This window comes from Mesorhizobium sp. M0761, from assembly GCF_040320205.1.
In the GTDB taxonomy this organism is placed as follows: Bacteria; Pseudomonadota; Alphaproteobacteria; order Rhizobiales; family Rhizobiaceae; genus Mesorhizobium.
On record NZ_JAMYPF010000005.1, the window covers coordinates 113,622 to 170,948 of the forward strand.

Consider the following 57,327-nt stretch of genomic DNA (forward strand, 5'->3'; position numbering starts at 1 on the left):
CTCTCGGGCGTGCTGTCGCTGCGCTCGATCGCCGATGCGCGGCTGATCCGCGCGCTCAGCGCCCAAAGCGAAGACGTGGTCATCCTCGGCGGCGGCTTCATCGGGCTGGAGATCGCGGCAACGCTGAGGGCCGCCGGCCGCAACGTCACCCTGGTCGAGGCTGTCGACCGGCTGCTTGGCCGCGCCGTGGCGCCGGTGGTGGCGAGCCATGTCCGCCAACGGCTGGAGGCGATCGGCGTGCGTATCCTCACCGGCACCACCATTGCCGGGCTGGAAGGGGAAAACGGCCATGTCTGCGCTGCCATCACCTCCACCGGCGAAAGGCTGCCCGCGCGCATGGTCATCGTCGGCATCGGCGCCGTGCCGAATGTCGAACTTGCGCAGGCTGCCGGACTGACTGTCGCCAATGGCATCCGCGTCGACCAACAGATGCGCACCTCAGTGCCTGATATTCTGGCCATCGGCGACGCCGCTTCCTACCGCCACTGGTCGACCGGCGGCGACGTGCGGCTGGAATCGGTGCAGAACGCCACCGACCAGGCGCGGCTTGCCGCACGCACGATCACCGGCCATACGGACGCGTATGCGGCGGTGCCGTGGTTCTGGTCTGACATCGGCGACATGAAACTGCAGATGGTCGGGCTGACCTCGGGCGGCGACAGCCATGTCGTGCTGGGCGACCTCGCTGAGAACAAGTTCTCGATCTACCACTATGCTGGAAGCCGGCTGCTCGGCATCGAATCCGTCAACAGGCCGGGCGACCATATGCTGGGCCGCAAGATGCTCGGGGCCGGGTTTTCGCCGATGGCGCAGACGATTGCTGAGGGACCTGACGGGCTGAAGGCTGCACTGGCAGCGTTCCAGCAGGATGAGCCGGCACGGGCTGCGGGCTAGACGCACTTACCCTCCCCCTTGTGGGGAGGGTCGCTGCGAAGCAGCGGGGTTGGGGTCGGCGCGAGGCCCCCCACCCGGACCTGCGGTCCGACCTCCCCACAAGGGGGAGGTAGGGTTTGCGCTAGGCAGCGCAGACTTCGCGGATCGAGCTTTCCAGAATGTCGAGCGCCTCGTTCATGACATTGTCCTGGATGGTGATCGGAGCCAGGAAACGGATGACGTTGCCGTAGACGCCGCAGGTCAGCAGGATCAGTCCCTTGTCGAGCGCCTTCAGCCGGATCGCATTGGCGATCTCGGCCGACGGCAGGCCCTTCTTGACGTCGTTGAACTCGACCGCGTTCATGAAGCCGAGACCCCTGATGTCGACAATCTCGGGCACGTCGTCGCGGATCGACTGCAACCGCTGCTTCAGCCGGGCGCCGAGCGTATTGGCGCGGTCGCAGAGCTTTTCGTCCTCGATGACGTCAAGCACGGCGTGTGCTGCGGCGACACCGATCGGGCTGCCGCCATAGGTGCCGCCGAGCCCGCCAGGACCGGGCGCATCCATGATCTCGGCGCGGCCGGTGACCGCCGCCAGCGGGAAGCCGCCGGCCAGGCTTTTCGCCATGGTGGTAATGTCGGCCGCGACCTCATGATGATCCATGGCGAACATCTTGCCGGTGCGGGCAAAGCCGGTCTGCACCTCATCGGCGATCAGCAGCATGCCGTGCTGGTCGCAGAGCTTGCGCAGCGCCGTCAGGAATTCGCGCGGCGCGTCGTAGAAGCCGCCCTCGCCCTGGACCGGCTCGATGATGATGGCGGCAACGCGAGCCGGATCGACATCGGCCTTGAACAGTTTGTCGAGTGCGGCCAGCGAATCGGCTGTAGACACGCCGTGCAGCGGCACCGGAAACGGCGCGTGGTAGACGTCGCCCGGCATGGCGCCGAAGCCGACCTTGTAGGGCACGACCTTGCCGGTCAGCGCCATGCCCATGAAGGTGCGGCCGTGGAAGCCGCCGGCAAAGGCGATGACGGCTTGGCGGCCAGTGGCGTTGCGGGCGATCTTGATGGCGTTCTCGACGGCTTCAGCGCCCGTGGTGACGAAGATGGTCTTCTTCTCGAACTTGCCGGGCAGCATGCCGTTCAGCCGTTCGGCCAGCCGCACATAGCTCTCATAGGGCACGACCTGGTGGCAGGTATGGGTGAAGCGGTCGAGCTGTACCTTGACCGCCTCGATCACCCTGGGATGGCGGTGGCCGGTGTTGACGACGGCGATGCCCGAGGAGAAATCGATGTATCGGCGGCCTTCTACATCCCAGATCTCCGAATTCTCGGCGCGGTCGGCATAGATCTGCGTCGTGATGCCGACGCCGCGCGAGATCGACTGGTTCTTGCGCTCGGAAATGGCTGCGTTCTTCATTTCGTCCCTCATCGGGCCGACGCCCGTTCTCGTTAGATGAATGCCAAGGCCTCTTCTGACCTTATTTCACGTTTTCCTCAAGTTGGCACCGCCGCCGGGCGATTGGGCCTGTCGTCGATGCGGGCCACTTCGACAGACCGGGTCTTAACCAGCCGACCGATACACGTACGGGGCAGTCCGTGACAGCTCACCCGTCACCGGGAACGGCGAAGCGATCCCGCTCGCGGCAGTGGCGACTTCCGCTACGACCTCGAACAGCCGACGGTGTGGCGGCGCAACCGCATCCCGACGATCACCGTTCGCGCAGGCCTCGTTGGCGACGTGCTGCCGGCCACCGTGGTCAACGAATTGAAGCCGTCGGTCGACGCCTTCATCGCCAAACTGCCGCCCGCTATTCCGTTGCAACCGCCGGCTCGGTCGAAGAAAGCGCAAAAAGCCGCAGCGGTGGTGCCGCTGATGCTGTTCGTGATGGCGACCATCCTGATGATCCAGTTGCAAAGTTTTCAGCGCCTGTTCCTGGTGGTGGAGGTGGCGCCGCTCGGCCTGATCGGCGTGGTCGCGGCCCTGGTGCCGAGCGGCGCACCGCTCGGCTTCGTCGCCATTCTGGGCGTCCTGGCGCTGATCGGCATCCTGATCCGCAACTCGGTTATCCTGATCGTGCAGATCGAGGATCTGGTGGCCGAGGGCCAAGACCGCCGGGAAGCCGTGATCGAAGCGACCGAGCACCGCATGCGGCCGATCGCGCTGACGGCCGCGGCCGCCAGCCTAGCGCTGATCCCGATCGAGCGCGAAGTGTTCTGGGGCCCGATGGCCTACGCCATGATGGGCGGCATCATCGCCGGCACGGCGATCACGCTGCTGTTCCTGCCGGCGCTTTATGTGACGTGGTTCAGGATCAAGGAGCCTAAGCAGGGGGACGAACCATCTGTTCCGGAGAACGGCGAACTGGCGCAAGACCCCGCTTAACGCTTTGCGGATCATTCGTTATCGTTAGAGGGTTCGGGGCGCGATTTCGCTCGCTGCCATGGCGATGATTTTGAGGTCCGCCAAGCATGCCAGCCTTTTGGCAAGTCGGCCAATGCCAGGATGCTTTCATCCTGCTGCACCACCTCTTGCAGGCCAACGAGCATTATCTCGCGTTCATCCCAATCTCGAGAGTCGCTGCTATAGAATTGCCAACTGCCGCCTTCATCGTTGTAGTTCTCGTCATCGTCAGCTTCATGCACAACGTATGCGATCCAGTCGCCCCGTTTGAATATGCTCTTGTCCGATAGCACCGCGACATTGGGCGGATCTGCAAACTTCCATTCTTCCATGGAGTTCCCCAAGCGAGCGTTCTGCGGAAGAAACTAGTTCACGCCGTCCGCACAAACCCCTCGCTCGCCCTGAGCAAATTGCGTGTGTAATCCTTCTCCACGCGGTGCCCGATCAGCTGGCCCGCCGTCAGGTTCTCCACCGCTTCGCCATTCTGCATCACCATCAGCCGCTCGCACATATGGGTGATGATGGCGAGGTCGTGGCTGACCATCAGGAAGGTCAGCTTGCGCCGACGGCGAACCTCTTCCAGCAGGTTGAGCACTTCCGCCTGCACCGAAGCGTCGAGCGCCGAGGTTGGTTCGTCAAGCAGCAGGATCGACGGTTCGAGGATGAGCGCCCGCGCGATAGCCACGCGCTGACGCTGACCGCCGGAGAGCTGGTGCGCGTAGCGGAAACGGAAACCGTTGCCCAATCCGACCTCGTCGAGGGCGCGCTGGATGCGTTGCTCGCCATCGGCAAAGCCGTGAATGGCGAGCGGTTCCTGTAGCAGGCGGTCGACGGTCTGACGCGGGTGAAGCGAACCATAGGGGTCCTGGAAGACCATCTGCACTTCGCGATAAAAAGCCTTGTCGCGGCGCGCTCCCAGCGTCTTGCCATTGACCGTGATAGTACCGGATGCGACAGGCACCAGGCCGGCAATGGCTTTGAGCAGCGTCGACTTGCCGGAACCGCTCTCGCCGACCAGGCCGAAGGATTCGCCGGACTTCACCTCGAGGTTCGCCCCTTTCAGCGCGCGAAAACGGTCGAACACCACCTCCAGCCCTTCAATCGAAATGGCTGGCGTCATGCCGCCCACTCCGGCTTGCGGTCGAGCACCGGCAGCGGGTGGCGTTCGTAACCGATCCTGGGCATGCAGTTGAGCAGGCCGCGCGTGTAGGGATGCTGGGCGTCGCGCAGCTCCGACGCCTTGAGCTGCTCGACCACCTTGCCGGCATACATGACGATGACGCGGTCGCAGAAGGAGGCGACCAGCCGCAGATCGTGCGAGATGAAGATCAGGCCCATGCCGCGCTCACTGACCAAGCGGTCGAGGATGCCGAGCACATCGAGCTGCACGGTGACGTCGAGCGCCGAGGTCGGCTCGTCGGCGATCATCAATTCCGGTCCGGCGATCAGCATCATTGCGATCATGGCGCGCTGGCCCATCCCGCCGGACACCTCGTGCGGGTGCAGGTCGAAGACACGCGAAGGGTCGCGGATCTGCACAGCTTCCAGCATGGCCAGCGCACGCTCGCGCGCCTCGGCCTTGGAGACCTTTTCATGCGTGCGCAGCGTCTCGACGATCTGGCGGCCGATGCTCATCACCGGGTCGAGCGAGTATTTCGGATCCTGCAGGATCATGGCGATGCGTTTGCCGCGCAGCGCCCGGCGCTGGCGGGCGGGTATGTCCAAAAGATCGATGCCGTCCAAGGCGAGCTTCTTGGCCGAAACCAGAGCCTGCGGCGGCGTCAGCCCCATGATGGCGCGGCCGGTCTGCGACTTGCCGGAGCCGCTTTCGCCGACAATGCCCAGCCGCTCTCGGCCAAGCGAAAAAGTGACGCCGCGCACTGCCTGGATGAGGCCGGTGCGAGTCGGGAAGGTGACGCGCAGGTCGTCGATATCGAGAAGTGCACCACTCATTGATCACCGCTCATTGATCACCGCTCATTGGTCGCCGCTCCGGGGATCGAGCGCGTCGCGCAGGCCGTCGCCGAGCAGGTTGAAGCCGAGACTGACGATCAGGATGGCGAAGCCCGGTGCGCCGGCCACCCACCATTGGTCGAGCACGAAGCGGCGGCCGGACGCGATCATGGTGCCCCATTCCGGCAGAGGCGGCTGAGCGCCGAGGCCGAGGAAGCCGAGGCCGGCGGCGGTGAGGATGATGCCGGCCATGTCGAGCGTCACCCGGATGATCAGCGAGGAGATGCAGAGCGGCATGATGTGGCGCAGCACGATGCGGAACGGCGAGGCGCCCATCAATTGCACCGCCTTGATGTAATCGGAATTGCGCACGGTCATCGTCTCGGCCCGCGCAATTCGAGCGTAAGGCGGCCACGAGGTGATGGCGATGGCCAGCACCGCGTTTTCGATCCCAGGGCCAAGGGCGGCGACAAAGGCCAGTGCCAGGATCAGCTTGGGGAAGGCGAGGAAGATGTCGGTAATGCGCATCAGAATGGCATCGGTCCAGCCGCCGGCATAGCCGGCGACGGTGCCGACCAAAAGGCCGATGGGGGCCGCTATCACGGCGACGAGAATGACGACATAGAGGGTCCAGCGTGAGCCAAAAAGAATGCGCGAATAGATATCGCGGCCGAGATCGTCGGTGCCGAACCAATGCGCCGCACTCGGCGCCAAAAGCCGGGCATTCTTGAGATCGCCGATAGTCGGCGAATAGGGCGCCAGCACATCGGCAAAGGCGGCGACCAGCAGCAGCGCGATGATGATGAGCAGGCCGAGAAACGCCAGCCGGTTGGCGGAAAAGCGCCGCCAAGCGACGTAGGCGCGGCCGAGCCGTGCCTGCATGCGCGAGGCCGGCCGATCGCTGAGCAGCCAATCGCGGCGCGTTTGGATTGCTTCGGCGCTCATCCTGTCTTCGTCCTCGGATCGAGCACCTTGTAGAGAACGTCGGACAGGAGGTTGATGCCGATGAACACCGAACCGATGACGATGGTGCCGCCGAGCACGGCGTTCATGTCGGCGTTCTGCAGCGAATTGGTGATGTAGAGGCCGATGCCGGGCCAGGAGAACACCGTCTCGGTCAGCACCGAACCTTCGAGCAGCCCGGCATAGGACAGCGCGATCACCGTGACCATCGGCACCGCGGCGTTGCGCAGCGCATGGCCCCAGATGATTCGCGTTTCAGACAGGCCCTTGGCGCGCGCGGCGACGATGTATTCCTGCGACAGCTCATTCAGCATGAAGGAGCGCGTCATGCGGCTGATATAGGCGAGCGAGAAATAGCCGAGCAGCCCTGCCGGCAGGATGATGTGGCGGTAAGCGTCGTAGAAGACGTCCCACTGGCCCTGCAGCGCGGCGTCGAGCAGGTAGAAGCCGGTGATCGGTGTGAATGTGTACTCGTAGACGATGTCGAGGCGGCCGGGAAAAGCCACCCATTGCAGCTTGGCGTAGAACAGGACAAGCCCCAGAAGCCCGATCCAGAAGATAGGCACGGAATAGCCGATCAGGCCGACAATGCGAACGATCTGGTCGATGAGACTGCCGCGTTTTACCGCTGCCAGCACGCCGAGCGGCACGCCGATCAACGAGCCTATCAGAGTGCCCAAAGTCGCCAGTTCGATCGTTGCCGGAAAGGCGCGGCGGATGTCGGTCATCACAGGATTGGTGGTCAGCACAGAGGTGCCGAAATCACCGTTCAGCGCATGTTTGAGATAGATATAGAATTGCTCGATCAACGGCAGGTCGAGCCCCATCTCGCGGCGGGTGCGCTCGACGACATTGGCCGGTGCGCGGTCGCCGAGCACCGCCAGGACCGGATCGATCGGGATGACGCGGCCGATGAAAAAGGTCACCGCGAGCAGGCCGAGATAGGTGGTGACGGCGATGACCAGGAAGCGGCCGATCGCCAACAAGATAGCGACGGCGCGGGCGCTTCCCTGCCCCGCCGTCGCCTGGTTTTCAATCGCGCTCATCAGGGCGCGTCCGCCGGCGCTATTCCTTGGAGACCGGGCCGACGAAGTTGGTGTCGAAGCTCGGACCGAGCGCAAAGCCTTTCAGGTTTTTGCGCAGGCCTGCCACTTCCAATTGCTGGTGGATGATGACGAAGGGGCTGGTGTCGAGGATCGTCTTTTCAAGGCTCTTGTACATATCGGCGCGCTTGCCGGCATCCTTCTCCAGCAAGGCTGCTTCGGTCTGCTTTGTCAGGTCCGGGATGTCCCAGGCATTGCGCCAGGCCAGCGTCTTGGTCTTGCCTTCATCCGAATTGTCCGGGTTTGAGGCAAAGGTCTGGGCGTTGGAGTTCGGATCGAAATAGTCCTGGCCCCACTGGCCGATATAGATGTCATGATTGCGGGCGCGGTATTTGGTCAGCGTCTGCTTGCCGTCGCCGGGGATAATTTCCAGCTTGATGCCGGCTTGGCCAAGCGTCTGCTGGATCGATTCCGCCATGCCGGTGGTCGGCTGTCCCGTGCGTACGTCCATGGTTACACTGAAGCCGTCGGCCAGGCCGGCCTTGGTCAGCAGTTCCTTGGCCTTGGCGACGTCGAACTTGAACGGATTTTCGTCCAGTTCGCCCAGCACGCCCTTGGGCAGGAAGGTCTGGTGAATCTCGCCAATGCCCTTGAGGATGGTCGTGCTCAGCGCATCGTAGTCGACCAGATATTTGAACGCCTGGCGAACCTCGGGCTTGGCGAGGTTCGGATTCTTCTGGTTGAGGCTGATATAATAGACCGTGCCCTTCGGCGCGCTGGTCGTGGTGAGATCGGCATTCTTGGCGATGGCGTCGAGATCGTTCGGCTCGAGGTTGCGGGCAACGTCGATGTCGCCTGCTTCGAGCGCCAGGCGCTGTGCCGAGCTTTCCTTCATGTTGCGGTAGATGACGCGGGCGAGCTTGGCCTTCTCGCCATTGTAATTGTCGTTGCGCTCGAGCACGACGACCTCATTGGCCCGCCATTCGCGCAGCTTGTAGGCGCCGGAGCCGGCATAACCGGTCTTCAGGAAGGCGTTGCCGAAATCGTTGTCCCATTTGTAGTCGGCACTCGGCGTCACCGCGGCGACATGTTCCTTGACCAGCTTTGCGTCGACGACCGAAGCGACCGTTGCCGACAGGCAGTTTAACACGAAGCTCGGCGCATAGGCCTTGTCGACGGTGAACTGGAAGGTGGTGTCGTCGACGGCCTTGGCCTTGTCGGCAACATTGTCGCCGCTGATGCCGAACTGGTTGATGATGAATGCCGGCGGCTTGTCCAGCTTGATGGCGCGCTCGAAGGAATAGGCGACATCGGCCGCGGTCAGTGGATTGCCCGAAGCGAACTTTAGGCCAGCCTTGAGCTTGAACGTATAGACCAGGCCGTCGTCGGAAACGGTCCAGCTCTCGGCAAGGTCGCCCTTGACCTTGGAGGTGTCGCTGAGGTCGAGGCGGACCAGCAGATCATAGGTGTTGCCGGTGACTTCGGCGGTCGACAGCTCGAACGCTTCGCCCGGATCCATGGAGATGATGTCGTCGATGGCAAAACCTTCGACCAGCGTGTCGGCGGGTGTCACGGCGAAGGCAGGCGCGACGCCAATGAGCAGAGCGGACATGGCAGCACCTGCGAGCCAGACGCGCGAACGTAGAGCAAACTTTTCCATCATCATGATGATTGTTCCCTGTTTTGTTGATTGTTGACCCCGAGTTCCCGGCTCAGGGCTGCAGTAATCTTTTTCGCGGCCGGAGGACGACCGTTAGACCCCATACCGTGTTGATTTTTTTCCAGTTGGTCAACACCCTATCCGGCAGCCCTCCAACCGGCAACGGGCATTTTGCGAGCCGGCATACTGGACCGGAATACGCTGTGCGCGTCGAAGCATGGGCGACCCAATTGCAGCCGCCGATGGGGAAAAATCTGCTCTTTTCGGTGTTACTTGATGGCAGCAACCAGATCGGCGTCGGGGAAGCAGGTGGCGGGGCGGCCGTTCTTTTCCTGCCAGCTGCCGATCGAGCGGCGGGTCTTGAAGCCGGGCAGGCCGTCGGCGCTGCCGACATCGTAGCCCTTGGCCTCCAGCGCCCGTTGCAGCGCGGCGATGTCGGAACGATGCAGGCCGCCAACCGCACCCCAGCTGCCGACGAAATCAGCATCGCCATGGGCGATGCGGTCAGCGCCATGGCCGATGAACAGGGCGTACAGGTCGCTGGTGTTGTACTGTTTCAGCACGTAGAAATTGGGCGTGGCGATAAAGGCGGGGCCGCTGCGTCCGGCCGGCATCAAAAGGAACCCTTCCGCCTTCAGTTCGTTGGCCGGAAAGGGTTTGCCGCCGACGCGGCTGATTCCCATCGCCGCCCAGGTTGAGATCTTCTTGCCTTGGTCGGGACCTTCGAGCGAGCAGGAAACGCTTTCCGGAACCGTCACCTCGAAACCCCAGCCACGCCCCTTCACCCAGCCATAGTGGACGAGATAGTTGGCGATCGAGGCCAGCACGTCCGGCGTCGAATTCCAGATGTCGGGGTGGCCGTCACCGTCGTAGTCGACGGCGTGCTTCAGGAACGAGGTCGGCATGAATTGCGGCTGGCCGAGCGCGCCGGCCCAGGACGATTTCATGGCGCCGACCGGCGCCAACCCATGCTCGACGATCTCGAGCGCCGCCAGCACCTCGGTGCGGAAGAAGTCCTTCCTGGTCGACATGAACGCCTTGGTGCCGAGAACCTCGAAGGCGTCGTAGGGCATTTTCGCCGCGCCGAAGCCGGTCTCGCGGCCCCAGATCGCCAACAGTATCTCGCCCGGGACACCGTAGCGCTTTTCGATCGCAGCAAGCGTCCTGGCGTTGGCCGCCTCGCGCGTGCGCCCGCCTGATGTGACGGCGCGCACCGTCTTTTCGGCGAAATAGGCGCCGGGCGAACCGAACTCGGCCTGATACTGTTTTTGCGGAGTTTTGGGTTTCTCGCCGGGCAGGACGAGGTCGGGCAATTTGAGGTTCGGCTTCACGCCGTCGAAAGCGGCGTCGAAAGTGGATTTGGAGATGCCTTTGGTCTGGGCTTCCGGCCAGAGATCGGTTTGCAGCCAGGCGCGGAACTGGTCGTCGATTTTGGCGGCGGAGGCGGGGGCTACAAAAAGCAGGGCAACAAGGGATGCGAGAAGCGCAACGAGCGCCAATCCGAAAGATCCGCGTTCTGTCGCGCCCCCTTCTGTCCTGCCGGACATCTCCCCCTCAAGGGGGGAGATTGGCTGTCGCTTCGGTTTTCGCCAACCACCAGCGTTGAAAGAAGAATGCCGCCCGAGAAGCTGCTGATCTCCCCCCTTGAGGGGGAGATGTCCGGGAGGACAGAGGGGGGTGTTTGGCGCAAACCTCGAAGAATGCGAAGCTTTCATGTCGCACATCCTGCCCGCCAATTGCGTCAAAACGCCGTCCGCGAGCGCAAGGCCGCCGCCAGCGTCCCCTCATCCAGATAGTCGAGTTCGCCGCCGACCGGCACGCCATGCGCAAGCCTGGTGACCTTGATCTCGAAACCCGAGAGCTGGTCGGTGAGATAATGCGCCGTCGTCTGGCCCTCGACCGTGGCGTTGACGGCGAGGATCACCTCCTTCACCTCGCCGCCGGCGACGCGGTCGACCAGCGAGCGGACATTGAGCTGGTCGGGGCCGATGCCGTCGAGCGGCGACAGCGTGCCGCCGAGCACATGGTAGCGCACATTCATGGCCGCCGCCCGCTCCAGCGCCCAGAGGTCGGAGACATCCTCGACGACGATCAGCGTCGAGGCATCGCGGCGCGGATCGGTGCAGATCATGCAAGGGTCGGAGGTATCGACATTGCCGCAGGTCGTGCAGATGCGCACCTTGTCGGCGGCTTCAGCCATGGCGGCGGCGAGCGGCGACAAAAGCTGCTCCTTCTTCTTGATGAGGTGCAGTGCCGCACGCCTGGCCGAACGCGGCCCTAGCCCCGGGACCTTGGCCAGGAGCTGGATCAGGCGTTCGATCTCGGGACCGGCGATTCGCTTCGACATCGCACTGATCTAGGGTTTTTCCGCGCGCTTTGAAACATCGCCGCATACGCACCGAGCCCGCCATGCTGCCATGGCGGGCTTGGAAACTGTTTTAGGCGTCAGTAAGCTGACGCTGGCCGGGTCTGGTCGATAATCATCGCGCCGATAGCGTCGGTATTCTCAGGCGTCGACTGGAAGCCCATCGACGCTTCCTGCGTTGCCGATGGAACCGAGGTGATGTAGCGGGCGTTCAGCGTGCCGCCGAAACGCGAGGCATCGGGCTCGGCCATCGGCTCTTGCATCGCCACCTCCGTCTGCTTGGCGGCGACGCGGGCGCTCTTGGCGGGCGCCGCGGAAGCCGTCACATAGGTCTGCTCGGCCGGGGCACGTGTCGCCTTGGCTGCGCGAACCGCCGCGGCCTGCTTGGCAGGATCTGGACGGACAATGGTCTTCACCACCGGCTCGGCGTAGGCAACCTGCACCGGCGCTTCAGGCACAGGCGCGCGCGGCTGCGCCGAGGCAACCATGGTCGTGGATTCATCCGGCAGCGGCTGCCAGTTGCGACCGCGCTTCTCGTAGAAGGCGTTGCCGCCGGCAACCATGGTGTAATGCATGTTCTTGTAGGGGAACTTCAGTCCGGCGGTGTGGAAGTACATCGTGTTCTTAAGCTTGGCCTTGCGCTCGCCCTTGAGCACCGCATCGGCGGCCTCCTCGACATCGGGCATCGCTTTCGAATTCATCGCCCGCGTCATCACGCCGGGCGCGAACTGGCCCGGTTCGCCAACCACTTGGCAAATGGTGCTGCCATGATTGCCGGAGCGCAGCCGGTTCATCACCACCGTGCCGACGGCGATCATGCCGTCACGGCTCGAGCGGTTGGACTCGAAGAACATCGCCCGCTCCAGGCATTCCTTCTCCTTCGGCGTGTTGCGGTAGGCGCGCGTCGAAAGGAAGCTGGGCGTGATGGCGTCGGTCAGGCTGGCGACCGACAGGCCGTGCGAAGACGTGGTCTGGCTGCAACCGGCCAGGAACATAGGAGAGAAGATGATGCCGAGCAGAAGCGGCGTCTTCCATCGCGTCGCGATCAACAAAAATGCCTCATTGTCCAGATGCCAGCCCGCCCCGAGATGTGGCAAGAATGAGACTCTTAAAGGCAAAAAGATGGCTAAAGGATTAGGTTTCGTGCAGCATAGGTAAAACTTTATAAATGCCCGGATATGTTCGCGTGAGCAAAGCCGGAGAAAGTCTTAACGACAGCCTCCGCAGCCGATTTCCCTTCATAATCAATTAACTGGTTGGAGCCGGCTCAGAACGGCAATTTCATTCCGGGCGGGATCGGCAAGCCTGCCGTCAGCGCCTTGGTCTTCTCCTGCATAATCTGCTCGACCTTATTTTTGGCGTCATTGTGAGCGGCCAGCAGCAGGTCTTCGAGAATCTCGACCTCGTCCTCCTTGAACAGCGACGGATCGATCTTCAGCGACTTCATTTCGAACTTGCCGGTCAGCGTGACATTGACCAGCCCGCCGCCCGCCTGCCCGCTTGCTTCAATCGTGGCGATCTCGTCCTGCATGGCCTGGAACTTGGCCTGCATTTCCTTCGCCTTGCCCATCAGGCCGAGAAGATCTTTCATGGTCGGGTCCTTTGCGGATTCGTGGCTATGGTCAGGTTTCGTCGTCGTCGGATGGCGGCTCGACCGGCGCTTCGGCCTTGTCGGTGTCGACTTCCGGCGCGTCGGGAATGCGCACGTCGATAATCTTGGCGCCGGGAAAGCGCGCCAGGATGGCGGCCACAGCCGGATCGCTTTTCGCGTCGGAGAAAGCAGTCTCGCGCCTGGTCGATTCCATCTCGGCCAGCGTTTGGCCGCCCTCTTCCTTCGACAATGACACCAGCCAGTTGCGGCCGGTCCAGGCGCGCAGCTTCGTCGTCAAGTCGTTGAGCAGCATCTTGGGCGCATCGGCGGTCAGGCCGACGTCGATACGGCCGGGCTCGATGCGCACCAGGCGAATACAGCTCTTGACCAGCACCTTGAAGGCGATGTCACGCTGCGCGTCGGCAAGAGCGACAATATCGGCCAGCGATTTCAGCGGCGGCGTTTGCGGCTCGACGACCGGCTGCGGAGGCGCGACAAAGGCGACCGGGGGCGCGTCGACCAATCGCATGGTTTGCGCACCGGCTGGCCCGGACGGCATCCGGGTCTGCGCTACCGCGCTGGCGCCATTGCCGGCATTTACCGGCGCACCATTCGGGCGTGACGCACCACCGGACGCCGGAGCGCCGCTCTCCAGAGATTTCAGCGCCTCGTCCAGCGTCGGCAGGTCGGCGGCATGCGCCAGCCGGATCAGCACCATCTCGCCGGCGCTGACCGGTCGGTTGGACGACTGCACCTCGGGAATGCCTTTCAAGAGCATCTGCCAGGTTCGCGACAGAACCTTGACCGACAGCGTGCTGGCGAAGTCGGCGCCGCGGCGGCGCTCATCCTCGGACAGGGAAGCGTCGTCGGCAGCCGTCGGCACGAAGCGCAGCCGGGTGACGAGGTGGTTGAATTCGGCCAGATCGGTCAGCACGGCAGCCGGATCGGCGCCGGTGTCGTACTGGTTGCGGAATTCGGCAAGGGCGGCCGCCACATCGCCTTTCATGACATGTTCGAACAGGTCGACGATGCGGGCGCGGTCGGCGAGACCCAGCATGGCGCGCACCGCTTCGGCGCTGACGGCGCCGCCGCCATGGGCGATTGCCTGGTCGAGGATGGAGAGCGAATCGCGGGCCGAGCCTTCGGCGGCGCGCGCGATCATCGCCAGCGCGTCGTCGTCGACCGATATGCCTTCCTTGCCGGCAATCGAGGCGAGATGCGCGACCAGCGCGCCGGCATCGATGCGTCTCAGGTCGAAACGCTGGCAGCGCGACAGCACGGTGATCGGCACCTTGCGGATTTCGGTGGTGGCAAAGATGAATTTGACGTGCGGCGGCGGCTCTTCCAGCGTCTTCAGCAGGCCGTTGAAGGCCTGGGTGGAGAGCATGTGCACTTCGTCGATGATGTAGACTTTGTAGCGCGCCGACACCGGGGCGTAGCGCACGCGCTCGATAATGTCCCTGATGTCGTCGATGCCGGTATGCGACGCGGCGTCCATCTCGATGACGTCGACATGGCGGCCTTCCATGATCGCCTGGCAGTGCTCGCCCAGGAGGGCGAGGTCGACCGAGGGATGGTCGACCGTCGGCGTCTTGTAGTTGAGCGCCCGCGCCAGGATGCGCGCCGTCGTGGTCTTACCGACGCCGCGCACGCCGGTCAGCATCCAGGCCTGGGCGATGCGGCCTGTGGAGAAAGCGTTGGTCAAAGTGCGGACCATCGGCTCCTGGCCGATCAGTTCGGAGAAATTCGACGGACGATATTTGCGCGCCAGCACGCGATAGGCGACGGCCTTTTGCTTCTCCAGGGTTTCGGGGTCCGAATTTCCGGCTTCGCTCATTCGCCCGTAAAGCTCCAAAAGGCCGCGTCTCAGCGTAGCCGATTCCTGCTAGATCGTTTCACCGTTTTCTGAAACGGCAAACCGCTCTACCCTTTGCTTTAACGCAATTCCGGACGGGAAACCGCTCACACTTTCCCTGGAATTGCTCCAATAGTCTCGCCCGCGCTGCAATGCGTCGTCAATGTCGCGAGAGGGGCCGATGAGGTGGGAGGCTGGAACAATGACCCGTTCCGGGCTCGTTAGGGCTGCTTCCTTCCGGACCTGACCCGGTTGGCGAGTGGATCGTCCACCACCAACCTCCCGCGTTCCATATCGGCAATTCAGCGATCAAATGCAAGGGTGCATTGAGAATCGGATGCCCGTGAACTCCGCCGCTCAATGAATCGCTTGCAGCCCCCGTGCAGCCGCTCTAGCGTCATGAGTTTGGGAATAATGCGAGAAGCGCAAGGGAAACGCCAATGCTACCGGGCCTCAAGGCCGGATTCACGCTCGACTCCAGGCTGGAGGCGGATAGCGAGCAGCTGATGTGGCTCGGCCTGTGCGAGCTCAGGGTGATGAACGATAGCCGCTGGCCATGGCTGGTCCTGGTGCCGCAGCGGCCGGGGGCCGAAGAAATCCACGACATGACGCCGCTCGACCAGGCGATGTTGACCTTCGAAACCAACATGGTGGCGCAGGCGCTGAAAAGAACCACGGGCTGCACCAAGATCAACACCGGCGCGCTCGGCAACATCGTTCGGCAATTGCATGTCCACGTCATCGCCCGCTCGGAAGGCGATCCGGGCTGGCCGGGGCCGGTGTGGGGGCACGGCATGCGCGAGCCCTATGAGCGTTCAGGCATCCGCCAATTTGCGCAACAGATCAAGGCGGCGCTATAAGCCGCCTGTGTCCATCCCTAGACGTTCGAGCTTCCATGACCTTTCGCCTTTTTGACGCGCCCTTGCGCGAACCGAGCCAGTTCGTCGGCTTCGCCGGAAACACGATTGATCGGCAATCCGAGAACCGCGCCGACGATTCCGTCGAAAGGGCGTTGGCCGATCCCTCGGCACGTCTTCTGCCGATGCATGGCGGACGGCTGTATCTGAAATTGCACGATGGCAGCTTCGACCCTTGGTTCGATCTGGCTGAGGGCCAGAAGCTGCAGCCATCACTCGCACAAGGCGTGCTGCTTGGCTTTGCCGAGAGCGGCCCGGTACTTGCCGTGCCGGTCGGCCTCGATCCCGAACAGCTACCGGAGACCATGAAGGCGATCGATTATCGCTCGGTCTATATGCAGGGGCTGATCGACGAGGCGGCAGCGGGCGCGCTGGCGCAAGGCGCCGCCCTGCTTGCCTGGCATGCCACCCATCGCTTCTGCAGCAAATGCGGCCATGAATCGCAAATGCGGGCCGGCGGCTACAAGCGCCATTGCCCAAATTGCGGCACCGAGCACTTTCCACGCACCGATCCGGTGGCGATTATGCTGACGGCGACGCGGGAAAAATGCCTGCTCGGCCGCGGCCGGCATTTCGGGCCCGGCATGTACTCGGCGCTTGCCGGCTTCATCGAGCCGGGCGAGACGATCGAGGCGGCGGTGCGCCGCGAAACGCTGGAGGAAGCCGGCATCCGGCTCGGCCGCGTCGTCTACCATGCCAGCCAACCCTGGCCGTTCCCCTATTCGCTGATGATCGGCTGTTTCGGCGAACCGCTCAATGACGACATCCAGGCCGATCTCAACGAGTTGGAAGATTGCCGCTGGTTTTTTCGCGACGAGGTGCGTTCCATGCTGGAGAGGACGCACAAGGACAATCTGGTCACGCCGCCGAAAGGCGCGATCGCGCATCATCTGATCCGCGCCTGGGTCGACAGCGAATAAGACTTGTTATTTTACGCAATTCCGGACGGAAAACCGCTTCACACTTTTCCTGGAATTGCTTAACGGGAGCAAAAAATGATCCGTCACACCGTGGTTTTCACCCTGAAGCACCCGCAGTACTCGCTGGAGGAAAAGCGGTTCCTCTCCGATGCCAAGCGCATTCTCAGCGCAATCAAGGGCGTCACCCATTTCGAGCCGCTGCGGCAAGTCAGCCCGAAGAACGACTATCACTTCGGCTTCTCGATGGAGTTCGTCGATCAGGCCGCCTACACCAGATATAACGAGCATCCCGACCACGTTGCCTTCGTGCGCGACCGCTGGATCCCGGAAGTCGAAACCTTCATGGAAATCGACTATGTGCCGCTGACCCTGCTGGTTTAGGGGAACCTTGGTCCGAGACCTTCCACTGCTCGCGCGACTCGCTGGCGGGATAGACACCCAGAATGCGCACTTCGCGCGAGAAGAAGCGCAGTTCGTCCAGCGCCAGCTTGACCAGTGGGTCGTCGGGATGGCCCTCGATATCGGCGTAGAACAGCGTCGCGGTGAAGGCGCCCAACTGATAGCTCTCCAGCTTCGTCATGTTGACGCCGTTGGTGGCGAAACCGCCCATTGCCTTGTAGAGCGCAGCCGGCACGTTGCGGACACGGAACATGAAGGTCGTCATCATCTTGGTGTCGGCCGAGGGCCGTTCGGCCAATCGCTTGTCCTTGGTCAGCACGACAAAGCGGGTGACATTCGAATCCGTGTCCTCGACGTTCTTCTCGATGATGTCGAGGCCGTAGAGTTCTGCGGCTAGCGCCGGGGCGAGCGAGGCCATGGTGCGGTCCTTGAGCTCCGAGACCAGCTTCGCAGAGCCCGCCGTGTCGCCGGCGATCACCGGCTTCCAACCGTTCTTGCGGATGTATTTGCGGCACTGTCCCAGCGCATGGATATGGCTGTGCACGGTCTTGATCTCTTCGCGTTTGACGCCTGGCAGCACCATCAGCTGGAAGTGGATCGGCAGGAAATATTCGCCGACGATGTGGAGTTTCGATTCCGGCAAGAGATGATGGATGTCGGCGACGCGGCCGGCGATGGTGTTTTCAATCGGGATCATGGCGAGGTCGGCCTTGTTGGTCTCGACCGCGTTGAAGGCATCCTCGAAGGTGGGGCACGGCAACGGCTCCATCGAAGGGAACATGTTGCGGCTGGCGGTGTCGGAATTGGCGCCCGGTTCGCCCTGGAAGGCTATTCTGTTGGTCTTGTCAGGCATGCCGATATCTCAGGTTTGAAAGGATCTGCGGTGTCAGGAAAGGATTTGTCTTCTCAGCAAAGAATTTGTCTGGCGCGTTCGAGGTCTTCCGGCGTGTCGACGCCGAGCGGCAGCGATTGCACGATCTCGGCATCGATGCGCATACCGGCCTCCACCGCCCGCAACTGCTCCAGCCGCTCGCGCCGTTCGAGCGGCGACGGTTTTAGCGCGACGAAGCGTTCGAGGGCTGAGCGCCGATAGGCGTAGAGGCCGACATGGTGATAGAGCGGCCCCTCGCCCCAGGGCGCGGTGGCGCGGGTGAAATAGAGCGCCTTCAGCCGCGTCGCCGACAACGGCGAACCGACGATCTTGACGACGTTGGGGTTGGCCTTTTCCTCGTCGCGGACGATCTCGACGCCGAGCGTGGCGATGTCGACCGCAGCGTCCTCGAACGGTTTCAGCGCCGCACCGATGATCTTGGGATCGATGGTCGGCAGGTCGCCCTGCACATTGACGATGGTTTCGACCTTGCGATCGGGGTCGAGGGCGGTCAGCGCCTCGAAGATACGGTCGGAACCGGATTCGTGGTCGGTGCGCGTCATCACCGCCTCGAAACCGTGCGCGCGCACCGCTTCGGCCACGTTGCGCGTGTCGGTTGCCACCACTACCCGGCCAAGCCCAGCCTCAGCGGCGCGGCGGGCGACATGGACGATCATCGGCGCGCCGGCTATGTCGGCCAGCGGCTTGCCCGGCAGGCGCGTCGAGGCCATGCGGGCCGGGATCAGGATGAGCGTGGACATCGAGGTTGCAAGGCGTTCGAAAGAGGATGGGGAAAGTGGCAAAAGGTCTCACTGGAAGCGCCCTTATAGGTGTTGCAACGCCCAAGCAAAAGACCTAGTTTCCGCCCGATTTGACCGGCTCGACGGGGTGGGTCACGATACCGACGGACGGAGTGGACGGAGAGGTCCGCCGGAAAAGGGAGCCCTGGGGCGTATGGATTCCAACGAAGTCAACAAACTGCTCGCCGGGTTGCTTGGAACCTGTTTCGTCGTCTTCTCGGTCGGTTTGGTGTCCGACGCCCTGTTTGCCTCGCCGGCGCCGGAAAAACCCGGCTTTGCCATCGAGGCGACGGAGCCTGCCGAAGGCGGCGCCGCCGGACCCGCAGCAGAGGCGAAGCCGATCGCCGACCTTTTGGCCACCGCCAATGTCGAGCAAGGTGCGGCCGTCTTTAAGAAATGCCAGGCCTGCCATTCCGGCGAAAAAGGCGGCCCCAACAAGGTCGGCCCGGATCTCTGGGACATCGTCGACCGCCCCGTCGCCGAGCATGAGGGCTTTGCCTATTCGGCCGGCATGAAGGAGTTTTCCAAGGGCGGCGCCGAGAAGTGGACCTATGACAATCTCAACCACTTCATCACCTCGCCGAAGAAATTCGTGAAGGGCACGGCGATGGGCTTTGCCGGCCTGCCGAAGGACGAGGACCGCGCCAACGTCATTGCCTATCTGCGCACGCTGTCGGATAGCCCGAAGCCGCTGCCGACGCCAGGTGCCGCCGCCGATGCAACGGCGCCGGCCAAGCCGGCCGAGGGTGCCGCTCCGGCCAAGCCGGCTGAAGGTGCAGCTCCAGCCCCTGCGACGCCGGCACCGGCGCCCGCCAAATAACCGAATTGTCATCTCCATGACCTCAAAAAAGCCGGGTTCAGCCCGGCTTTTTGTTAGGAAAATCGCATATGCGGCGACAAAGCCGCCGCATGGCGGTTTTCACCGGCGTCAAATCATTTAGGATTGCCGGGCATCGCGACGAGGAGAACGCATGACGGTTGGCCGAACGCTTCTGAGGTCCTTTCTGGTTGTGGGCGCCCTCGCAGGCGGCCTGCAGGCATCCTTCCCCCAGGAATGGCACACCACCTCTTCGCTGATCGGCCCCTCCAAATATGGCGAGAACTTCCAGCGCTACGATTATGTGAATCCGGATGCACCGAAGGGCGGTACCTACAATTCGGTCGTTTCCGGCACGTTCGACAGCTTCAATCCCTACGTCGTGCAGGGCTCGCCGGCGGCCGGCCTGCAGCCATTTGGCGGCGGCCTGCTCTACGACACGCTCATGGATCAAGCGACTGACGAAGGCAGCGTCAGCCACCCGCTCATCGCCGATGCCTACAAGTACCCTACCGACTATTCCTCGGCCACCTACCGGCTCGACCCACGGGCGAAATGGCATGACGGACAGCCGATCACCACTGACGACGTGATCTGGTCGTTCCAGGTGCTGAAGGCCAACAGCCCGATGTACAGCCGCTATTTCGAAAACGTCACCGACGCCGTCGCTGTCTCGGACCGTGAGGTCGAGTTCCACTTCGACCAGAAGGGCAATCGCGAACTGCCCAAGATCCTCGGCGACCTTGTCGTGCTGCCCAAGCATTGGTGGGAAGGCACCGACGACAATGGCAAGAAGCGCGACATCACCAAGGGGACGCTGGAGCCGCCGCTGGGCTCGGCTGCATACAAGATCGCCAGCTTCAAGGCGGGGTCGGAAATCGTCTGGCAGCGCGTCCCCGACTATTGGGGCGCCAAGCTGGCTGTGAAGATCGGCCGGGAGAATTTCGACACGCAGCACTTCACCTACATTCTTGACGACAACGCCTCCTGGGAGGCGTTCAAGAAAGGTGGCCTCGACGATATCAAGCCGGAAAACAGCTCGAAGCGCTGGGCGACATTTTATGATTTCGCGGCGATCAAGGCCGGCGATGTGATCAAGCAGGAGTTCAAGACCACCTCGCCCGAGCCGATGCAGGCTTTCATGCTCAACCAGAGACATAGGTTGTTTGCCGATCGTCTGGTCAGGGCCGCGCTCACCTACCCGTTCGATTTCGAATCGATGAACCGCACGCTGTTCTTCGGTTTCAACACTCGCACCCACAGCTATTTCCAGGGCACGGACCTAGCCTCCAGCGGCTTGCCGCAAGGCAAGGAATTGGAGATCCTGGAGAAGTACCGCGACAAGCTGCCGCCGGAAGTATTCACCCAGGAATTCAAGTTGCCGGTCTACGATTCGCCGCAGGCGGAGCGCAAATATCTGAAGCAGGCGGTCGACCTGTTCGCCCAGGCCGGCTGGGTGATCAAGGGCGGCAAGATGGTCAACGCCAAGACCGGCGAGCCATTCAAGTTTGAAATCCTAGGCTCGAATGAAACCGACCAGGTCATTTCCAGCCCCTGGATCGCCAATCTGCGCAAGATCGGCGTCGATGCAACACTGCGCATCGTCGACCCGAGCCAGTACACCAACCGCGTCAGAAACTTCGATTACGACGTCATCACAGGACAGCTCCAACAGTCGGAATCGCCCGGCAACGAGCAGCGCGATTTCTGGAGCTCCAAGGCCGCCGACACACCGGCATCGCGCAATTATTCCGGCATCAAGAACCCGGTCGTTGACGCCCTTGTCGACCGCATCATTTTTGCCACGGATCGCGATGACCTCGTCGCCACCACCCATGCGCTCGATCGCGTGCTGCTGTGGAATTACTATGTGGTGCCGCAATACTATCGCGCCGTTGTGTGGCTGGCTTACTGGAACAAGTTCGGCATCCCGGAAAAGCAGCCCGGCTACCGTGGCGCCGATATCGATTCCTGGTGGATCGATGCGGACAAGGAAAAGGCCCTGGCCGCCAAGTACAAGGGCAGCAATTGATGGCGGGGCTCCCTCGCCGCGATTTCCTGGCCCTCAGTGGCGCCGCGGCCGTTGCTGCGCTGCTGCCGGGCAAGGCTTTCGCCGCCAGCCCAACCGGCGTGAAACTGCATGGACTGTCGGCTTTCGGCGACCTCAAATACAAGCCGGACTTCACTCATTTCGACTATGTCAATGTCGATGCGCCGCAAGGTGGCGTCTTCAACTTCCTGCCGCGCAACTGGCTTGCCAACCAGACGCCGCTGACCTTCAACACGCTGAATTCGTTCGTTCCCAAAGGCGATTCGCCCCAGCGCACGGAGATGTGCTTCGATTCACTGATGGTGAGAGCGTACGACGAACCTGACGCCGTTTACGGGCTGATCGCTGACAGCGTGACGATTTCCGACGACCGCAACGACTTCACCTTCTCGCTGCGCCCGCAGGCCCGCTTCCATGACAGCACGCCATTGACGGCAGAGGATGCCGCCTTCACCTTCAAGCTGCTCAAGGACAAGGGGCACCCGTACTATTCCCTGCCGCTAACGCATCTGGATGACGCGATTGCCGTGGATGCCCACACGCTGCAGCTTAGGTTTTCCGGCAAGCAGACAAGCCGCACCATCCTCAACGTCGTCGAGTTCCCGGTCCTGTCGAAGGCGTTCTACACGGCCAACCCGTTCGATTCCTCGCAGATGAACCCGCCGTTGGGGTCAGCCGCCTACAAGGTCGGTCGCTGGTCGGCAGGGGCCTGGATCGAATATGAGCGTGTGGCTGATTATTGGGGCAACGACCTGCCGGTCAATCGCGGCCAGAACAATTTTCAGCGGATCCGCGTTGAGTTCTATCAGGACCGTAGCGTTGCCTTCGAAGCGTTCAAGAAGGGAGAAATCCTCTACAGGGAGGAATTCACCTCGCGCGTCTGGGCGACCGGCTACGACTTCCCAGCGTTCACTGCCGGCAAGGTGGTGAAGCACGAATTCCCGGCCGAAACGGTGCCTTCGATGCAGGGCACCGCCGTCAACCAGCGGCGCGAGCAGTTTCGCGACTCGCGCGTGCGGCAGGCGATCGGGCTCTGCTTCGACTTCGAATGGACGCGGCGCAATTTCTTCTACGGTTCCTATGAGCGCTCGCAATCCTGCTTCGAGAAATCCGAATTTCGCGCCGAGGGCAGACCGTCGCCACAAGAATTGGCTCTTCTTGAGCCGCTGCGTGAGCAGATTCCCGCCGAGGCTTTTGGCGAAGCCGTGATCCAGGACGCGTCGAACGGCTCCGGCCGCGACCGGCAGTTGCTTGGCAAGGCGGCCAAGCTTCTGGCCGAGGCCGGCTGGAAACGGTCCGGCAATTTCGTCGTGAACGACAAGGGTGGTCGGTTGTCCGCAGAGTTTCTTGTCGACGACGAAGTCTTCGAACAGGTCTACTCGCCCTGGGTCGAAAACATGAAGGCGGTCGGCATCGATGCCTCGATCCGGCTGGTGGATGCCGCGCAATATCAGCTGCGGCAGAATTCGTTCGACTACGACCTCGTCTCGGTCGCGGCCTCGTTTCCGGCGACGCCAACCCGTGACGACCTCGAAACCATTTTCCATTCGCGAGCAGCTACCGTATCGGGCTCTCGCAATCTGCCGGGAACGTCGAGCCCGGCCATCGACGCCCTGGTTGACGCCGCAGGTGCCGCCGAGGGTCGCGAAAGCCTGACAATTGCCATGCGCGCGCTCGACCGGGTCTTGCGTGCACGGAGGGATTGGATTCCAAGTTGGTTCCTGGCGAATCATCGAAGCGCCTATTGGGACATGTTCGGTTTTCCCGAGCGGAAACCCGATTTCGACTTCCCGGTCGAAGCGCTGTGGTGGGTCGACAAGGGCAAGGCGGCAAAAATTGGCAAAGGGTAGGCTGTTGCGCGGCACTTTACCCTCCCCCTCGTGGGGAGGGTCGGTGAGCACTTCGTGCGCAGCGCGAATGGCGAACCGGGGTGGGGGTGTGACGGCGTACGCCGGATCGAGACTACCCCCACCCCGCTCCGCTTCGCGGATCGACCCTCCCCACAAGGGGGAGGGTGAAAGCTGATGGGCGCCTACATACTGCGCCGTATCCTGCTGATGATACCGACCCTGTTCGGCATCATGGCGGTTGCTTTCGTCGTCACTCAATTCGCACCGGGTGGACCGGTCGAGCAGGTCATCGCCAGCCTGACCAACCAGGGCGGCAGCGACCGCCTCGGCAGCGGCGGCGGCGATGCAGGAGGCGGCGGCAATTTCGATGTGGCCGGTGACGTCGGCTCGAAGTATCGCGGCGCGCAAGGGCTCGATCCGGAATTCATCAAGAAGCTGGAAAAGCAATTCGGCTTCGACAAACCACCGCTCGAACGCTTCGGCATGATGCTGTGGAACTATGCCCGCTTCGATTTCGGCGACAGCTATTTCCGTGACATCTCGGTTCTTGACCTGATCCTGGAGAAGATGCCGGTGTCGATCTCGCTTGGGCTGTGGATCACGCTGTTGTCCTATCTGATCTCGATCCCCCTTGGCATCCGCAAAGCGGTCAAGGACGGCTCCGCCTTCGACGTCTGGACCAGCGGCGTGATCATCGTCGGCTATGCCATACCGGCCTTCCTGTTCGGCATATTGCTGATGGTGCTGTTCGCGGGCGGCTCCTTCTGGGACTGGTTCCCACTGCGCGGCATCGTCTCCGACAATTGGGACCAATTGTCGTGGCCCGACAAGATCGTCGATTATTTCTGGCACATGACCTTGCCGCTGACGGCGCTGGTGCTGTCGGCCTTCGCGACGACGACGCTGCTGACCAAGAACTCCTTCCTGGAAGAGATACGCAAACAGTATGTGGTGACGGCCCGTGCCAAGGGCCTGTCGGAGCGGCGGGTGCTTTACGGACATGTGTTCCGCAACGCAATGCTGATCGTCATTGCCGGCTTTCCAGCGGCCTTCATCTCGGCCTTCTTCACCGGCTCGCTTTTGATCGAGAACATCTTTTCCCTCGACGGTCTCGGGCTGCTCGGTTTCAGGTCCGTGTTGGCGCGCGACTTTCCGGTCGTGTTCGCCAACCTCTATATATTTTCGCTGCTTGGTTTGTTCGTGACGCTGTTGTCCGACCTGATCTACACATGGGTCGATCCGCGCATCGATTTCGAGCGGAGAGACGTCTGATGACGCAGGCTGCAGCCGAGATCACACCGACAAGGATCGCCCGCCCCTGGCTGTCGCCGCTCAACAAGCGGCGCTGGCAGAACTTCAAGGCCAACCGGCGCGGCTACTGGTCGTTGTGGATATTCCTCGCTCTGTTCGTGCTGTCGCTGTTTGCCGAACTGATCGCCAACGACAGGCCGATCGTCGCCTACTACAAAGGCGAGATCCTGTTCCCGGTGGCGGTCGCCTACCCCGAGGAAAAATTCGGCGGCTTCTACGCCGTCACCGACTATCGCGACCCGGTCATCCGCGACGAGATCAACGCCAATGGCTGGATGATCTGGCCGCCAATCCGCTATTCCTACCGCACCGTCAACAATGCGATCCCCGACGCCGCTCCCGCAAAACCGTCATGGGAATACGACGCGCAGAGGCGATGCAGCCAATATCCGCAAGGCGCTGCCGATCCTGACTGCATTGTCGGCAACTGGAACTGGCTGGGTACCGATGACCAGGCGCGCGACGTGCTGGCGCGCATCATCTACGGGTTTAGGATTTCCGTGCTGTTCGGGTTGATCCTGACTGCGGGTTCGTCGGTTATCGGCGTCGCCGCCGGCGCGCTGCAAGGGTATTTCGGCGGCTGGACCGACCTTCTCTTTCAACGCTTCATAGAAATCTGGTCGGCGATACCGCTGCTGTATCTGCTGCTGATCGTCGCCGCCATCCTGCCGCCGGGCTTCTTCATCCTGCTCGGGCTGATGCTGCTCTTCTCCTGGACGTCGCTTGTCAGCGTGGTGCGCGCCGAATTCCTGCGCGCGCGCAACTTCGAATATGTCAACGCGGCCCGCGCGCTTGGTGTGTCCAACCGCACCATCATGCTGCGCCATCTTCTGCCCAATGCCATGGTGGCGACGCTGACCTTCATGCCTTTCCTGGTCAGCGCCTCGATCTCGACACTGACCTCGCTCGACTATCTCGGCTTCGGCCTGCCGCCCGGCACCGCGTCGCTCGGCGAACTGCTAAAACAGGCGCAGAGTAACCTCAATGCCCCCTGGCTCGGTATATCGGGCTTCATCGTCATCTCGCTGATGCTGTCGCTGTTGGTGTTCATCGGTGAAGCAACGCGCGATGCTTTCGACCCGCGCAAGGCGTTCCGATGAGCAGCGAACTCCTGCTCTCCGTCCGCGATCTCAGCGTTGCCTTCACCCAAGGCGGCAACGAGTCGACCGCCGTCGACCACATCTCCTTCGATCTCGCCAAGGGCGAGACGGTGGCGCTTGTGGGCGAATCCGGTTCCGGCAAATCGGTCTCGGCGCTGTCGGTGCTGAAGCTTCTGCCCTACCCGACGGCCAGCCATCCCTCGGGCAAGATCCTGTTCCAGGGCGCCGACCTTTTGGCGATGAACGAAAAGCAGTTGCGCAGCGTGCGCGGCAACAAGATCACCATGATCTTCCAGGAGCCGATGACCTCGCTCAATCCGCTGCACACGATCGAGCAGCAGATCGTCGAGATCCTGGCGCTGCATCAGGGCATGGGCGACCGCCAGGCCAAGGCGCGCACGCTGGCGCTGCTCAACGAGGTCGGCATTCGCGAACCGGAAAAGCGGCTCGACGCCTATCCGCACCAGCTGTCCGGCGGCCAACGCCAGCGCGTCATGATCGCCATGGCGCTGGCCAACGAGCCTGAACTGCTGATCGCCGACGAGCCGACGACGGCGCTCGACGTCACTGTCCAGGCGCAGATCCTCGAATTGCTGGCGGGGCTGAAGAGCCGCAAGGGCATGTCAATGCTGTTCATCACCCATGATCTCGGCATTGTCAGAAAGATCGCCGACCGCGTCTGCGTGATGACCAAAGGCAAGATCGTCGAGACCGGGCCGACCAGGGACATCTTCGCCAACCCGCAGCACGCTTATACCAAGCACCTCCTGGCCGCCGAGCCGAAGGGCAAGCCGCCGGCCGCCAACGACGCCGCCAAGCCGGTTATGACCGGCAAGGACATCAAGGTTTGGTTCCCGATCAAAAAGGGTTTCTTTCGCACCACCGTCGACAATGTGAAGGCAGTTGACGGAATCGACGTCACCGTACGCGCCGGCCAGACGCTAGGCGTCGTCGGCGAATCCGGCTCCGGCAAGACGACGCTCGGGCTGGCGCTGGCGCGGATGATCTCATCGACCGGCACCATCCAGTTCAATGGCAGCGACATCAACCAGCTTTCCTTCAACGCCATGCGGCCGCTGCGCCGCGAGTTGCAGATCGTTTTCCAGGACCCGTTCGGCTCGCTCAGCCCGCGCATGTCGGTCTCGGAGATCATCGAGGAAGGCTTGAAGATCCACGAGCCGAAGCTGTCGCCCGACCAACGCGACGACAAGGTCGTCGCCGTGCTGAAGGAGGTCGGGCTCGATCCGGCGACCAGGAACCGCTATCCGCATGAATTCTCCGGCGGCCAGCGCCAGCGCGTCGCCATTGCGCGCGCCATGGTGCTCAATCCGCGCTTCGTCATGCTGGACGAACCGACCTCGGCGCTCGACATGAGCGTGCAGGCGCAAGTGGTCGACCTCTTACGCAATCTGCAGGCCAGGCACGACCTTGCCTATCTGTTCATCAGCCACGATCTGAAAGTCATTCGCGCCCTTGCCAATGACGTCATCGTCATGCGCAATGGCAAGATCGTCGAAGCCGGCCCTTCCGAACAGATTTTCGAGCGGCCGCAGACCGACTATACGAAGGCGCTGATCTCGGCCGCGTTCAAGATCGAGACGGCGCCGGTCGGTATCGTCAGCGAATAACAGGGAATACAATCCGCAAATGGAAAAAGGCAAAATCCTGCTTGCCGTCACCGGCTTTCATCCGCAGCGCTGGCGCGAGCTGCTGTCGGCCGAGCGCGAAGTGGTGCTGGAGCCGGACGGCGCTTCGGATCCGTCGATCACCTATGCGGTGGTGTGGAAGCAGAAGCCGAACCTCTTGAAATCGCTGCCCAATCTACGCGCAATCTTCTCGATCGGCGCCGGCGTCGACCATATCTTCGCCGATCCCGGCCTGCCCGATGTGCCGATCGTCAAAGTGGTCGCCGACAACCTCACCCAATACATGACCGAATATGTCGTCTGGCGGGTGCTCGACCATCATCGCCAGGGCATGCTCTATCGTGCCCAGCAGCCGAAGAAGACCTGGCACGAACCGCCGCAGCGGCCGGCCGGCGACATCTCGGTCGGCATTATGGGGCTCGGCAATCTCGGCCGCGCCGCGGCGTCGGTGCTGTTGTCGCTCGGCTTTGCCGTCAATGGCTGGTCGCGCAGCGACAAGGCCATGAAAGGCGTTGCGACCTATGCCGGAGAGGCCGGGCTGATCCCCTTCCTCAACGCCACCGACATACTGGTGGTGTTGTTGCCGCTGACGCCGGACACGCACGGCATCATCAATTACGGCGTGCTGAAGGAATTGCGCAAGCGAAACGGCCTCGGCGGCTCGGTGCTGATCAATGCCGGGCGCGGCCGGCTGCAGAAGGACGCCGACATCTTGCGAGCGCTGGACGACGGCACGCTGAAGGAGGCGAGCCTCGACGTGTTCGAGGTCGAGCCGCTGCCGAAGACCAGTCCGCTTTGGAGTCACCCGAAAGTGTTCGTGACGCCGCACGCGGCGGCGACCTCCGACCCTGTCCACCTGGCGCCGAGCATGTTGCGGCAGATGGATGCCTTCGAGCGCGGCGAAAAGCTTGATAACGTGGTCGACCGCAAGGCGGGGTACTGAGGAAGTTCAGGTTCAGCTCGGCAGGGTGAACTTCTTCTGTTTGTTGGGCTTGCCGCAGTCGCGGCGGACGATCGAGCGGTTCATGGCGTCGATCTTGCCACTTGCCAGATCAGTATCGCGCTTGCTTTTGGAGCGCATATCCGGCGTGAACGGGCCGAAGCCCATCGCCGGATTGGAGAAGCTCGGCTTGGCGTCCATCGACAGATGGTATTGCTGCGCCAGTTCGTTGCGTTGCGCCAGCAACTGGTCGCAAGGCACGTTGTCATATTGCAGCGACGATTGCACGTCCTGGTCCTGCCGCTCCGACATCGAACTGCCCATGCAGCCGGTCATTGCCAGGCAAGACACCAAGACCATCATGTTCCAGCGCATGTGTTCCTCCTCAATGCCTGCCGCGGGCTTTTCCCGGCTTGTATCCTACCTGATGCCGCGCCAGCCGCAAAAATCCTATTCACGTTTTCGAACAAGACGAGACATCAACCCTTGGACGAGGGCACCGCCAGCGCGGCAAGCCCGTCGACCGGCTGGCGGCGATCCCAGCGGATCACGGTCGGCTGCATCGACAGCACCGACAGGCCGTTTGCGGCAAGCACCCGCTCGACATAGGCTTGAGAATGGGCGTAGCGACGAGACGCCTGCAGCGCGAAACCGGCGTCGCCGCCCGCCCCGCCCTTGGCTGGCTTTTCGACGGAAAAGGCAAACAGGCCATTGGTGGCCAGAATGCCCGCGACCGTCTTCATCACGCGATCGAGCGCGCCGACGTAGATGAACACGTCGGCCGCCACCACCAGATCGGCTTTCGGTCCGGCATAGGCGAAATCCTGCAGATCGGCCTTGGCGAGCAGATCGTAGACGCCTTTGGCGCGGGCCTTTTTCAGCATGGCGGCGGAGATGTCGTAGCCCTCCAGCCGTTCGGCGACCGGCCGCAGTTTCTCGCCCATCAGACCGGTGCCGCAACCAAGGTCGAGCGCCAGCGAAAAGCGGCCCGCCCTTGCCGCTCGAATGGCGCGATCGAGAAACTCCGGCAGCCGGTAGCCGAGCTTGCCGACCAGCGAATCCTCGAAAGTTTCGGCATAGTGGTCGAACAGCGTTTCGACGAAGGCGCTGGGTGGCGCCGCGGCAGCCGGCGCCTTGCCGATGAGTTGCAGCTTCAGCGCAGCGCCAAGGCGATCCGCCGGGTCGAGTTTCAGCGCCGTCGCCCAGGCTTGAGCCGCCACGTCGAGCCGCTCGGCCGTCTCCTGCATCTCGCCAAGACGGAACCAGCCCGCCGCCCATTGCGGCGCCAGTTCCAGCGCGCCGAGCAGCAGCTCCGCCGCTGCCGCGTGCTCGCCCGAGCCGAAAAGCATCTCGGCATAGTCGGCGCGACGGTCGGCGGTCAGGTCGCCGGACGAGATTTTCAGCGGTTGCATGGCGATGGCCCCGCCGGCTGATGCGGCCGGTGGCTGGCTGTAGGCCGAGTCAGCAGTCTCTTGCAACAGGCTTCCCGCGCTGGAATTAGCCACTATCTTGACTGGATGCGCGCCAGCGACCTGCTTCATCCCCGGCCTGAAGGCCTTTATTGCCCATGCGGCGATTTCTTCATCGACCCGGTGCGGCCAGTCAACCGGGCGTTGATCACGCATGGCCATTCCGACCATGCCCGATCCGGCCATCGTTCGGTGCTGGCGACGCAGCAGACGCTCGACATTATGGGGTTGCGTTATGGCGAGGATTTTGCCGGGACAACGCAAGCGGCCGTGCTTGGCGAAGCGATGGCGCTGAACAATGTCAGCGTCACCTTCCATCCGGCCGGCCATGTGCTGGGCTCGGCGCAGATCGCGGTCGAGCACAAGGGCAGGCGCATCGTCGCCTCCGGCGACTACAAGCGCCAGAAGGACGCGACCTGCGCACCGTTCGAACCGGTCCAATGCGACGTCTTCATCACCGAGGCGACCTTCGGCCTGCCGGTGTTTCACCATCCGCCCGACACGGAGGAGATCGCCCGGCTGCTCAAATCGGCGGCGCAGTTTCCCGAGCGATCGCATCTGGTCGGCGCCTATGCGCTGGGCAAGGCACAGCGGGTGATGCGGCTGCTGCGCGATGCCGGTTATGACAGGCCGATCTATATCCACGGCGCGCTGGCCAAGCTCAGCGAATATTACCAGAGCCAGGGCATCGACCTCGGCACGCTGGAGCCGGCAACCGTCGACAGCGGCGGCAAGCAGGATTTCACCGGGGCCATCGTTGTCGGCCCTCCATCGGCCTTCGCCGACCGCTGGGCGCGGCGCTTTCCCGACCCGATCTCATGCTTCGCCTCGGGCTGGATGCGCATCCGCCAGCGCGCCAAGCAAGGCGGCGTCGAACTGCCGCTGATCATTTCCGACCATGCCGACTGGGATGAACTGACCGCTACCGTCAAGGAGACGGGCGCCGGCGAAATCTGGGTGACGCACGGCCGCGAGGAAGCGCTGGTGCGCTGGTGCGAGCTGAAAGGCATCGCCGCCAGGCCACTGCACCTGGTGGGATATGAGGACGAGGGCGATTGATGGTGATTTTTGATCCAGAAATCGCCGGCGCGGCGATCCTTCCCACCCCCCTCTGGCCTGCCGGCCATCTCCCCCGCAAGGGGGGAGATCAGATGTCACCTCCGCTTTCGCCAATCGCCAACCTCGCAAGATGGGCGGCAAGATCAAGGCTGCCAATCTCCCCCCTTGCGGGGGAGATGGCCGGCAGGCCAGAGGGGGGTGCCTCGCGCCGGTTTTCACCATTGGCGTGGGGCGACGCATGAACCGTTTCGCCGAACTCCTCGACCGCTTGGTGCTGACGCCGTCGCGCAATGGCAAGCTGACACTGCTCGTCGATTATTTCCGTAGCGTCGAGGACCCCGACCGCGGGCTGGCACTGGCGGCGATCACCGGCGACCTCAACATTGCGGCGGTGAAGCCGGCGATGCTGCGCACGCTGGTCACCGAGCGCATGGATCCGGTGCTGTTCGGCTATTCCTACGACTATGTCGGCGACCTTGCCGAAACCGTCTCGCTGGTTTGGCCGCAGACGCCGGGACATATCCCCAACCGGGAGCCGACGCTTGGCGATGTCGTGGCGAAGCTGCAGGCGGCGAGCCGCTCGGACGGACCCAAGGTGCTGGCCGGGCTGCTCGACAGCGCCGGCATTTCGGCGCGCTTTGCCATCATCAAGCTCGTCACCGGCGGCTTGCGTATCGGCGTTTCGGCGCGGCTGGCCAAACAGGCGCTGGCCGATTTCGGCAAGGTCGATGTCGCCGAGATCGAGGAGCTGTGGCACGGGCTGACGCCGCCCTATATCTCGCTGTTCGCGTGGCTGGAAGGCAAGGCCGAGAAGCCGAAGCGGACCGCACTTGCCCTGTTCAGTCCGGTGATGCTGTCGAACCCGGTCGGCGACGGCGACCTCGAAAAGCTCGATCCGGCCGCCTATGCCGCGGAATGGAAATGGGACGGCATCCGCGTTCAGGCGGTGTGCGAGGGCGGCGTGCGCCGGCTCTATTCGCGCACCGGCGACGATGTGTCCGGCGCATTCCCCGATCTCGCCCAGGCGATGAATTTTTCCGCCGCGCTCGACGGCGAATTGCTGGTCGGCGAGCCCGCGGCGACCGGCACGTTTTCGGACCTGCAACAGCGGCTCAATCGCAAGAGCGTGGCCCCGAAGATACAGCAGCAATACCCGGCCTTCATGCGCTGCTACGATGCGCTGCAGATCAACGGCGAAGATTTGCGCGCGCTACCTTTCCGCGAGCGGCGGGCCCGTCTTGAGGCCTTCATCACAACGCTGGACCCGCACCGTTTCGATCTGTCGCCATTCGTCGAATTCCGGGATTGGCAAACGCTGGAGGAACTGCGCCGCGCGCCGCCGCACCCGATTATCGAAGGCGTGATGCTGAAGCGCTGGGATTCGCCCTATCTCGCGGGACGGCCGAAAGGGCCGTGGTTCAAGTGGAAGCGCGATCCGCACACGGTCGATGCTGTGCTGATGTATGCGCAGCGCGGCCATGGCAAGCGGTCGAGCTTTTATTCCGACTATACGTTCGGCGTCTGGTCGGGGCCGGAAGGCGCGGAGGAATTGGTGCCGGTCGGCAAGGCCTATTTCGGCTTCACCGACGAGGAGTTGAAGCAGATCGACAAATTTGTCCGCGACAATACGGTCGAGCGTTTCGGCCCGGTGCGCTCGGTGCGCGCCGACCGCAGCCAAGGCCTGGTGCTGGAGGTGGCGTTCGAAGGTCTCAACCGTTCGACCCGCCACAAATCCGGCGTTGCGATGCGATTTCCCCGCATCTCACGGCTGCGCTGGGACAAGCCGACCGCCGAAGCCGACCGCATCGAGACGCTGCAGGCGCTGCTTGATCGCTAGGCGGCGCTTACGGTTCGATCGAAACGCGGATCTCGTAGATGTCGACCGCCTTGCCCTGCTTGTCGAAGTCGGAGTTGATGGCGATGCTGCCGGCCGCGCCCGGGGGCTTGTCGGGGAATTTCACGTCGAACAGATATTCGTTACGCTGCTGGCCGACCGCATAGCGCTTGCGGCCGCAGTCGCCGAGATCGCCGAAATTGCAGTCGACGGAGATCTGCGTGTCCTTGCCGTCCTCGGCGCGGGCGACGATGTCGAACACGGCATGTTTGCCGGCAAGCTTCTCCAGCACGCCCTGCCCGACATCGAAGCTGATGGCCGAGCCGGAAGCACCGGAGCGGATGCGCAGGAAGGAGCCGGTGTCGTCCTGCACGACATCGGCCTTGGCGTCGGACGGGGTCGCCACATGCGTTGGATCGGTGGGTGTAAACACGTTGATCCAGTCGCGCGTCTGTTCGGCGACACCAGGCTGCTGCGGCGCGCCAGGCTGCTGCGGCTCAGTTGTATCGGCAGGCGGCGTGAAGTCGTCATCGTCGACGGTCGGCGGCGCTTCGGGCGGCGCCGTGTCGAGCTGCGCCGGCGTCTTGAAGACCCCGGTCTGCACGGCGAAATAGAGGCCGATGCCGGCGGCGGCGAGCAACGTCACGCCAAAGAAGATCGCCGTCAGCGGCAGGCGGCGGCCCCTTATCCGCCTTTCATCACGGTCAGGCGCCACTTCCGCCGCGGCCTCGGCCGGCGCGGAATCGGCCATATCGATCGCCGGGGCGCCGGGCAGCGTGGCGTCAGGCATGATGTCGGGGACGACCGGCAGCACGCGCGAACGCGGCGCGTCGGATGCCTCGGGCTGAACCGGTTCATCAACGACGATCGCCGGCGACGGTCCGGCCGCGACACCTGTCGGGGCATCGACCGCGGGCGCTTCGGCGGCGCCCTGTACGGCGTCTTGCGGCTGCGCAACGCGTTGCGTCAGCGCGGTATCTTGTGTCTGCGCAGCGCTCTGCGTCGGCGCGGCGACATCGGGGACCGCGGGCAGGAATTCGGATTCGATCTCGGCGATCTTTTCCTGCACCGCCTTACGGCGCTTGATGGCGGCTTCCACCGTCACGCCGGGATTGGCCTGGAGCACGCGGTCGAGCGCCGCGAAAGCCGACCGATAGACCCGCTCGCGAAATGCCCGGTCCTCGGCGTTGCCTTTCTCGAAGGCGTTGCGGATCGCTTTTTCGATCGCGTCCAAGCGAATTCCCCTGTCCGTTCGCTTACATTGCCATGATCGTTAGCCGCAGGCGACCAATCAATCAACGGGCGAGCGCCCGCATTCTGCCTTACAGGCCTGTTCAACGCCCATTTCGATGCCTTTTAGCAATAAAATCAGTCCGTTTGCCGCCTTGCCGGGCGATTTGCGCGCAGTCCGGCGCGACGTCTCCGCGTAATCGAAAAAGCAAACGAGGCGATGGCTTATTCCGCGCCAATGGAAAATGACGGGACGAATTGCCGGATCCAGCCTTGAAATCACGGTTGCCCATCTTGAATTAGCGGCCGGTTGAGTCTATCACCCAGCCGATCCTGGAGGCTTCGCGCTTCCTGGGCCGCTTTAGCTCAGTTGGTAGAGCACATCATTCGTAATGATGGGGTCAGGTGTTCGAGTCACCTAAGCGGCACCAGTTCTCCATCCGACGCAAGCGTGACGGCAGGTGCAAGGCTAATGCACGTCACTCCCTACGCCAACACCGGCACTTCCTGTCTGCCTCGTCGACATGCGCCATATGGCCGCCGCCACAGGATTGCGTCGTCAGACGCTTGACCATCGACTATGCTGCATCGCGCAAGATCGACAGCCTAGAGAACCCGACACTACAAGCATAATTTATAAGATACAAAACCACTACCTTAGAATAATCTTCGTCAATTTTGACCTATATCAGACACTCCGGATTATAGTTGTGTAATTAAACCGTGTCTTTTCTGACATGGTACCACTTCTCGTACAGCATTGCGGACGTGAAAAACCCTCAGCGACGCAACGCACTCGCAAATCATACCCATTTTTAGCACTAACTCACACGAATATTACAGCTCGATAGATATTTTGTGTTGCACTGCACCATTGCCCGGTTGCACCATTTCTTGGGGGATTTGGTACTGGGAAGTGCGCCGTGGAGGATTCCGCCAAGTTGATCAGCTTGAATTTTTCGCTGGCCAGCACCGATTTCGAGGCTGCCCCGCGCACAAGGCGCGGGTTTGATGTTGTCGGCGCACTCTCGACGCTGGCAGGCCTCGACCTGAGGCCCGGAATGCAGGGCCGCTGGCTTCATCGGAGATTTCAGACCGGCGGAAATGGCTGATGGCGGTCGCGCGTGACAATCAGTTGGACGCTCTGCGCGCCATCGCTGTCACGATGGTTCTCTATTCCCATTTCCTTGCACCCAACGGGTCCTCCTTTTGGGGCCACATCGGGGTGCGGCTTTTTTTTGTGCTGAGCGGCTTCCTGATCACACGACTGCTGCTCGAAGCGCGCGCCGCGGCCGAATTCAAAGCCGGCCCTGCATTGAGTTCCTTCTACATCAGGCGCGCGCTGCGCATATTCCCGCCCTATTTCGCCGTGCTTGGGTTCGTCTGGCTGACCGATCTGGAGCAGTCCAGTGGATCGCTCGTCTGGCATGCGCTTTACCTGTCGAATTTTTGGTACGCGCTGCGCAACGAATGGACGCCCTGGCTACTCTGCCATTTCTGGAGCCTGAGCATCGAGGAGCAGTTCTATATCGCCTGGCCGCTGGTCGTGCTTCTCGCACCCCGCCGGCGGGTGGAAGCGATCACTATCGGCGTCATCCTGTTGTCGCTGGCCTATCGCTTCTACTGGCCGATCACCGCCACCCCGGCGCTAGCGCGCGACCTGCTGCCGCCAGCATCGATGGACGCGCTGGCGTTTGGTGCTTTGCTTGCCTGCCGGCGGACCAGAGGCGCCGGCCTGCCGCAATGGATGCGGCTAGGCTGGCCAGCCCTTGCGGCTGTCTTCCTGGCGATTGAGTGGCTTATCCCTGCGCCGGCCGATCCTATGCTGGAATGGGCCCGCTGGGCATTGCTGCAGATCCTGCCCCTAGTGCCGCTGGTGGCCGTTGTGGCCGCCTGTTCAGCCGGCCTTGGCGGCGTCCTCGGCAGGGTTTTCGAACTGCCGCCGCTGCTGTCACTGGGCCGCATCAGCTACGGCGTCTATCTTTACCATCCGATCCTTCTGTCGCTCGCCGTCAAGTCACAGCCCTGGATCCCGCTCAATGTCTCGGAGCAGGGGCCAGGGCGTTTCCTGGTCGCGAGCGCCGCCACGATCGCCGTCGCTTCGATCTCGTGGACGGCTTTCGAAAAGCCGCTCAACGGCCTCAAGCGCCGCTTCCCCTATGTAGCGCGCCGCCGCTCCCAGGCACGCTCTGGCAATGCCGGCTGGCTCGGCAGGGCGGCGGACGCCTATCCCGGCGGATCCCCCGATGGCCGCGCCGCACTCGAACTCCGGCGAACGGATGCGCAGAGATGACCACCGCGCCGCTCGTCTCCGTCCTGCTGCCGGTCTACAATGCCGGGCCTTATCTCACCGCTGCGCTGGAGAGCATTCTGCGGCAAGACTACGATCGCCTGGAGGTCATCGCTATCGATGACGGATCGACTGACAACTCGCTCGAGATTCTCGAACGATACCGCCGGGCAGACAATCGCGTTTCTGTCATCTCGCGTGAGAACCGCGGCCTCGTCGCCACCCTCAATGAAGGGCTACGACTGGCCCAGGGCGAGCTTGTTGCGCGAATGGATGCGGACGATGTCGCCTATCCCCGGCGCCTCTCGCGCCAGGTCGCACTGTTCGAGCGGCGGCCCGATCTCGGCTTCTGCGGCGCCTGCGTCGATACCTTGCTTCACGGCCGTATCGCCAAAGGCAGGCTAGACCCGGTGTTCCGGCTCGGCCGGCTCGACATATTGTCGATGTTCTTTACGATATTCTTACATCCGACGGTGATCTATAACAGGAAGGTTATTGGGAACAACGATCTCTATTACGATCCAAAATATAGGCATGCCGAGGATTTCGATCTCTTCAGACGGCTTGCCGGCCGTTTCCCGGCGACCATATTGCCCGATAGCCTGCTCGTCTATCGCATCCACGCGGGAAGCGTGACCATGCGGCATGCCAAGGAAATGCGCAGGACGCATTTGCGGATCGTGGCCGAAAATCTCGAGCGTGAGGGGCTTGCGGAAACCACAGCGGATCTGCGCGACATCGGCGAGGCCGTCTCTTTCGACACGGTTTCGCGCGCAGCCGATTTCATCCGTGCGCTCGAAGAGCGGATTTCCGAGCTGCCGACCGACACACGGCCAAGCTTCGAGGCAGGCGCGCTGAACCTGTTCTATTTCCTCTACCAACTCGTCGGCGACGAAGGAGAACCGCCGCTGACCCACGAATTGCTCACGCGGACGGCGAGATGGAATTTCATCCGGCGCCGCGAACAATATGCGCTGCGTCCCGGCGTCTGGGCGCCTTGGCTCAGCCTGCTCTCGATAAGGGCGGGAAAGCGGGCGGACGCGGTGGCGTACTTCTTCAAAACCACGCCGGCCGAAGCGGTGCTTGCGCGTTATCAGCGGGGACTGGTATGACCGACAGGCCCCACCCGCTCCTGCGCGATCACCAGTTTGCGAGTGCGCCTGTCCCGACATCTCCCCGATCGGAGCGGCCGTCGCTCGAGGTCAGTTTCATCGTCTGCACGCGCGACCGCGCCGCTGTGCTGGAGGCTTGCATAGCCTCGATCCAGGCCGCATGCCGGGTGCACGCCACCTTCGCGGCAGAGTTGGTGGTGGTCGATAATGGTTCACGGGACGGCACGTCAAAGCGGCTGGCCGCTATCGCCGAAACTTCCGACATCCCAGTCACAGCCGTCTCGGAGACTCGCCCCGGACTAGCCGCTGCCCGCAATGCCGGATTGGCGCGAGCGCGAGGCCGCGTGCTGGTCTTCGTCGACGACGACTGCAAGCTCGACCGCGACTATCTCCGCGACCTGGAGCGGCACTACCGGAGTGGCGAGAAGTGGCTGATCCGCGGCGGCCGGGTCGAGCTCGGTGATGCCCGGGACCTGCCCTTCACCATAAAGCTCCGCGAGGCAAGCGAGCGGCTGACCCCGGCGGTCCACCCCGGCGGCTTCGTGCTCGGCTGCAACATGACCATGCACCGCGACGTAGCGGCCCGCATCGGCTCGTTCGACGAACGCTTCGGCGCTGGCGGCCCGCTACGCTCGGCTGAAGACACTGATTATCTCGTGCGGGCGATGCTGCTCGGCATGCCGGTCGAGTACGTGCCCGACATGACGGTCTTGCATCATCACGGCCGGCGAGACCGCAAGTCGATCGACAGGCTGCACCGCGACTATAGCCTCGGTAATGGTGCGCTGTGCCTGAAACATGTCCGCCACGCCCCTTGGCTGCTTCGCCATGTCTATTGGTCTGCGCGGGCCGCGTTCAGGGAACTGGCGGGCCGTCCTCGCTTTGACCGCGACCTCGATCTGTCGCACTGGCCTATTGTCGTTATGAATCTGGCAGGTGCCGCCAGATTTGCGCTGCTCGTCATGATGGGATGGCCAAAACGGCTGCCGCTGCGCCACGACCGACAAGCCAGCGAAGCCAATGCGGAGGCCAGAGCGCGATAATGTCACTGATTCCGTCAGCCCTGCCAATGCTGCGCCGCGCGCTTGGTGGCAGGCTGTTGCGGCTCGTTCCCGTCGTGGTGGGGCTCGGGCTTGCGGGCGCCGCGCTGGAAGGCCTCGGCATCGGTCTCATCATTCCGCTGCTTGGCATCATTATGGGACGTGGCGAAACATCAGGCATGGCCGGTTTCTCCGCCCTCCTCCAGCAGGTTGGAGCGGACCTCGGCGAGCGCCAGCGGCTGATCGCCATTTCGGCCGCGATCCTCGGTTCGATCGTACTGAAAAATGTCTTTGCCTTCGCCAACACTCTGCTGACCAGCTACATCTACGGCAAGGCAGGTTATTCGATCCGTAGCGCACTGTCGGAGCAGTTGCTCAGGGTCGGCTACCCCTTTTTCCTGCAGCAAAGCCCCGGGCGGCTGCTCAACATCATCTCCAACGAATCCTGGCGAGCATCCGACGCTATCCAGGCCCTGCTCGGCGCGATCGTCAGTGCCTCGGCCGCCGTCATCCTGCTCGCCTTCCTCCTGCTCCTCTCTTGGCAGATGACGCTGCTGGTGACTCTAGGGCTGGCGCTTGTCCAGCTGGCGCACGGGGTTTTGTCGTCCAATCTGAAGGCGCCGAGCCGCAGCGTCGTCTCGCGCAACAGCGCACTGGCGTCGCAGATGCTGCATCTGGTGCATGCCGGGCGCCTGATTCGCATCTTCGGGCAGGAGAACCGTGAAAAGGCGGTCTTCGCCAAAGCGTCCGACGGGGTGCGGCGGGCGGCTTTCGTGCTTTCAATCCGCCAGGGCGTCTTGCCGCCACTGACCGAGGTATTGCACGCGATGCTGTTCCTGGCGGTGGTGATCGGAGCCTGGCTGGCGAATGTAAGCTTCCCGCTGACCGTCGCCTTCCTCATCCTGCTCTACCGACTGCAGCCGCATATGCGGGCCTTGCAGATGTCCTGGAGTCAGTTGCAAGGCATGAGCGGCTCGCTGGAGGAGGTACAATGGCTGCTCGATCCTTCCGACAAGCCCGAGGCGCCGCAGGGCAGCCTGCCGTTCGACGGCTTGCGCCAAGGGATCAGCTTCGATGATGTGAGCTTCGCCTATTCCGGTCCCCTGTCAGGCCCCGACGCGCGCGAGGCGGTGCTGCATAAGGCGGTGTTCGACATCCGCAGCGGCCGCTCGACGGCGCTGATCGGCCGCTCGGGCGCCGGCAAGACGACGATCGTCAATCTCCTGTGCCGCTTCGTCAAACCCGACAGCGGCAGGATCCTCGTCGATGGGGCACCGCTCGATGAAGTGGACCCAAGCCAGTGGCGGCGGAACATTGCCCTGGCCAGTCAGGAGCTGGAACTGGTCGATGGCACCATTTTTGAAAACATTATCTACGGCTACGACACGGCGTCGGCCAGCGACGCCATGCGCGCCGCAAGGCTGGCCGAGGCACATCAATTCATCGAGCACCTGCCGCAGGGCTACGCGACACTGGTCGGATACCGGGGCATCAACCTGTCAGCCGGACAAAGGCAAAGGATCGCCCTGGCGCGGGCGCTGGTGCGCGATCCCGATATTCTCATCCTCGACGAAGCCACCAGTGCGGTGGATGGGTTGTCAGAAGCCGCTATTGTCGAGACGCTAAAATCGCGGGCCGGCCGCCGCACCACCATTGTCATCAGTCATCATTACAGCACCATATCGTTCTGCGACGACGTGGTGATCTTGAGCCGCGGTCGGGTGAAAAAACAGGCCCCCTTCGCAACCCTGGCAATGCTCAGCATGGACGAGCTTTACCAGCACGGAGCGGGTGAGTGATGGGGCGCACCCCAACCTGCGACGCGGCTTGCGCCCGGCAGCTCGCAGATCGCGATCAATCCTGCCGGCAAACCACCGCCGCGACGCATTTCCGATTGTTCAAAAACAATTCTCGGTGGGAGGTCAGGCGGCCTTCTTCTTCGCCAGCCGCGCCTTGATCGAGGCGACGTCGGCGCGCGGCGTCGCGGCGAACAGCGTCCTGGTGTAGTTGTGCTTGGGGTCGGCGAAGACCTCCTCGCGCGAGCCGTATTCGACGGCTTCGCCGAAATACATCACCATCACATCGTCGGCGATGTAGCGCACGACCGACAGATCGTGGCTGATGAAGACATAGGTCAGCTGGAATTCGTCCTGCAGGTCGGCGAGCAGGTTGAGCACCTGCGCCTGCACCGAAAGATCGAGCGCGGAGACCGGTTCGTCAAGCACCAGCAGGCTCGGGTTCAGCATCAGCGCGCGGGCAATGGCGATGCGCTGGCGCTGGCCGCCCGAGAACATGTGAGGATAGCGATTGTAGTGCTCGGTTCCGAGGCCGACCTTCTTCAGCATCCTCATGGCGAGGTCGCGCCGCTCTTCGGCCGGCTTGTCGGTGTTGATGAGCAGCGGCTCGCCCAGCACATCTCCGATCTTTTGGCGCGGATTGAGCGATCCGTAAGGGTTCTGGAAGACGATCTGCACCTTGCGGCGCATCTCCCTGGCCAGGCCGTTCCTTGCGATGTCGACCTTGTTGCCGTCGATGAACAGTTCGCCCGACGTTGCCGGATCGATCAGCGTGATGATGCGCGCCAGCGTTGACTTGCCGCAGCCCGATTCACCGACGATGGCCAGCGTCTTGCCCTTGTCGACGCTGAACGAGACGCCCTTGACCGCATGCACGGTGCGCGCGCCGCGAAACAGGCCGCCGCCGACGTGATAGTCGCGCACGATGTCCTTGCCTTCGACGACCTTGATGCTCATCAGACGCCCCCGGCAGCCGGTTCGAACAGCATGTCCGAGACGGTCGGTAGCCGGTCGCCGACGGCATTTTCCGGCAGCGCCGACAAAAGCGCGCGGGTGTAATTGCTCTTCGGCGATTCAAACAGCGACAGCACGTCGGCCTCTTCCATCTTGCGGCCCTTGTACTGGACGATGACGCGGTCGGCGGTCTCGGCGACGACGCCCATATTGTGGGTGATCATGATCAGGCCCATGCCGTATTTGACCTGCAGCGAGACCAGCAGGTCGAGGATCTGCTTCTGGATGGTAACGTCGAGCGCGGTGGTCGGCTCGTCGGCGATCAGAAGCTTGGGATTGCAGGCGATGGCGATGGCGATCATCACCCGCTGGCACTGGCCGCCCGACATCTGGTGCGGGAACGAGTTCAGCCGTTCGGCCGGCTCGGCAATGCCGACCTGCGTCAGCAATTCGATGGCGCGCTCGCGACGCTGGGCCTTGTCCATGCCCATATGGAAGCGCAGCACTTCCTCGATCTGGAAGCCGACGGTGAAGCACGGATTGAGACTGGCCATCGGCTCCTGGAAGATCATCGACATGTCCTTGCCGACGATCTTGCGACGGTCGGCCGGGCTCATCTTCAGAAGATCGCGACCGTTGAAGCTCATCTGGTCGGCAGTGACCGTCGCCGTCCACGGCAACAGCCCCATCACAGCCAGCATCGACACCGACTTGCCGGAGCCGGATTCGCCGACGATGGCCAAAACTTCACGTTCGTTCACATGGAGCGAGACGCCATCGACCGCGCGGAACGGGCCGGATGCGGTCTGGAACTCGACGACGAGATTGCGGATGTCGAGCAGCGCCATTACGACCTCCTCAGCTTCGGATCGAGCGCATCGCGCAGACCGTCGCCGACCAGGTTGATGGCAAGCACGGTGATGAGGATGGCCAGACCTGGGAAAGTCACCACCCACCAGGCGCGCAGGATGAATTCACGCGCCGAGGCGAGCATGGTGCCCCATTCCGGCGTCGGCGGCTGGGCACCAAGGCCGAGAAAGCCGAGAGCGGCCGCCTCCAGGATGGCGTTGGAGAAGGACAGCGTGCCCTGGACGATCAGCGGCGCCAGGCAGTTGGGCAGGATGGTGCGCAGCATAAGCCTTATATGGCCGGCGCCGGCGACCTTGGCGGCGACCACATATTCGCGGCTCTTTTCGGCCATGACGGCAGCGCGCACCAGACGGGCAAAGTGGGGTTGCAGGACAAGCGCGATGGCCAGCATGGCGTTGAACAGGCCGGGGCCGAGGATGGTGACCAGAACCAGCGCCAAGAGCAGCGACGGGAAGGACAGGATCAGATCCATGACCCGCATGATCGCCACGTCGACCCAGCCCCGGAAATAGCCGGCCAAAAGGCCGAGCGTGATGCCGCCGACAAGCGCCAGCGTGACCACGACGGCGCCGATGAGCAGCGAGAAACGCGCGCCATAGAGCAGACGCGAGAGCATGTCGCGGCCGACCGCGTCGGTGCCAAGCAGATATTCCATGCTGCCGCCTGCCTGCCAGGCCGGCGGACGCAGGAAAGCTGTCTTGTCCTGGATGTCGGGCGCATAGGGTGCCAGCAGCGGTGCAAAGAGCGCGGCCAGCACCAAAAGGATGAAGACGAACAGGCCGATGACGGCGCCGCGGTTTACCGAGAAATAGTGCCAGAAGGTCCTGAAGCCGGTCAGACGGTCAGGGTTGCCGGCGGCCATCGGGGCGATTTCGGTCGACTGGCTCATCACGCCGCCCTGATGCGCGGGTTGATGACGGCATAAAGCACGTCGACGATCAGGTTCACCGCCATGACGATAAGGGCGATCAGCAGCAAGCCTGACTGCACGACGACATAGTCGCGCTTGGATATGGATTCGACCATCCACTTGCCGATGCCCGGCCAGGCGAAGATGGTTTCTGTGAGAATGGCGCCGGCGAGCAGGGTACTGACCTGCAGGCCGATGGTGGTGACCACCGGGATCAGCGCATTGCGCAGCGCATGCACGCCGATGACGCGGGACGACGACAGGCCCTTGGCGCGGGCGGTCCGCACATAGTCTTCGCCCAGCACTTCGAGCATGGCCGAGCGCGTCTGGCGCGCGATCACCGCCAGCGGGATGGTGCCGAGCACAATTGTCGGCAGCACCAGGTGACTCAATGCCGAGCGGAAAGCATCCCACTTGCCGTAGAGCAGGCTGTCGAGGGTCAAGAAGCCGGTGATCGGCTTGATAAAGAACTGAAGGCCGATGCGGCCTGAAACCGGGGTCCAGCCGAGATAGCCGGAGAAAAAGATGATCAGCAGCAGGCCCCACCAGAAGATCGGCATGGAATAGCCGACGAGGGCGGTGCCCATAAGCCCCTGGTCGAACCAGGAGCCGCGTTTGACCGCAGCAATGATGCCGGCCGGTATGGCCAGCACCATGGCGAAGATCATGGCGAAGACGGAGAGCTCGATGGTTGCCGGGAACAGCGTCATGAAATCTTCGATGACCGGCCGCTTGGACGAAATCGACACGCCGAAATTACCGGTCGCGGCATCGCGGACATAATGCGCGTATTGCTCCCAGATCGGCAAATTGTAGCCGAACTGTTCCTTCAGTTCCGCGTAACGCTCGGGCGACACGCCATGCTCGCCGGCCATGGCAAGAATGGGATCGCCGGGCAGCAGCCTGACGAAAGCGAAGGCGCAGATGGTGATGCCGATCAGCGTCGGCAGCACCAAGACGATTTTGTTTAGGAGATATCGGAGCATCTTGAAAAGCGGGCGGCGCCTGATTGCGCGCCGCCCGCCTAACAGTTCTATTCGGCCTTGTCGACGCCGTCGAAGCGATGAATGCCGAGCGGGTCCATCATGAAGCCGCTGACATTCTTGCGCACGACTGCGTAGACTTGGCTGTGTGCCATGAGGAAGGCCGGAGCCTGCTTCTGGAAGACAACCTGCGCCTCTTCATAGAGCTTGGTGCGTTCGGCCTGGTCGCTGGTCTTCTTGGCCTTCTGGATCAGATCCTCGAAGTCCTTGTCGCACCAGCTGGAGTAGTTCGACACGCCGATGGCCGAGCAGGCGAACAGCGTGGCGAAGAAATTGTCCGGATCGCCATTGTCACCGGTCCAGCCGATCTGGAAGGCGCCCGGGCGTTCCTTCTTCTTGCCTTCTTCGCGGTACTTCGTCCACTCGTAGCTGACGATCTCCGCCTTGACGCCGACCTTGGCCCAGTCAGCCTGGATCAGTTCGGCGGCGCGCTGGAAGTTCGGGTTGTAGGGACGGACGCGGTCGGAGGCCCAAAGCTGGATCTCCTTCAATCCGGCATCGGCCAGCACCTTCTTGGCGGCTTCCGGATCATAGGCGTCGGACTTCACGTCCTTGTTCCACGACCACATGGTCGGCGGGATCAGGTTTACGGCCGGCGTGGCGCCGGCGTCCTGGAACAGCGACTTGATGAGCGATTCCCGATCGATCGCCTGGTTGAGCGCATGGCGCACTTCAGGCTTGTCGAGCGGCGGGATGGTGGTGTTGTAGCTCATATAGCCGATGTTGAGGCCAGCCTGATCCATCAGGGTCACGTCGGCGTTGGCCTTGATCGTGCCGATGTCGGCAGGATTCGGATAGGGCGCGATATCGCATTCGCCGGCGAGCACCTTCTGGATGCGGGCGGTGGCGTCAGGCGTGATCGCGAAGACGAGATCGTCGATCTTTTCCTTGCCCTTGAAGTAGTCCGGGTTGGCCGCATAGCGGATGACCGAATCCAGCTGGTAGTCGACGAACTGGAACGGACCTGTACCGACCGGCTTGGTCGAGAAGTCGGCCATCTTGCCGTCTTTTTCCAGCTGGTCGGCATATTCCTTCGACACGATCGAGGCGAAGTCCATGCCGAGATTGGCCAGCATCGGCGCGTTCGGCTCGGTCAGCGTCAGCTTCACGGTCAGGTCATCGACCTTTTCCCACTTGGCGACGTATTTCGGCATGTCCATGCCGGTGTAGTAGTCCCAGGTCAGGTTCGGCAGGTACTTCTCGCCGTTCCAGGGGTTTTCCTTGTTGAACTGGCGATCGAACGAAAAGACGACGTCGTCGGCATTGAAATCACGCGTCGGCTTGAAGAAATCCGTCGTCTGGAACTTCACGCCCGGATGCAGGTGGAAAGTATAGACCAGGCCGTCGTCCGAAATCTCCCATTTGTCGGCGAGACCGGGCACAACTTCGGTGCCGCCATGCTTGAACTCGACCAGGCGCGAATAGACGGTGCGCGACGAGGCGTCGAAGTCGTTGCCGCCCGTCGTGGTACCCGGGTCGAAGTTGGCCGGCGAGGCCTCCGAGCAATAGACCAGCGTCTTGGCATTGGCCACACCGCCGAGGACGCTTGCAGCCAGCAACGCGGCTGCAAAAGTCAGTTTCTTTTTCATTGAGCACTCCCTGATGTTCTTCCAAGCCCCTCTATAGGCTCGCGAAGCGCGCATATAAGCACCGTTTTTCCGGCTTTGGAACACCCTGTTTGCCTACCCCACCGTAAGCAGAAAATATTTCTCGGTCTTTGACGAACTGCAGAAACAAATAGCAAAATCTGCTAATCACGGGATTGTTAACGACCGCATTTTTTCATTGATCGCAGCAACCGTAAGCCAAAAATCCACAAGCCTGGGTTTCGCCACCGAGATGACAGGACGGCATTGCCTGAGCTGGCATCGCGGGAAGGATTTCGGCGGCAAATCTTTGCCGTCCTGCCGCTGGGGCAAGACTTGCACGGCCGCCGATAGTCGCAATAGATAGATGACACGCTGGATTTTCCGGGAATCCGCGACATCGCTGCAGCGGAGGACGCCTCACCACATCGAGGCGGCGCAGCAGGAGCAGGCAACAGAACGACCGAGGGAGGCTAGAGGTGGCGAAAGCAACAAAGACAACGGCCCCGGCGAAAGCAAAAGCGGCGAAAGCTTCAAAACCGGCCGCCGCTGCCGCCAAGTCGAAAGCGCCACCGGCCAAAGCCACTCCCGCTGTCAAGCCAACGGCAACCTCGACGCCGGCGAAGGCAAGCGCCAAGCCGGCAGCGAAACCTGTGGTCAAGCGCGCGGCGAAGACAGCACCCGCTGCAAAGCCCGCCCAGCCGCCAGCCGCCAAGACAGCCGCGGCGAAGCCCGCCTCGAAGCCGTCGCCGGGCGCGGCCAAAAAACTGCCGAATACGCTGACGGCGCTTGCCGCGGGCTTGCCGGAAAAGCCATGGCTAAAAAGCTATTCGAAAGTAGTGCCGGCGGAGATCGGCGCCCTGCCCTACAGTTCGATCGGCGACTTCCTCGTCGGCGCCTGTAAGCAGTTTTCCGGCCAGCCGGCATACGTCTGCATGGGCAAGTCGATCTCCTATGCCGAACTCGAGCGGCAATCGGCCGCCTTCGGCGCTTATCTGCAATCGAAGGGCCTGCAGAAAGGCGCACGCGTGGCGCTGATGATGCCGAATGTGCTGCAATATCCGGTGGCGATGATGGCCGTGCTTCGCGCCGGCTATGTCGTGGTGAACATCAATCCGCTCTACACGCCGCGCGAGCTCGAACATCAGCTCAAGGATTCCGGCGCGCAGGCGATCGTCATTCTGGAGAATTTCGCCAGCACCCTGGACGCGGTGATTGCCAGGACGGCGGTCAAGCATGTGGTGGTCGCGGCGATGGGCGACATGCTCGGCGCCCTCAAGGGCACGATCGTCAACCTCGTCGTGCGCCGGGTGAAGAAGATGGTGCCGGCCTGGTCGCTGCCCGGCCATGTCAAGTTCAATGCGGCGGTGAAAGCCGGCGCCGGCATCGCCTTCAAGCCGGCCAAGATGGAGGCCGGCGACATCGCCTTCCTGCAATATACCGGCGGAACCACGGGGATTTCCAAAGGTGCTGTGCTGCTGCACTCCAATGTGCTGTCCAATGTCGCGCAGAACACGCTGTGGCTGCAGGACGCCTATGCGATCAAGCCGAAACCGGCGCATCTCAACTTCATCTGCGCGCTGCCGCTCTACCATATCTTCGCGCTGACGGTGAACGCGCTGATGGGCATGCAGCAGGGCGCCCAGAACGTGCTCGTTCCCAACCCGCGCGACATTCCCGGCTTCGTCAAGGAGCTGCAGAAATACCCGATGCACATTTTCCCCGGCCTCAACACGCTGTTCAACGCGCTGCTTAACAACGAGGATTTCCGCAAGCTCGACTTCAAGCCGCTGATCATGACGCTGGGTGGTGGCATGGCGGTACAGAAGGGGGTTGCCGAGCGCTGGAAGGCGCTGACCGGCAATTCGATCACCGAGGGCTACGGGCTGTCGGAGACCTCGCCGGTGGCCACCGCCAACAAGTTCAGCGACAGCAATTTCACCGGCACGATCGGCCTGCCGCTGCCGTCGACCGAGATCGTCATCCGCGACGATGACGGCAACAACCTGCCGCTGGGCGAAGTCGGCGAGATCTGCATCCGCGGACCGCAAGTGATGGCCGGTTACTGGAACCGGCCGGACGAGACCGCCAAGGTGATGACCAAGGACGGGTTTTTCAAATCCGGCGACATGGGCTTCATGGACGAGCGCGGCTACACCAAGATCGTCGACCGCAAGAAGGACATGATCCTGGTCTCCGGCTTCAACGTCTATCCGAACGAACTCGAGGAAGTCGTCGCCCAGCATCCGGGCGTGCTCGAAGTGGCGGCGATCGGCGTGCCGGACGAGCATTCGGGCGAGGTGCCGAAGCTGTTCATCGTCAAGAAAGATCCGGCGCTGACCGCTGAGGCAATCACCGCCTATTGCCGCGAAAACCTGACCGGCTACAAGCGGCCGAAATACATCGAGTTCAGGACCGAACTGCCGAAGACTCCGGTGGGCAAGATTTTGCGCCGGGCGCTGCGGGAATAGATTTGAACGACGAGCCTAGTCGCGGCGAAAGTGTAGACGACAATCCGCGTCCCGACGCGGCGACGTTCATCAAGGCGAACATGCGCCTTGCGCCTGTTCCAGCACTTCCTGAAATCCAACTCTACACGGCTCATCCCGGCAGCGGCCTGAGGCGGCTTGTCGACCCGCACCAAGGCGCGGACGACGATGCGGTTGAGCCAGTCGACGACGCGCCTCAGCCACCGCCGCCCTACTGGGCCTATCCATGGGCCGGCGGGGCGGTGCTTGCGCGCTATATACTCGACCATCCGCAAAGCGTAGCCGGCCGACGCGTGCTCGATCTCGGCGCCGGCTCCGGCCTCGTCGGCATCGCCGCCGCCAAGGCCGGCGCCAGCGCGGTGATCGCGGCCGAGATCGATCGCAACGGCGTCGCCGCGATCGGCATCAATGCCGCGGCCAACGGCGTCGAGATCACCATTGTCGACAAGGACATCACCACAGGCCCGCCGCCGGCCGTCGACCTCGTGCTTGCCGGCGACGTGTTCTACGGCCGCGAGGTTGCGATACGGGTTATTCCGTTCCTCGACCGCTGCCTGGCAGCCGGCATCGAGGTGCTGGTCGGCGATCCCCGCCGCGCCGACCTGCCGCTAGCCCGGCTGCGGTTGCTGGCCGAATATCAGGTGCTGGATTTCGGCGACGTGAGGGGTGCTGTGACCAGGCCGAGCGGGGTGTTTTCGTTCGAGCAGGAAGACTGCTAGCTAGCGCCAGGATCAAAAACAGATCAGTCGAAATGAGTGAGTTCGCCCCCATCTCTGCCGTTCATGGCCGGAGGCCGCACGCCGCCGCTGATAACTCGGATTCCGACTGCGATCTTTACGGTTTCGCGAGGTGGTTCCTGTACCAGTGTGCGCTGTGTCGATCCCGACGCCCTCGCCGCCGTCTTCGGCCCGGGCTATGTCATGAACCGGAGCCCGGCCTTGGCAATTGCTTTCGGGGCCATACTATAGAGGGGGCAGTCGGATGACCAAGAGAGCGAAGATCATCTCCTACGCCGTGGTTCTGGTGGTTCTCGCCTTCTCCAGCTGGCGGCTCATATTGCTTGTCACAACCGGCCGATGGAAAGGCAGGTTCACTAGCTGGAGGACATGCGAGGCCTTTTGGTGCTATTCGACTGGCATTTTGCTCTGGGCGGGCTCGGTCGCGTTCTGTCTCTTTGTGCTCTACCTGCTGCGCCACCATGAGAAATACGTTGCGAAGCTCTATCACCAATACCGTGAATTCAAAGAAACCTTCGACAAGCATTCGGAGCGCGGACGCCGCCGCTAGGGGAACCGGGAAAGCGTTGAGCTACTGAAGACTGCTTCTTCTTTAACCAATCCGAAATCGGCCGTTCCGCTTTCCACCAATCTCGGCCATTGGCGGGAAAGCCCAGCTGACTTTCGCCTTGCCCTAACTTCCCCCGTCAGATCGCCTCCTTGACCCGCGCCGACAGAAAGTCCGGCAGGTCGGCAACAGAATCGAGAACGACATCGGCGATCGAGGACAGCGATTCACGCGTGCCGGTGCCGGAGAGCACGCCGACCGCCAGGCCGCAGCCGCCGGCACGCGCCATCTCCAGGTCGTGGCGGTTGTCGCCGACCATGGCGATCTCGGACGCCTTCAACCCGGTCAGGTCGCAAAAGGCGACGATCGTGTCCGGCGCCGGTTTCGGATTGGCGACCGCGTCATAGCCATAGGCGGCGGTGAACAGCTGCGCGACGCCGAGCGTGACCATGGTCTTTTCGGCACCGGCAGTCGAATCATTGGTGGCGACGCCGAGCCGGTAGGATCGCTTGTGCAGAGCCGTCAGCGCCGCGACGATGCCGGGCAAGGCCACCGCCATCGATGAGCCTTGCACCGAGGTGATCTCGTTGAAACGGGCGACGGCCAGCATCTGGTCCTCGTCGGACAGGCGCGGGAACCATAGTTCGACGACATCCATGTTGGTGCCCGAGGCGAAGATGGAATCCGGCTTGAAACGCTTGGCGACAAAATCGAAGCCCGCCGCTGAAAGCAGCCTGTCGGCTTTCCAGCGATCGCCCTCGGCAGCATCCATGGCCATGAAATCGGCGATGCCGAGCCAGGTCGCGTTGAAATCGACAAGCGTGCCGTCCTTGTCGAACAATATGCCCTTGATGTCGGCCGGATTTTTCATTGCGCCCCCCGCAGTTGCTGGATGCGCGCCACCAGCCCGGCCGTCGATGCGTCGCGCTTGGCGGCGCTCTCCTTGCCTTCCACGACTGGCAACAGGCCGGTCGCCAGCTCCTTGCCGAGCTCGACGCCCCATTGGTCGAAGGAATTGATGTTGAACAGAGTGCCTTCGACGAAGACGCGGTGCTCGTAAAGCGCGATCAGCCGGCCGAAGGTGCGCGGGTCGAGCTTGCGGTAGAGGATCGTCACCGAGGGGCGGTTGCCGGAGAAGACGCGGTGCGGGGCTATTCTGTCGACATCGGCCGGCTTCATGCCCTTGGCCAGCATCTGCGCGCGAGCCTCGTCCAGCGTGCGGCCCTTCATCAACGCTTCCGATTGGGCCAGGCAATTGGCAAGCAGTAGATCGTGCTGGTGCTTCAGATCCGGCTCATGGCCGACGGCAGCGGCAAGGAACTCGACCGGGATGGAATCGGTGCCCTGGTGCAGCAGCTGGAAGAAGGCGTGCTGGCCATTGGTGCCGGGCTCGCCCCAGACCAGCGGTCCGGTCGGCGTCGTCACCGGCGTGCCGTCGAGGGTGACGCCCTTGCCGTTCGATTCCATGTCGAGCTGCTGCAGATAGGCCGGCAGCCTGGAAAGGCGCTGGTCATAAGGGATGACCGCACGCGCCGGATAACCGCAGATCACGCGATGCCACCAGCCGACCAGCCCCAGCAGCGCCGGCAGGTTCTTCTGCAGGGGTGCGGTGCGGAAGTGCTCGTCCATCTCATGCGCGCCATCGAGGAAGGCGCGGAAGTTGCGCGGGCCGATGGCGATCATCACCGGCAGGCCGATGGCGCCCCACAGCGAATAGCGGCCGCCGACCCAGTCCCAGAAGCCGAACACGCGATCCGCTTCGATGCCGAACTTGGAAACCAGGTCGAGCGCGGTCGAGACGGCGGCGAAATGCTTGCCGACAGCTTCCTTGCCGAGCGCCTTCTGCACCCATTCGCGCGCCGTCTCGGCATTGGTCATCGTCTCGACCGTGGTGAAGGTCTTCGAGGCGATGATGAACAGGGTGGTTTCGGCCGACAGGCCCTTCAGCGTGTCGTGGATATGGGCGCCGTCGATGTTGGAGACGTAGTGCGCGCGCGGGCCGTCGTGATAGGGCGCCAGCGCCAGCGTCGCCATGGCCGGGCCGAGATCGGAGCCGCCAATGCCGATGTTGACAATGTCGGTGATTTTCTTGCCGGTGGCGCCGGCGGCCTTGCCGGAGCGAATGGCGTCGGCGAAAGCGCCCATGGCGTCGAGCACGGACAGCACATCCGCCTTGACGTCCTGGCCATCGACGGTGACGCCCTTGCCCGAGAGGTTGCGCAGCGCCGTGTGCAGCACGGCGCGGTCTTCGGTGATGTTGATTTTCTTGCCGGAAAACATTGCGGCGCGGCGACCTTCGAGATCGGCGGCGGCGGCGAGCTTCTCGAGCAGTTCCATCGTGCCCTGGTCGACCGCGCATTTCGACCAGTCGAGCAAAAGGTCGCCGTCGCTGGCCGAGAACGTCTCGAAGCGCTTGGGGTCGGCGGCAAAAGCCTCGCGCATCGTACCCGATGCCGCCGCGCGCGCAGCACGCAAGGCGACAAGCTGTTTGTCGAAGGAGGAATGATCCACTTTCGGCTCCTGATCGTTTTTCACGACATCTTATCAGACCGGATGTTTCCGGCGCGTGTCGTCGCGCTGATCTTATTGAGCCGAATTCCGCATGTTTCAATGCGTGGGGATGACGCAGTGCAGCATAGTGCGATGTGATGGAGCTATGACGCTGCGCGCCGCGCTGGATGATTTGATGGGAGTAGCGACGACGCTGCGCGTCGCGCTGGGGATAATGAGGCGCGACGACGCTTCGCATCGCGCGGGCGTCCGCGCTGCGGGATGACGCAAGCGTCACCCGGGGATGCGACGACGCTGCGCGTCGCGCATAGATCACTGGCATAAATCCCAGCGATCAGAAAAATTGATTGGCGCAACCCCTTGTGCCACGGTTACCTTCCGCTGGTCCAGCCAAGCAAAAAAGACTGGCCATCGAGGAACACCTTCCATGCCACAGCGTAACGACACGGCCATATGGTCCGGCCTGTTCCGGATTTCGGCGGAATCGGGCCAGACCCTGCAGGCGCAGATCCGTCAGGCGATCGTCGCCGCCATTCTCGACCGGCAGATCGCCGCTTCGATGCCGCTTCCGTCCTGCCGCATCCTGGCTGAAAAACTCGGCGTCGCGCGCGGCACTGTGGTGCTGGCGTTCCAGCAATTGGTCGACCAAGGTTTCCTGGTGGCGCGCGAACGGCGCGGCCATTTCGTCAATCCGGATGTGCTGGCCACCCCCGCCAAGCCGCACCAGAAGGCGCCCGACCAGCAGAACGAGATCGACTGGAAGGCACGCCGGCAGATCGCCGCCAGCGACATGCCGCCACCGGCCAAGCACGACAACTGGATCAAGTCCTCCTACCCCTTCGTCTACGGCCAGTTCGACCCGGCGCTGTTCCCGACAGCCGAATGGCGTGAGTGCAACCGCATGGCGCTGGCCGTGCTCGAAATCCGCAACTGGGCCTCCGACATGGTCGATCGTGACGATCCGCTCTTGATCGAGCAGATCCAGGCGCGGCTGTTGCCGCGGCGCGGCATCTTCGCCAATCCGGACGAGATCATCGTCACGCTGGGCGCCCAGAACGCGCTCTATATGCTGGCGACACTGCTGATGACAAAGGGCTCCAAGGTCGCGATGGAAGACCCGGGATACCCCGACGCGCGCTCGATCTTCCGCTTGGCAGGCGCCGAAATCCAGCCGGTTCCGGTCGATCAGTCCGGCATCGTCACCTCGTCCATTCCCAACGATTCCGGCTTTGTCTTCGTCACCCCCAGCCACCACTGCCCGACCATGGTGCCGCTGTCGGCGGAGCGGCGGCAGGACCTTCTGGCGCGCGCCAACCGCCACAACCAGATCATCATCGAGGACGGCTATGACAGCCAGCTTCTCGACGAGGCGCCGCAGCAGGCGCTGAAGAGCCTCGATCGCTCGGGTCGCGTCGTCTATGTCGGCTCGATGTCGAAGACGCTGGCTCCGGGCCTGCGGCTTGGCTACATCGTCGCTTCGGCTGGACTAATCTCCGAGCTCAGGGCGCTGCGTCGCTTCATGCTCAGGCACCCGCCGGCCAACAACCAGCGCGCGGTCGCGCTGTTCCTGTCGCTCGGCCATCACGAAGCCCTGGTGCGGCGGCTGTCGTCGGCCTTCGACGAGCGGCGCAAGCGTCTGGTCCATGCGATTTCCGCATTCCTGCCGGAATGGCGCTCGACCGATTCGGCCGGCGGCACATCGCTCTGGCTGGAAGGCCCGCGCGGCACCGATTCACGTGGACTGGCCGAGGCCGCGGCCTCGCGCAGCGTCATCATCGAGCCGGGCGATCGCTTCTTCGATCGCACCGAAAAGCCGTCGCGTTTCATGCGCTTGGGCATTTCCTCGATCGCACTGCAGCACATCGAGCCGGGTATTCGCGAGCTCGCGACCGCAGCCGGACGCAGGCCCGCTGCAGCCTGATTTGCCTGTGCCGGGGCTTTGAACAGCCCGGCCCTTGGCATGATCACCAACATTCTGCATTAGCTCTCTGGCATACTCGGCTGCGTTGACTGGCCCATAGGCTGGGCCAATGGCAACGGCATAGTCGGCTGACAGAGGGACGAAGCAGGCCGACGGTGGACCAATCACCGCGTCGTGTTTCGCAAGCTAAAGGTGGAGTGCCCCCCATGTCAGTGGCTGTTGAGCAGCAGGATGCGGCTCTTAAGGATGCGGCTCCTAAAGATACATCAGCCGACCAGCGTTCGCGACGATCCGGCGGGCGCGAAGCGCGCCGCGCCATGCGGGCAGCACCTTTGGCCGACGACATCAGGCCGGTACGTGCCGGGCTTGAAGGCGGCAGTTACGGCCCGCTCAACCGGAACGACCAGGAGCGCATCCATGAAGCGGTGCTGACGCTGCTGGAGACCGTCGGCTTCGCCAATGCCATTCCCTCCTGCGTCGAGGCGCTGACCGGGGTCGGCGCCGTTTACGGCGATGACGGCCGCGTCCGTTTCCCACGCGGGCTTGTGATGGACACGATCAGACGAGCCGCGCGAAATTTTACGCTGCACGGCCAGGACCCCAGGCATGACATGCTGATCCAGGGCAAGCGCGTGCATTACGGCACGGCGGGTGCGGCGGTGCATCTGGTCGATGTCGAAAAGCGCGAATACCGCGAGTCGCTGGTGCAGGACATTTATGATGCCGCTCGCCTCGTCGAAGGGCTCGACAACATCCATTTCTTCCAGCGGCCGATGGTGCCGCGCGACATTCCCGATCCGCTCGAAATGGACTTCAACACGCTCTACGCCTGCGTGATGGGCACGTCGAAGCATGTCGGCACCTCGTTCACGGTGCGCGAGAACGTGCAGCCGGCGCTGGAAATGCTTTATGCGATCGCCGGCGGCGAGGAGAACTTTCGCGCCCGGCCGTTCGTGTCAAACTCCAATTGCTTCGTCGTGCCGCCGATGAAGTTTGCCGAGGACGCCTGCGGCGTGCTCGAAGCCTGTGTCGACGGCGGCATCCCGATCCTGCTTCTATCGGCCGGCCAGGCCGGCGCCACCGCTCCCGCGGCGATTGCCGGCGCTGTGGTGCAAGCGGTGGCCGAAGTGCTGGTCGGCCTCATCTACGTCAACGCCATCAAGCCCGGGCATCCGGCGATCTTCGGCACCTGGCCGTTCGTCTCCGACCTGAGGACCGGCGCCATGTCGGGCGGCTCGGCCGAGCAGGCAGTACTGACTTCGGCCTGCGCGCAGATGGCGCAGTTCTACGACCTGCCGGGCGGCTCGGCCGCCGGCATGACGGATTCGAAACTGCCCGACATCCAGTCCGGCTATGAAAAGGGGATCACCGACGTGATGGCCGGTCTTGCCGGCCTCAATCTGGTCTATGAATCGGCGGGCATGCACGCCTCGCTGCTCGGCTTTTGCCTGGAGAGCCTGATCATAGACAATGACATGCTGGGCCACTGCCTGCGCTGCGTGCGGGGCATCGAAGTGACCGACGAAGCGCTGTCGATCGACACCATCACCGAAGTCTGCATGAATGGCCCAGGCCACTATCTCGGCAACGAGCAGACGCTGCGCCTGATGCAGACCGAGTATTTTTATCCGGCCGTCGGCGACCGCTTTTCGCCCAAGGAATGGAACGAGAAGGGCCGGCCCGACATCTTGCAGCGGGCGATCATCGAAAAGAAGCGCGTGCTTGCCGAGCGCTTCCCGCGCCATGTGCCGAAGCTGCTAGACGACAAATTGCGCGCCCGCTTCGGCGAGATGATCAAGCTGCCACGCAGCGGCATGGGCGGGTAAGCTTCACCTTACGAAGGTCAGTCCGCACTTAGCCCAAAGCGCTCGACGACTTCGGCGCTGATCAGCTTGCCATGCAGCGCCATCAGCACGATCTGGGCATCCAGGCTGTCGCCGGTTTCAAGCGCTGCCTCGATGCGGCGCTCAGCGTCCAGCCGCCGCTCCGGCCCATTGGCCTGCTCAAAGGTTTGTGGGCCTGCGATGCAATAACCAAACAGCTGCGCCACGGACCGATAAGCCTCTGGCGGGGGCTCGTCCGGCCAGTGATCCTTCATCAGATTGACGATGGTGAGCTTTACTCCCTCTGGCACCAGTGCCGGGTGAAGGTCGGCGCCGCGCAGCGCGTTGTCCAGTTCCCGCAAGTCACCCGAGCGGCCGAACATGCCGAGGAAACCGAGGGAAGAGCGCCGTTTAGTCACGTTGATACTTTCCGTCCGATAGCCGACCACTCATATGGGAATGTAGGATCGTTTTTCATCGCCTTTCCGGAGTCTCAGGCAAACCAGGCGTCGAGCCCGAATTCCCGCTGCAACAGGTCTTCCGCACTTTCCAGCGCGCCCTCGATCCAGCCGTGATTGTTGGACCACGCTTCGCCACAGACATGAATGCCCGGAGCGAGCGTATGGCTCGCCAGTTTTATACCGGAGATATCTATGCCACGGTCCCAGACATGCGACGCGCCGCCATAGGCCGGCGCACCCCAATCCTGCGCAAACCCGCCGATGGGTTTCGAGATGGCGCCGTGTTTGCCATGGACTTCGACCATCTGGCCGTGAAAGGCCTCCAGCGCGGAATGTCCCTCGGCCAAAACCGCAAAGCCGTGGCGCCGAGCGAGCTCAGGCAGCAGTGAGCGCCAGAATACCATGTGCTTGCCATCGCAATAGGCCATGGCGACGCTCCGACGAATCGTCGCGTCGCGCGCGTCCGCTTTTGTGAACTGCCATATCTGGCGAGCCGGCAGATCGGTCACGCTGTGGCCGGCCGCGATGCCGTTTCGAGCCCACCACGGGCTGGCATAGCAGGCGGCCAGCGTGAGCATCGGCCAGGGTTCCGGTGCCGGCAGATCGCTGGGCTGCTCGATGCCGGACTTTTCCAGCAGGGTCCGCAGGGGGCGGACCGGTAACGCCAGCACGACCTTGCGCGCCTCGACCGTCCCGCCCAGCCCCTCGACAGACAAGACCATCCCTTGCGCCGAGCGGGCGATGGCGGTCACGGTGTGATCGAGATGGACGGCGCCGCCGCTGACAGCGATCCGCCCGGCCATTCGCTCCGCAACCGGCTGGAACCCGCCATCGGGGGAACAATAGGAGCGGCCGCCGCTCAGCTCGCCGAGCGCAAGCCTGAACGTCTCGGCGGCGTTGGGTCCACGCAGGAGCAACGAATAGCCCACCGCGTCCTCGGCAAAAGCCATTTCCTCCGGGGTCAAGACCGTCGCCAGCACATCCCAAGTCGCCCAATCCGCCAGCTTGCGGCCGCCATAAACGAAGCCTGCGGCGCCGTTCCATTCGGCGCTGCCGAAGGCCTCCGAACCCGGCAGGATCAGTGCTGCCGCCTTTCGCAGCAGGCGGGACGGGCCTTTTTCCTGCAGCCGACGCGTCACGTCATAGGCAAACAGGCGGCGCGGCGCAAAGCGCGATATAGCGGCGTAGGGCAGGCTCCTACCGCGCAGATGGAGCCGGTTGGCGCCGGTGACGACGTCCATACCCGACAGCTTTACATCCAGCGTCGCCATGAGTTTTTTGAGTAGCCGATGTTGCGGCATCAGCATCATCGCGCCG

At 62.9% G+C, this 57,327-nt stretch carries 50 protein-coding genes, 1 tRNA gene and 1 other RNA gene (2 of these 52 running past the window's edge); 25 read left to right on the forward strand and 27 right to left on the reverse strand.

Annotated elements, in window-relative coordinates; genetic code table 11:
• Window positions 1–894: the 3' portion of an NAD(P)/FAD-dependent oxidoreductase gene (locus NKI32_RS10310; RefSeq protein WP_352669993.1), read on the forward strand. It extends 360 nt beyond the left edge of the window; only the last 894 of its 1,254 coding nucleotides appear in the window; its start codon lies off the left edge, out of view; the stop codon is at window positions 892–894.
• Between the two features lie 121 nt (window positions 895–1,015).
• Here NKI32_RS10310 and NKI32_RS10315 read toward each other — a convergent pair whose 3' ends face one another.
• Entirely contained in the window at window positions 1,016–2,293 is a 1,278-nt protein-coding gene (locus NKI32_RS10315; RefSeq protein ID WP_353002567.1) for a 4-aminobutyrate--2-oxoglutarate transaminase, read from the reverse strand.
• Window positions 2,294–2,557: 264 nt separating this feature from the next.
• Between NKI32_RS10315 and NKI32_RS10320 the strand changes: the two genes are divergently transcribed.
• Window positions 2,558–3,259: an efflux RND transporter permease subunit gene (locus tag NKI32_RS10320; RefSeq protein WP_353002568.1), complete on the forward strand. Its 702-nt coding sequence runs from the start codon at window positions 2,558–2,560 to the stop codon at window positions 3,257–3,259.
• Between the two features lie 11 nt (window positions 3,260–3,270).
• Here the strand turns inward: NKI32_RS10320 and NKI32_RS10325 are convergent, their stop codons facing one another.
• The 12 genes from NKI32_RS10325 to ffs form a co-directional block, all read right to left on the reverse strand.
• Entirely contained in the window at window positions 3,271–3,609 is a 339-nt protein-coding gene (locus NKI32_RS10325; protein ID WP_023696743.1) for a DUF2185 domain-containing protein, read from the reverse strand.
• Between the two features lie 38 nt (window positions 3,610–3,647).
• A complete protein-coding gene (locus NKI32_RS10330) occupies window positions 3,648–4,397 on the reverse strand; it encodes an ABC transporter ATP-binding protein (RefSeq protein WP_023669527.1) in 750 nt (249 codons plus the stop codon).
• Window positions 4,394–5,230 carry an ABC transporter ATP-binding protein gene (locus NKI32_RS10335; protein ID WP_353002569.1) on the reverse strand — a complete coding sequence of 279 codons (837 nt, stop codon included), beginning with the start codon at window positions 5,228–5,230 and terminating at the stop codon, window positions 4,394–4,396. The genes NKI32_RS10330 and NKI32_RS10335 overlap by 4 nt, the downstream gene beginning before the upstream one ends.
• A gap of 24 nt (window positions 5,231–5,254) precedes the next feature.
• Window positions 5,255–6,175, reverse strand: coding sequence for a nickel transporter permease (gene nikC / locus NKI32_RS10340; protein ID WP_023682024.1), 921 nt, complete (start codon window positions 6,173–6,175; stop codon window positions 5,255–5,257).
• A complete protein-coding gene (locus NKI32_RS10345) occupies window positions 6,172–7,239 on the reverse strand; it encodes an ABC transporter permease (protein WP_023669524.1) in 1,068 nt (355 codons plus the stop codon). Before NKI32_RS10345 ends, nikC begins: the two co-directional genes overlap by 4 nt.
• Window positions 7,240–7,258: 19 nt before the next feature.
• Entirely contained in the window at window positions 7,259–8,902 is a 1,644-nt protein-coding gene (locus NKI32_RS10350) for an ABC transporter substrate-binding protein (protein WP_352623950.1), read from the reverse strand.
• Between the two features lie 263 nt (window positions 8,903–9,165).
• On the reverse strand, window positions 9,166–10,443 hold the full coding sequence (locus tag NKI32_RS10355; RefSeq protein WP_353002570.1) for a lytic murein transglycosylase: 1,278 nt from the start codon (window positions 10,441–10,443) through the stop codon (window positions 9,166–9,168).
• Window positions 10,444–10,637: 194 nt separating this feature from the next.
• Complete coding sequence (recR, locus tag NKI32_RS10360) at window positions 10,638–11,243, reverse strand: recombination mediator RecR (RefSeq protein WP_023696745.1); 606 nt, start codon at window positions 11,241–11,243, stop codon at window positions 10,638–10,640.
• Window positions 11,244–11,341: 98 nt separating this feature from the next.
• The gene (locus NKI32_RS10365; RefSeq protein WP_352984926.1) at window positions 11,342–12,310 is read right to left on the reverse strand and encodes a cell wall hydrolase; all 969 of its coding nucleotides are present in this window, start codon (window positions 12,308–12,310) and stop codon (window positions 11,342–11,344) included.
• A gap of 218 nt (window positions 12,311–12,528) precedes the next feature.
• Complete coding sequence (locus NKI32_RS10370) at window positions 12,529–12,852, reverse strand: YbaB/EbfC family nucleoid-associated protein (protein WP_023669519.1); 324 nt, start codon at window positions 12,850–12,852, stop codon at window positions 12,529–12,531.
• A gap of 31 nt (window positions 12,853–12,883) precedes the next feature.
• Window positions 12,884–14,689, reverse strand: a complete 1,806-nt coding sequence (locus NKI32_RS10375; protein WP_353002571.1) for a DNA polymerase III subunit gamma/tau — start codon at window positions 14,687–14,689, stop codon at window positions 12,884–12,886.
• Window positions 14,690–14,893: 204 nt separating this feature from the next.
• Window positions 14,894–14,990: signal recognition particle sRNA small type (gene ffs, locus NKI32_RS10380), an RNA gene on the reverse strand.
• Window positions 14,991–15,147: 157 nt separating this feature from the next.
• On the opposite strand from ffs, the gene NKI32_RS10385 reads away from it, so the two are divergent.
• The 3 genes from NKI32_RS10385 to NKI32_RS10395 all read left to right on the forward strand — a co-directional run bounded on the left by NKI32_RS10385 (window position 15,148) and on the right by NKI32_RS10395 (window position 16,925).
• Window positions 15,148–15,567, forward strand: a complete 420-nt coding sequence (locus NKI32_RS10385; RefSeq protein ID WP_023682032.1) for an HIT domain-containing protein — start codon at window positions 15,148–15,150, stop codon at window positions 15,565–15,567.
• A gap of 35 nt (window positions 15,568–15,602) precedes the next feature.
• A complete protein-coding gene (gene nudC / locus NKI32_RS10390) occupies window positions 15,603–16,544 on the forward strand; it encodes an NAD(+) diphosphatase (protein WP_023712582.1) in 942 nt (313 codons plus the stop codon).
• 75 nt (window positions 16,545–16,619) lie between these two features.
• Window positions 16,620–16,925 carry a Dabb family protein gene (locus NKI32_RS10395; protein WP_023669515.1) on the forward strand — a complete coding sequence of 102 codons (306 nt, stop codon included), beginning with the start codon at window positions 16,620–16,622 and terminating at the stop codon, window positions 16,923–16,925.
• On the opposite strand, the gene NKI32_RS10400 is transcribed toward NKI32_RS10395, so the two are convergent.
• Together NKI32_RS10400 and NKI32_RS10405 are read right to left on the reverse strand one after the other, a co-directional pair.
• Window positions 16,885–17,796 (reverse strand): prephenate dehydratase, encoded by a 912-nt coding sequence (locus tag NKI32_RS10400; protein ID WP_353002572.1) that lies wholly within the window; start codon window positions 17,794–17,796, stop codon window positions 16,885–16,887. The genes NKI32_RS10395 and NKI32_RS10400 overlap by 41 nt on opposite strands.
• Before the next feature lie 53 nt (window positions 17,797–17,849).
• Window positions 17,850–18,575, reverse strand: coding sequence for a 3-deoxy-manno-octulosonate cytidylyltransferase (locus NKI32_RS10405; RefSeq protein WP_023712584.1), 726 nt, complete (start codon window positions 18,573–18,575; stop codon window positions 17,850–17,852).
• Window positions 18,576–18,768: 193 nt separating this feature from the next.
• Between NKI32_RS10405 and NKI32_RS10410 the strand changes: the two genes are divergently transcribed.
• From NKI32_RS10410 to NKI32_RS10440, 7 genes are all read left to right on the forward strand, one after another.
• On the forward strand, window positions 18,769–19,434 hold the full coding sequence (locus NKI32_RS10410) for a c-type cytochrome (RefSeq protein ID WP_023669512.1): 666 nt from the start codon (window positions 18,769–18,771) through the stop codon (window positions 19,432–19,434).
• A 151-nt stretch (window positions 19,435–19,585) separates the two neighbouring features.
• On the forward strand, window positions 19,586–21,463 hold the full coding sequence (locus NKI32_RS10415; protein WP_023682035.1) for an extracellular solute-binding protein: 1,878 nt from the start codon (window positions 19,586–19,588) through the stop codon (window positions 21,461–21,463).
• Window positions 21,463–23,331 carry an extracellular solute-binding protein gene (locus NKI32_RS10420; RefSeq protein ID WP_023682036.1) on the forward strand — a complete coding sequence of 623 codons (1,869 nt, stop codon included), beginning with the start codon at window positions 21,463–21,465 and terminating at the stop codon, window positions 23,329–23,331. The genes NKI32_RS10415 and NKI32_RS10420 overlap by 1 nt, the downstream gene beginning before the upstream one ends.
• Window positions 23,332–23,505: 174 nt before the next feature.
• The gene (locus NKI32_RS10425) at window positions 23,506–24,603 is read left to right on the forward strand and encodes a microcin C ABC transporter permease YejB (RefSeq protein ID WP_353002573.1); all 1,098 of its coding nucleotides are present in this window, start codon (window positions 23,506–23,508) and stop codon (window positions 24,601–24,603) included.
• Window positions 24,603–25,742 (forward strand): ABC transporter permease, encoded by a 1,140-nt coding sequence (locus NKI32_RS10430; protein ID WP_023682037.1) that lies wholly within the window; start codon window positions 24,603–24,605, stop codon window positions 25,740–25,742. Before NKI32_RS10425 ends, NKI32_RS10430 begins: the two co-directional genes overlap by 1 nt.
• Window positions 25,739–27,370, forward strand: coding sequence for an ABC transporter ATP-binding protein (locus tag NKI32_RS10435; protein WP_023688772.1), 1,632 nt, complete (start codon window positions 25,739–25,741; stop codon window positions 27,368–27,370). The genes NKI32_RS10430 and NKI32_RS10435 overlap by 4 nt, the downstream gene beginning before the upstream one ends.
• Before the next feature lie 19 nt (window positions 27,371–27,389).
• Window positions 27,390–28,331: a 2-hydroxyacid dehydrogenase gene (locus NKI32_RS10440; RefSeq protein WP_023669506.1), complete on the forward strand. Its 942-nt coding sequence runs from the start codon at window positions 27,390–27,392 to the stop codon at window positions 28,329–28,331.
• 12 nt (window positions 28,332–28,343) lie between these two features.
• On the opposite strand, the gene NKI32_RS10445 is transcribed toward NKI32_RS10440, so the two are convergent.
• Window positions 28,344–28,703, reverse strand: coding sequence for a hypothetical protein (locus NKI32_RS10445; RefSeq protein WP_023751915.1), 360 nt, complete (start codon window positions 28,701–28,703; stop codon window positions 28,344–28,346).
• A gap of 104 nt (window positions 28,704–28,807) precedes the next feature.
• Window positions 28,808–29,740 (reverse strand): class I SAM-dependent DNA methyltransferase, encoded by a 933-nt coding sequence (locus tag NKI32_RS10450; RefSeq protein ID WP_023751914.1) that lies wholly within the window; start codon window positions 29,738–29,740, stop codon window positions 28,808–28,810.
• A gap of 105 nt (window positions 29,741–29,845) precedes the next feature.
• On the opposite strand from NKI32_RS10450, the gene NKI32_RS10455 reads away from it, so the two are divergent.
• On the forward strand, window positions 29,846–30,856 hold the full coding sequence (locus tag NKI32_RS10455; protein ID WP_353002657.1) for a ligase-associated DNA damage response exonuclease: 1,011 nt from the start codon (window positions 29,846–29,848) through the stop codon (window positions 30,854–30,856).
• A 238-nt stretch (window positions 30,857–31,094) separates the two neighbouring features.
• Window positions 31,095–32,693: a cisplatin damage response ATP-dependent DNA ligase gene (locus tag NKI32_RS10460; protein ID WP_023751912.1), complete on the forward strand. Its 1,599-nt coding sequence runs from the start codon at window positions 31,095–31,097 to the stop codon at window positions 32,691–32,693.
• Between the two features lie 7 nt (window positions 32,694–32,700).
• Here NKI32_RS10460 and NKI32_RS10465 read toward each other — a convergent pair whose 3' ends face one another.
• On the reverse strand, window positions 32,701–33,924 hold the full coding sequence (locus tag NKI32_RS10465) for a hypothetical protein (protein WP_353002574.1): 1,224 nt from the start codon (window positions 33,922–33,924) through the stop codon (window positions 32,701–32,703).
• A 351-nt stretch (window positions 33,925–34,275) separates the two neighbouring features.
• On the opposite strand from NKI32_RS10465, the gene NKI32_RS10470 reads away from it, so the two are divergent.
• The 6 genes from NKI32_RS10470 to NKI32_RS10495 all read left to right on the forward strand — a co-directional run bounded on the left by NKI32_RS10470 (window position 34,276) and on the right by NKI32_RS10495 (window position 40,161).
• A tRNA-Thr gene (locus NKI32_RS10470) sits at window positions 34,276–34,351 on the forward strand.
• Window positions 34,352–34,843: 492 nt separating this feature from the next.
• Window positions 34,844–35,032 (forward strand): hypothetical protein, encoded by a 189-nt coding sequence (locus NKI32_RS10475; RefSeq protein WP_023682045.1) that lies wholly within the window; start codon window positions 34,844–34,846, stop codon window positions 35,030–35,032.
• Complete coding sequence (locus NKI32_RS10480; protein WP_353002575.1) at window positions 35,032–36,213, forward strand: acyltransferase family protein; 1,182 nt, start codon at window positions 35,032–35,034, stop codon at window positions 36,211–36,213. Before NKI32_RS10475 ends, NKI32_RS10480 begins: the two co-directional genes overlap by 1 nt.
• Window positions 36,210–37,322 (forward strand): glycosyltransferase family 2 protein, encoded by a 1,113-nt coding sequence (locus NKI32_RS10485; protein ID WP_023682047.1) that lies wholly within the window; start codon window positions 36,210–36,212, stop codon window positions 37,320–37,322. The genes NKI32_RS10480 and NKI32_RS10485 overlap by 4 nt, the downstream gene beginning before the upstream one ends.
• On the forward strand, window positions 37,319–38,365 hold the full coding sequence (locus NKI32_RS10490; RefSeq protein WP_023738159.1) for a glycosyltransferase family 2 protein: 1,047 nt from the start codon (window positions 37,319–37,321) through the stop codon (window positions 38,363–38,365). Before NKI32_RS10485 ends, NKI32_RS10490 begins: the two co-directional genes overlap by 4 nt.
• Window positions 38,365–40,161, forward strand: a complete 1,797-nt coding sequence (locus tag NKI32_RS10495) for an ABC transporter ATP-binding protein (RefSeq protein ID WP_027049321.1) — start codon at window positions 38,365–38,367, stop codon at window positions 40,159–40,161. The genes NKI32_RS10490 and NKI32_RS10495 overlap by 1 nt, the downstream gene beginning before the upstream one ends.
• Window positions 40,162–40,284: 123 nt before the next feature.
• On the opposite strand, the gene NKI32_RS10500 is transcribed toward NKI32_RS10495, so the two are convergent.
• Genes NKI32_RS10500 through NKI32_RS10520 form a run of 5 tightly spaced genes read right to left on the reverse strand, consistent with a single transcriptional unit; the run spans window position 40,285 to window position 45,524 of the window.
• Complete coding sequence (locus NKI32_RS10500) at window positions 40,285–41,115, reverse strand: dipeptide ABC transporter ATP-binding protein (RefSeq protein WP_353002576.1); 831 nt, start codon at window positions 41,113–41,115, stop codon at window positions 40,285–40,287.
• Entirely contained in the window at window positions 41,115–41,960 is an 846-nt protein-coding gene (locus tag NKI32_RS10505; protein WP_023692618.1) for an ABC transporter ATP-binding protein, read from the reverse strand. The genes NKI32_RS10500 and NKI32_RS10505 overlap by 1 nt, the downstream gene beginning before the upstream one ends.
• Complete coding sequence (locus NKI32_RS10510; RefSeq protein WP_353002658.1) at window positions 41,960–42,844, reverse strand: ABC transporter permease subunit; 885 nt, start codon at window positions 42,842–42,844, stop codon at window positions 41,960–41,962. Before NKI32_RS10510 ends, NKI32_RS10505 begins: the two co-directional genes overlap by 1 nt.
• Before the next feature lie 26 nt (window positions 42,845–42,870).
• A complete protein-coding gene (locus NKI32_RS10515; RefSeq protein WP_023703511.1) occupies window positions 42,871–43,878 on the reverse strand; it encodes an ABC transporter permease subunit in 1,008 nt (335 codons plus the stop codon).
• Between the two features lie 47 nt (window positions 43,879–43,925).
• Window positions 43,926–45,524: an ABC transporter substrate-binding protein gene (locus NKI32_RS10520; RefSeq protein WP_023669491.1), complete on the reverse strand. Its 1,599-nt coding sequence runs from the start codon at window positions 45,522–45,524 to the stop codon at window positions 43,926–43,928.
• A gap of 476 nt (window positions 45,525–46,000) precedes the next feature.
• On the opposite strand from NKI32_RS10520, the gene NKI32_RS10525 reads away from it, so the two are divergent.
• From NKI32_RS10525 to NKI32_RS10535, 3 genes are all read left to right on the forward strand, one after another.
• Window positions 46,001–47,992: a long-chain fatty acid--CoA ligase gene (locus tag NKI32_RS10525; RefSeq protein ID WP_353002577.1), complete on the forward strand. Its 1,992-nt coding sequence runs from the start codon at window positions 46,001–46,003 to the stop codon at window positions 47,990–47,992.
• Between the two features lie 80 nt (window positions 47,993–48,072).
• Window positions 48,073–48,729 carry a class I SAM-dependent methyltransferase gene (locus tag NKI32_RS10530; RefSeq protein WP_353002659.1) on the forward strand — a complete coding sequence of 219 codons (657 nt, stop codon included), beginning with the start codon at window positions 48,073–48,075 and terminating at the stop codon, window positions 48,727–48,729.
• A gap of 262 nt (window positions 48,730–48,991) precedes the next feature.
• Window positions 48,992–49,297: a hypothetical protein gene (locus NKI32_RS10535; protein ID WP_023669488.1), complete on the forward strand. Its 306-nt coding sequence runs from the start codon at window positions 48,992–48,994 to the stop codon at window positions 49,295–49,297.
• 136 nt (window positions 49,298–49,433) lie between these two features.
• On the opposite strand, the gene NKI32_RS10540 is transcribed toward NKI32_RS10535, so the two are convergent.
• Together NKI32_RS10540 and pgi are read right to left on the reverse strand one after the other, a co-directional pair.
• On the reverse strand, window positions 49,434–50,165 hold the full coding sequence (locus NKI32_RS10540; RefSeq protein ID WP_353002578.1) for an HAD family hydrolase: 732 nt from the start codon (window positions 50,163–50,165) through the stop codon (window positions 49,434–49,436).
• Entirely contained in the window at window positions 50,162–51,805 is a 1,644-nt protein-coding gene (pgi, locus tag NKI32_RS10545) for a glucose-6-phosphate isomerase (protein ID WP_023688784.1), read from the reverse strand. Before pgi ends, NKI32_RS10540 begins: the two co-directional genes overlap by 4 nt.
• 427 nt (window positions 51,806–52,232) lie before the next feature.
• Between pgi and pdxR the strand changes: the two genes are divergently transcribed.
• Entirely contained in the window at window positions 52,233–53,726 is a 1,494-nt protein-coding gene (gene pdxR, locus NKI32_RS10550) for a MocR-like pyridoxine biosynthesis transcription factor PdxR (protein ID WP_023669484.1), read from the forward strand.
• Window positions 53,727–53,932: 206 nt separating this feature from the next.
• Window positions 53,933–55,552 (forward strand): trimethylamine methyltransferase family protein, encoded by a 1,620-nt coding sequence (locus NKI32_RS10555; RefSeq protein ID WP_023745244.1) that lies wholly within the window; start codon window positions 53,933–53,935, stop codon window positions 55,550–55,552.
• A gap of 17 nt (window positions 55,553–55,569) precedes the next feature.
• Here the strand turns inward: NKI32_RS10555 and NKI32_RS10560 are convergent, their stop codons facing one another.
• Both NKI32_RS10560 and NKI32_RS10565 read right to left on the reverse strand, forming a co-directional pair.
• The gene (locus NKI32_RS10560) at window positions 55,570–55,932 is read right to left on the reverse strand and encodes a hypothetical protein (RefSeq protein WP_081726128.1); all 363 of its coding nucleotides are present in this window, start codon (window positions 55,930–55,932) and stop codon (window positions 55,570–55,572) included.
• Window positions 55,933–56,042: 110 nt separating this feature from the next.
• A protein-coding gene (locus tag NKI32_RS10565; protein ID WP_353002579.1) for a flavin monoamine oxidase family protein crosses the window boundary here: on the reverse strand, window positions 56,043–57,327 show its 3' portion. Its footprint extends 197 nt past the window's final position; the window shows 1,285 of its 1,482 coding nt (coding positions 198–1,482); the start codon falls outside the window, past its right edge — the gene reads right to left on this strand; it ends in the stop codon at window positions 56,043–56,045.

Coding starts and splice junctions, on each gene's coding strand:
- NKI32_RS10510 (WP_353002658.1), bottom strand. CDS start 42,844: ATGGCCGCCGGCAACCCTGACCGTCTGACCGGCTTCAGGACCTTCTGG.
- NKI32_RS10560 (WP_081726128.1), bottom strand. CDS start 55,932: ATGTTCGGCCGCTCGGGTGACTTGCGGGAACTGGACAACGCGCTGCGC.
- NKI32_RS10375 (WP_353002571.1), bottom strand. CDS start 14,689: ATGAGCGAAGCCGGAAATTCGGACCCCGAAACCCTGGAGAAGCAAAAG.
- NKI32_RS10460 (WP_023751912.1), top strand. CDS start 31,095: ATGAACCGTTTCGCCGAACTCCTCGACCGCTTGGTGCTGACGCCGTCG.
- NKI32_RS10495 (WP_027049321.1), top strand. CDS start 38,365: ATGTCACTGATTCCGTCAGCCCTGCCAATGCTGCGCCGCGCGCTTGGT.
- NKI32_RS10345 (WP_023669524.1), bottom strand. CDS start 7,239: ATGAGCGCGATTGAAAACCAGGCGACGGCGGGGCAGGGAAGCGCCCGC.
- NKI32_RS10405 (WP_023712584.1), bottom strand. CDS start 18,575: ATGTCCACGCTCATCCTGATCCCGGCCCGCATGGCCTCGACGCGCCTG.
- NKI32_RS10440 (WP_023669506.1), top strand. CDS start 27,390: ATGGAAAAAGGCAAAATCCTGCTTGCCGTCACCGGCTTTCATCCGCAG.
- NKI32_RS10415 (WP_023682035.1), top strand. CDS start 19,586: ATGACGGTTGGCCGAACGCTTCTGAGGTCCTTTCTGGTTGTGGGCGCC.
- NKI32_RS10530 (WP_353002659.1), top strand. CDS start 48,073: ATGCGCCTTGCGCCTGTTCCAGCACTTCCTGAAATCCAACTCTACACG.
- NKI32_RS10540 (WP_353002578.1), bottom strand. CDS start 50,165: ATGAAAAATCCGGCCGACATCAAGGGCATATTGTTCGACAAGGACGGC.
- recR (WP_023696745.1), bottom strand. CDS start 11,243: ATGTCGAAGCGAATCGCCGGTCCCGAGATCGAACGCCTGATCCAGCTC.
- NKI32_RS10335 (WP_353002569.1), bottom strand. CDS start 5,230: ATGAGTGGTGCACTTCTCGATATCGACGACCTGCGCGTCACCTTCCCG.
- NKI32_RS10450 (WP_023751914.1), bottom strand. CDS start 29,740: ATGCAACCGCTGAAAATCTCGTCCGGCGACCTGACCGCCGACCGTCGC.
- NKI32_RS10430 (WP_023682037.1), top strand. CDS start 24,603: ATGACGCAGGCTGCAGCCGAGATCACACCGACAAGGATCGCCCGCCCC.
- NKI32_RS10385 (WP_023682032.1), top strand. CDS start 15,148: ATGCTACCGGGCCTCAAGGCCGGATTCACGCTCGACTCCAGGCTGGAG.
- NKI32_RS10480 (WP_353002575.1), top strand. CDS start 35,032: ATGGCGGTCGCGCGTGACAATCAGTTGGACGCTCTGCGCGCCATCGCT.
- NKI32_RS10535 (WP_023669488.1), top strand. CDS start 48,992: ATGACCAAGAGAGCGAAGATCATCTCCTACGCCGTGGTTCTGGTGGTT.
- NKI32_RS10325 (WP_023696743.1), bottom strand. CDS start 3,609: ATGGAAGAATGGAAGTTTGCAGATCCGCCCAATGTCGCGGTGCTATCG.
- NKI32_RS10410 (WP_023669512.1), top strand. CDS start 18,769: ATGGATTCCAACGAAGTCAACAAACTGCTCGCCGGGTTGCTTGGAACC.
- NKI32_RS10485 (WP_023682047.1), top strand. CDS start 36,210: ATGACCACCGCGCCGCTCGTCTCCGTCCTGCTGCCGGTCTACAATGCC.
- nikC (WP_023682024.1), bottom strand. CDS start 6,175: ATGAGCGCCGAAGCAATCCAAACGCGCCGCGATTGGCTGCTCAGCGAT.
- NKI32_RS10330 (WP_023669527.1), bottom strand. CDS start 4,397: ATGACGCCAGCCATTTCGATTGAAGGGCTGGAGGTGGTGTTCGACCGT.
- NKI32_RS10370 (WP_023669519.1), bottom strand. CDS start 12,852: ATGAAAGATCTTCTCGGCCTGATGGGCAAGGCGAAGGAAATGCAGGCC.
- NKI32_RS10420 (WP_023682036.1), top strand. CDS start 21,463: ATGGCGGGGCTCCCTCGCCGCGATTTCCTGGCCCTCAGTGGCGCCGCG.
- NKI32_RS10505 (WP_023692618.1), bottom strand. CDS start 41,960: ATGGCGCTGCTCGACATCCGCAATCTCGTCGTCGAGTTCCAGACCGCA.
- NKI32_RS10455 (WP_353002657.1), top strand. CDS start 29,846: ATGCGCGCCAGCGACCTGCTTCATCCCCGGCCTGAAGGCCTTTATTGC.
- NKI32_RS10395 (WP_023669515.1), top strand. CDS start 16,620: ATGATCCGTCACACCGTGGTTTTCACCCTGAAGCACCCGCAGTACTCG.
- NKI32_RS10400 (WP_353002572.1), bottom strand. CDS start 17,796: ATGCCTGACAAGACCAACAGAATAGCCTTCCAGGGCGAACCGGGCGCC.
- NKI32_RS10425 (WP_353002573.1), top strand. CDS start 23,506: ATGGGCGCCTACATACTGCGCCGTATCCTGCTGATGATACCGACCCTG.
- NKI32_RS10520 (WP_023669491.1), bottom strand. CDS start 45,524: ATGAAAAAGAAACTGACTTTTGCAGCCGCGTTGCTGGCTGCAAGCGTC.
- NKI32_RS10445 (WP_023751915.1), bottom strand. CDS start 28,703: ATGCGCTGGAACATGATGGTCTTGGTGTCTTGCCTGGCAATGACCGGC.
- NKI32_RS10515 (WP_023703511.1), bottom strand. CDS start 43,878: ATGCTCCGATATCTCCTAAACAAAATCGTCTTGGTGCTGCCGACGCTG.
- NKI32_RS10355 (WP_353002570.1), bottom strand. CDS start 10,443: ATGTCCGGCAGGACAGAAGGGGGCGCGACAGAACGCGGATCTTTCGGA.
- NKI32_RS10555 (WP_023745244.1), top strand. CDS start 53,933: ATGTCAGTGGCTGTTGAGCAGCAGGATGCGGCTCTTAAGGATGCGGCT.
- NKI32_RS10490 (WP_023738159.1), top strand. CDS start 37,319: ATGACCGACAGGCCCCACCCGCTCCTGCGCGATCACCAGTTTGCGAGT.
- NKI32_RS10350 (WP_352623950.1), bottom strand. CDS start 8,902: ATGATGATGGAAAAGTTTGCTCTACGTTCGCGCGTCTGGCTCGCAGGT.
- pdxR (WP_023669484.1), top strand. CDS start 52,233: ATGCCACAGCGTAACGACACGGCCATATGGTCCGGCCTGTTCCGGATT.
- NKI32_RS10315 (WP_353002567.1), bottom strand. CDS start 2,293: ATGAAGAACGCAGCCATTTCCGAGCGCAAGAACCAGTCGATCTCGCGC.
- NKI32_RS10500 (WP_353002576.1), bottom strand. CDS start 41,115: ATGAGCATCAAGGTCGTCGAAGGCAAGGACATCGTGCGCGACTATCAC.
- nudC (WP_023712582.1), top strand. CDS start 15,603: ATGACCTTTCGCCTTTTTGACGCGCCCTTGCGCGAACCGAGCCAGTTC.
- NKI32_RS10435 (WP_023688772.1), top strand. CDS start 25,739: ATGAGCAGCGAACTCCTGCTCTCCGTCCGCGATCTCAGCGTTGCCTTC.